The sequence below is a fragment of the Stenotrophomonas sp. AGC87 genome, from assembly GCF_057333975.1.
The window spans coordinates 160,517-204,468 of record NZ_JBHFHW010000010.1 but is presented as its reverse complement, the minus strand read 5'-3'; the positions used below and the strand labels follow the sequence as shown (position 1 = coordinate 204,468).

Here is a 43,952-nt window from a genome sequence, read left to right as displayed (position 1 = left end):
GCATGGATGCTGCCCACGAGGCCCCATGGATGGGTTCACGCCGCGCCCCCCCCCCCCCCCCCCCCCGCCCTCCCCACGCAGACAGGCAGGCGCCGTGCCGGAGGTGGCGGCCTTGAATTCGGGACAATCCACCCCTACCCCTTGAGCCAGCCGCCGCGCCGGGCGCGGCAATGCCCCAAGGAGCAACACGACCCATGACCGTGCAGACCCAAAAAGAAACCCTGGGCTTCCAGACCGAAGTCAAACAGCTGCTGCAGCTGATGATCCACTCGCTGTATTCCAACAAGGAAATCTTCCTTCGCGAGCTCATCTCCAACGCCGCCGACGCCTCGGACAAACTGCGCTTCGAAGCGCTGACCCAGCCGGCCCTGCTCGAGAACGACGGCGACCTGCGCATCCGCGTCAGTTTCGATGCCACGGCCAACACCCTGACCATCGACGACAACGGCATCGGCATGAGCCGTGACGAGGCGATCGCGCACCTGGGCACCATCGCCAAGTCCGGCACCGGCGACTTCCTGCGCCAGCTCTCCGGTGACCAGAAGAAGGACTCGCAGCTGATCGGCCAGTTCGGCGTCGGCTTCTACAGCGCCTTCATCGTCGCCGACCAGGTCGACGTCTATTCCCGTCGCGCCGGCCTGCCCGCCAGCGAGGGCGTGCACTGGTCTTCGCGCGGCGAAGGCGAGTTCGACGTGGAAGGCATCGACAAGCCCGAGCGCGGCACCCGCATCGTGCTGCACCTGAAGGACGACCAGCGCGACTTCGCCGACGGCTGGCGCTTGCGCGGCATCATCAAGAAGTACTCCGACCACATCGGCCTGCCGATCCAGATGGCCAAGGAACACCACGGCGAAGACGCCCCGGCCGAGATCGAATGGGAAACCGTCAACCGTGCCAGCGCGCTGTGGACGCGCCCGCGCACCGAGATCACCGACGCCGAGTACCAGGAGTTCTACAAGCACGCCGCGCACGATCATCAGGATCCGCTGGCGTGGAGCCACAACAAGGTGGAAGGCAAGCTTGAGTACACCTCGTTGCTGTATGTCCCCGGCCATGCGCCATTCGATCTGTACCACCGCGATGCGCCCAAGGGCCTGAAGCTGTACGTGCAGCGCGTGTTCGTGATGGACCAGGCCGAGCAGTTCCTGCCGCTGTACCTGCGCTTCATCAAGGGCGTGGTGGATTCCAACGATCTGTCGTTGAACGTCTCGCGCGAAATCCTTCAGTCCGGCCCGGTCATCGATTCGATGAAGTCGGCGCTGACCAAGCGCTCGCTGGACATGCTGGAGAAGCTGGCCAAGGACAAGCCGGAGGTCTACGCGGGCTTCTGGAAGCAGTTCGGCCAGGTGCTCAAGGAAGGTCCGGCCGAAGACTATGGCAACCGCGAGAAGATCGCCGGCCTGCTGCGCTTCGCCTCCACCCATGACGACAGCGGCGAGCCGAGCGTGTCGCTGGCCGATTACGTGGGCCGCATGATCGAGGGCCAGGACAAGATCTACTTCCTGACCGGCGACAGCCACACCCAGGTCAAGGACAGCCCGCACCTGGAAGTCTTCCGCAAGAAGGGCGTGGAGGTGCTGCTGCTCACCGACCGCATCGACGAATGGCTGATGGGGTACCTGACCGAGTTCGACGGCAAGTCGTTCGTCGATGTCGCGCGTGGCGATCTGGACCTGGGCGCGCTGGAAAGCGCCGAAGACAAGCAGGCGCAGGAAGCGGTCGCCAAGGACAAGCAGGCGCTGGTGGACCGCATCAAGTCCGCACTGGGCGATGACGTCGCCGATGTGCGCGTCTCGCATCGCCTGACCGACTCCCCGGCGATCCTGGCGATCGGCGAGCAGGATCTGGGCCTGCAGATGCGCCAGATCCTGGAAGCCAGTGGGCAGAAGGTGCCGGACAGCAAGCCGGTGTTCGAGTTCAACCCGGCCCATCCGCTGATCGGCAAGCTGGACCAGGAAGGCGATGCCGCGCGCTTCGACGACCTGAGCCGCGTGCTGTTCGATCAGGCCGCGCTGGCCGCGGGCGACACGCTGAAGGACCCGGCCGCGTATGTGCGCCGGCTCAACAAGCTGCTGCTGGAGCTGTCGGCGTAAGTCGTGCTGCAGGGGGGTGCCGGCCACGGGTCGGCGCCCGCCGCGGTTGATGGTGCAGGGCGCCGCGCGGCGGTCAGCGCGCGCGCTCGGGTCAGGCCCAGCGGTCGAGCAAGGTGCCCAGCATCTCGTCCTGACGCCGGACCACGGTTGCGTTGGCGGCAAACGCCAGCGCAGCCTGCTTGGCCGTGAGCATATCCGCGATCGGCGCGTTGGCATCGTCGGGGGCGGCGACCACGGTGGCGGTGACACCGCCGCCTGCTGTTGCGGCCTGCGCGACACCCAAGCGGGTGGAATCAGCCACCGGCAATCGCGCCACGTTGGAGGCGGCGGCCTGTACGCCCAGCGAAGCGGCACGCATGCCGGCGCTGGCAATGGACATCACGCTCATCGTTCACCGTTTCCCGTTTCGCCGTCCCGGCCGCGCCCGCATGGCGCAGCCCTTCACAACCGGTAACGGCCGCATCGGCCATTACTTGAGTCCCGCCCCACCGCACCTGCACGCCCATGGGCATTCGGGGCGCAGTGGTAGCATAGCCCTCTGATTTCAGCGTCTTTTGCCAATGCTCAGCTTCTTCCGTCGCAAAAAGCCCCAGGACGCCCCGCAAGAGGCGGCCAAGACCCAGCATTACTCCGCCGAGGAGCTGGCTGCCGCGTTTCCGCAGGCCAGGACCGAGCCTGCTGCACCGCCGGCGCCTGCGCCGCTGCCGCCCGTGGTGGAGACCCCGGTGCCGGCAGCCGAGCCGGCCGCGCCGGTAGAGCGCGTCATCGCGCCGCCCCCGGTGGTCGCCGCGCCGGTTGTGCCCGCCCCTGTGGTGCCTGCTCCGGTGGCCCCGACGCCGGTTGCCCCCGCGCCCGTGGTGGCTGCGCCCGCTGTTCCGGAGCCGACCATCCCCACCCCTGCGGTGGCTGCACCGGTTCAAGCGACACCGGTGGAGGCACGAGTAGTGCCCGCCGCGCCCACCCCGATTCCGGCCGCTCCGGTGAGCGAACCGGCGCCGGCCGTCATTGCGCCGTCGGTTGATCCAGCTCCAATCGCTCCCGCTGCTCCGGTCGCCCCGGTTGCCCCGGTCGCCCCCACCGTCGTGACCGAGCGCCCGTCCTCCCAGGACATCGCCCCCGCTACGGCTGGCAAGAGTGGCTGGCGCGAGCGTCTGCGCAACAGCGTGATCGCCCGCAGCTTCGGCGGTCTGTTCTCGCGCAATCCCAAGCTTGATGACGACCTGCTCGACGAACTGGAAACCGCGCTGATCACCGCCGATGTCGGCGTCGGCGCGACCACGGCGCTGGTCGAAGGCCTGCGCAAGCGCATGAAGGCGCGCGAATTCACCGATGCCAATGCACTGCTCACCGCGCTGCGCGCCGAGCTGATTGCGATCCTGCAGCCGGTGGCCAAGCCGCTGGTGATCGACCCCACCGCCAAGCCGTTCGTGGTGCTCACCGTCGGCGTCAACGGCGTCGGCAAGACCACCACCATCGGCAAGCTGGCCAAGCGCTTCAAGGACGACGGCCACAGCTTGATGCTGGCCGCCGGCGATACCTTCCGCGCCGCTGCCGTCGCGCAGCTGCAGGCGTGGGGCGAGCGCAACGGCGTGGCCGTGGTCGCGCAGGGCCAGAACGCCGATGCGGCCTCGGTCGCCTTCGATGCACTGCAGGCCGGCAAGGCGCGCGGCACCGAGGTGCTGATCGCCGATACGGCCGGTCGCCTGCATACCCAGGCGGGCCTGATGAACGAGCTCGGCAAGATCCGCCGCGTGCTCGGCAAGATCGACGCCAATGCGCCGCATGAAGTGCTGATGGTCATCGACGGCACCACCGGCCAGAACGCGCTTTCTCAGCTGCGTCAGTTCCATGCGGCGGTCAACGTGACCGGCCTGGTGGTGACCAAGCTGGACGGCACCGCCAAAGGCGGCGTGGTGTTCGCGCTGGCGCGTGAGTTCGGCATTCCGATCCGCTTCTGCGGCATCGGCGAGCGCCCGGAAGACCTGCGCGTGTTCGATCCGGAAGCCTTCGTCGATGCACTGCTGCCGGAAGCACTCGGCGCCTGAGCCGATGCAGCCACGCATGGCGTGGCTGTAGACCCTCCTCCGGAACCTGCATGACCCGCCAGCCTCCCGCCAGCGCCCCGTTGCCGACCGACGATGTCTTCGTCCCGCGGCTGCTGCACTGGTTCGATGACCACGGCCGGCACGACCTGCCGTGGCAGCACCCGCGCTCGCCGTACCGGGTATGGCTGTCGGAGATCATGCTGCAGCAGACCCAGGTCAGCACGGTCATCCCGTACTTCCTGAAGTTCCTCGCGGTGTTCCCGACCCTGCCCGACCTGGCCGCGGCCAGCAATGATGCGGTGATGGCGCAGTGGGCCGGGCTGGGCTACTACGCCCGTGCACGCAACCTGCACGCCGCCGCGCAGCGCTGCGTGGACCTGCATGGCGGCGAGCTGCCGCGCGATTTCGATGCGCTGCACGCGCTGCCGGGCATCGGCCGCAGCACCGCAGGCGCGATCCTCAGCCAGGCTTGGAATGATCGGTTCGCGATTCTCGATGGCAACGTCAAACGCGTACTGACCCGTTATCACGGTATCGAGGGCTTCCCCGGCCTGCCGGCGATCGAAAAGCAGCTGTGGGCGGTCGCCGAGGCGCACGCAACGCAGGTGCCTGGCACGCGCATGGTGGATTACACCCAGGCGCAGATGGACCTCGGCGCCAGCGTCTGCAGCCGCAGCAAGCCGGCCTGCGTGATCTGCCCTCTGCAGGCCACCTGCGTTGCGCGTCGTGAAGGCCGCACCGATCAGCTGCCGACGCCCAAACCGGGCAAGACCCTGCCTGAGCGCGAGGCGGTGGCGCTGCTGCTGCGCGATGCGCGCGGCCGGGTGCTGCTGCAGAAGCGGCCGGACACCGGCATCTGGGCGCAGCTGTGGACCCTGCCCCAGGCCGACAGCGGGATCGCGTTGCAGGACTGGTTCGACGCGCACATCGACGGCTCGCTGGATGATGCTGAGCCGCTACCGGTGCTGGAGCACACCTTCAGCCACTACCGGCTGCATCTGCAGGTGCTGAAGGCAACGGTACAGGGGCTGCGCGACGAGAAGGCTGACCTGCGCTGGGTCGCTGCCGAAGCGCTGGCCACGCTGGGCCTGCCTGCACCGATCCGCAAGTTGCTGGAGACAGGTGCACCGCCCGCTCAGCCCAAGCGCCGTACAATGCGGCGCGCAGCATCATCCCAAGACATCGAGTAACGCTATGCCCCGCACCGTTTTCTGCCAGTACGAACAACGCGACGCCGAAGGCCTGGACTTCGTGCCCTACCCCGGCGAACTGGGCCAGCGCATCTTCAACCACATCGGCAAGCCGGCGTGGGCCGCGTGGCTGGCGCACCAGACCATGCTGATCAATGAAAACCGGCTGTCGCCGCGCGACCCCAAGCACCGCGCGTTCCTGGAAGAGGAGCTGGTGAAGTACCTGTTCAGCGGTGGCGCGGAGAAGCCGGCCGGGTTCGTCCCGGAGGCCTGATCGCCGCGGATACCGACCAGCGGTCGGTATCTATTGCGAGGTTGTGGCGATCGTGAGTTAGGGCGATCGCGGGGATGTGACGACCGCGGGGATCGCGGTGCCAACGTCCCTATTCCCTGGCCGGCCAGCGGCCGGCACTACGGGGTCGGCGCCTGCTGGCCTTCTTCGCGCTCCTGTACCTGCGCCTGGCGCAGCTCCTGCTCGGACGCGCGCAACGCCTTGGTATCCAGCTTGCGGATGCTGCTGATGAAGCACGGCAGATTCACCGGGCCGGCCGTCGGGTCGCGCACCAGTACCTTGTCAAAGCGTGACGAAACGCGACCGATCCTGCTGGTCAGGCCGATCGCCGAGGCGTAGTCCAACCCTTGGCACGGTCCGGCCAGATCCAGCAGATAGCCCTCGCTCGGGCGCGTCCAGACCGCCAGCGCACTGTCGCCGAGAGCCGTCCAGCCCGACAGCGAACCGTACAGCGGCATGTCCTGCTGCGGCGGCCCGGCGTGGGCGCGGTAGAGATCGAGCTTCTGCGCGGTGGACAACCGGCCGGTACTGGCACACGCGGCCAAGCCGAGGCACAGGGCCGCGATGGCAAGGGTCTGCTTCATGACGCCTCCTGCTGGGGAATGTGCGCCGATCATGCGCCGCCCGGCGTGGTCCCGGCGAGAGGAACCCGCCGGGTGTTCAGCGCTCAGGCAGGCACGGAGGCCTGCTCAGACCTCGCTGTGCGCCAGGCTGTGCAGCCGCCCTTCGCGCAACTCCAGCACGCGGTCCAGCTTGCGCGCCAGGGAGCGGTCGTGGGTCACCAGCACCAGGCTGGTGTGGTGCGCGCGGTTGAGCTCAAGCATCAGCTCGAACACGGTCGCGGCAGTCTTGTCGTCCAGGTTGCCGGTCGGCTCATCACCGAGCACGCAGGCCGGGCGGTTGACCAGCGCGCGGGCCACGGCCGCACGCTGGCGCTCACCGCCGGACAGCTCGCCCGGCTTGTGGTCCAGGCGATGGCCCAGGCCGACCGATTCCAGCAGCGCCTGCGCACGGCTGCGCGCATCGACCACTTCTTCGCCACCGAGCAGCACCGGCATCATCACGTTTTCCAGCGCGGTGAATTCGGGCAGAAGGTGATGGAACTGGTACACGAAGCCGAGCGCGCGGTTGCGCAGCTGGCCGCGCTGGCTGTCGGACAGGCCGGACATGCGCTGGCCGGCCACGTAGACCTCGCCCGCCGTCGGCGTATCCAGCCCACCGAGCAGGTGCAGCAGGGTGCTCTTGCCCGCGCCGGAGGCCCCGATGATGGCCACGGTCTCGCCGGCCGCTACGCGCAGGTCCAGCCCATTGAACACGGGCGTCTGCATGCGGCCTTCGGCATAGGTCTTGGCCAGCGCTTCGGCGCGGATGACTTCCTGGCCCAGGGTGAGTGCTTCATTCATAACGCAGGGCCTCCGCCGGCTGGGTACGTGCCGCGCGCCAGGCGGGATACAGGGTGGCAAGGAAGCTCATGACCAGGGCCACGGCGGTGATCACGATGATGTCCGGGGTCTGCATGTCGGTCGGCAGGCCGGTGATGTAGTACACGTCCTCCGGCAGCAGCTTGACGTTGAACAGCGTCTCGATCGCGCCGAGGATGCGCTCCAGGTTCAAGGTCAGGGTGATGCCACCGATCACGCCGAGCACGGTGCCGAAGATGCCGATCAGCGAGCCCTGCACCATGAACACCTGCATGACGCCGCCCGGGGTCAGGCCCAGGGTGCGCAGGATCGCGATGTCGGCCTGCTTGTCGGTGACCAGCATCACCTGCGAGGAGACCAGGTTGAACGCGCCCATGGCGATGATCAGCGAGAGCAGGATGCCCATCACCACCTTCTCCATGCGCAGCGAGTGATACAGGTTCGCGTTCTGCTGGGTCCAGTCGCTGACCCGGTACGCACCGGTCAGGTTGTGGGCCAGATCGACGCCGACATCCAGCGCCTTGTCCATGTCATGCAGTTTCAGGCGCACGCCGGTGACGCCATCGATGCGCAGTACTTTTTCCAGATCGGCCATGTTGGCGTAGGCCACGCCGCGGTCGACCTCGTTGTAACCGGCTTCGAAGATGCCGCTCACGGTGAAGCGTTTCATGCGCGGGATCGCGCCGATCGGCGTGCCCTGCACTTCGGCCAACGTGACCAGCACGGTATCGCCGACGCCGACACCTAGGTAGATCGCCAGTTCCTGGCCGACCAGCAGGTTGTAGCTGCCCGCGGTCAGGCTGTCGAAGCTGCCTTTCTTGACCTTCTGGTTGATCACCGAGACGTTCGGCTCCAGCGCCGGGTCGATGCCCTGCACGATGGCACCCTGCACGCGCGGGCCGCTGAGCATGGCCTGGATTTCGATGTACGGTGCCGCGCCGGCAACCCGCGGGTCCTTCTTGGCCACCTCCACCGCATGCGCCCAATCGGCCATCGGGGCGCCGTCGGTGGTGATGGTGGTATGCGCGGTCATCTGCAGCAGGCGATCGCGGATTTCCTTCTGGAAACCGCTCATGACCGCCAGCGTGGTGATCAGCACGGTCACGCCCAGGGCAATGCCGAGGATCGAGGCCATGGAGATGAAGGAGATGAAGCCGTTGCGGCGTTTGGCGCGCAGGTAGCGCAGGCCAATCGAGACAGGTATGGGTTTGAACATGCAGGTACGCCGGACAATTCAGGCTATGGTGCCACTGCAGGGGGTGAACGGGAAATGCAGTGTGCCCGGACGGCTAGTCGCAGTTCACGTGCCTGCGCCGGCGGAAGGGTATCGGGCCAGAACAAGCGCCAATGGCGGCGGCCTTCCTGGCGCCACCCCAGCTGCACCAGCGGGCCGCGGTGCCGCATCTGCAGCGCCTCGACCGGCTCGCCATCCACCTGCGCCGGGTCTTCGTCCGCGGGGATCACGAAGACGCAGCCCGGGCGGCGCGCATATCGCCACGCCTCCCACCAGGTGCCGGCCATTGCCACCATGCCCAGCGCCAGGCCCCACGGCGCGGGCAGATCGGTCGCCCACACTGCCCAGGGCATCACAGCGCCCATGGCGATCAGCGCGCGGCACTGCCAGCACGAGGGAGACCACTCACGCTGGAAGGGCGCGGATCCGGGCGATGAGGGCAGCGGGTGCGGCATGCGGGCACTCCTCGTAACCCATGAACCAGCGCCACAACTTATCGTCCTCGCTCTCGAGCAGGAACAGGAAAACCTCGCGCTCGTCTGTCGGTGCCTGCAGCCAGCAACGGTCCAGGTAACGGCCGAACAGCTGGTCCAGCTCGCGCATGCCGCGGCGGCAACGCCAGCGCAGCTTTTTCAGTTCGGTTGCTTCGTCCATTTTCTGCGTTTCCAGATAAGGCAAAGCCACGCATGGCGTGGCTCTACCGTTTCGATCATTTTCTGCGAAGCCACGCATGGCGTGGCTCTACCGTTTCGATCTTTTTCTGCGAAGCCACGCATGGCGTGGCTCTACCGTTTCGATCTTTTTCTGCGAAGCCACGCATGGCGTGGCGCTACAGGACACGTCTGGATCAGGCGCGACGCGCCATCATCAGCTTCTTGATCTCGGCAATGGCCAGCGCCGGGTTCAGGCCCTTCGGGCAGGTCCGCGAGCAGTTCATGATGGTGTGGCAGCGGTACAGCTTGAACGGGTCTTCCAGCTCGTCCAGGCGCGCACCGGTGTCTTCATCGCGCGAGTCGATGATCCAGCGGTAGGCCTGCAGCAGGATGGCCGGGCCCAGGTAACGCTCGCCGTTCCACCAGTAGCTCGGGCAGCTGGTCGAGCAGCAGGCGCACAGGATGCACTCGTACAGGCCATCGAGCTTCTTGCGGTCTTCCGGCGACTGCAGGCGCTCGCGATCCGGCGGCGGCGGGGTCTGGGTACGGATCCACGGCTTGATCGAGGCGTACTGCGCGTAGAAATGGGTCAGGTCCGGCACCAGATCCTTGACCACGCTCATGTGCGGCAGCGGGTAGATCGGCACTTCGGCCTTGCCGCAATCGGCAATCGCGCGGGTGCAGGCCAGCGTGTTGGTGCCGTCGATGTTCATCGCGCACGAACCGCAGATGCCCTCGCGGCACGAACGACGGAAGGTCAGGGTCGGATCGATCTCGTTCTTGATCTTGATCAGCGCGTCCAGGACCATCGGGCCGCAGGCGTCCAGATCGATCTCATACGTATCGGTGCGCGGATTGCTGTCGTCGTCGGGACTCCAGCGGTAGATCTTGAAGGTGCGGGTGTTCTTCGCACCGGTCTGGGCGGGGAAGTGCTTGCCCTTTCCGATCTTGGAATTCTTGGGGAGGGAAAACTCGGCCATGGCTGTTCTCGTTGGCTCAGGCGGCTCGCGCTGCAACGCAGGCGCGGGTAGCACGGAAGATGAGGAAGTCGACACCACCGGCCCGCGGCGCACGCGCCACCCCACCCGTGCGGGTAGTGGCGGTCGCGAGCGCGGCGTGGACGGAGGTCATGCCGCAGGTCTCTTAGTAAACGCGCGGCTTGGGCGGGACGACGTCCACGTCCTTGCTCAGCGTGTACATGTGGACCGGACGGTAGTCGAACTCGCACTTGCCGTTCTCGTCGACGTTGACCAGCGTGTGCTTCTGCCAGTTGACGTCGTCGCGGTCCGGGAAGTCCTCATGCGCATGCGCGCCGCGGCTTTCCTTGCGCTGTTCGGCCGAGTTGATCGTCGCCACCGCGTTGAGCAGCAGGTTGTTCAGCTCGTAGGTTTCGATCAGGTCCGAGTTCCACACCAGCGAACGATCGGAGACCTTGACGTCCTGGAAGGAGTCGAAGATCTCGGCCATCTTGGTGCAGCCCTCTTCCAGCGTCTTGCTGGTACGGAACACCGCCGCGTCGTTCTGCATGGTGCGCTGCATGCGATCGCGGATGACCGAGGTCGGGGTGTCGCCGTTGGCGTAACGCAGCTTGTCGAGCAGGCCCAGGGCCTTGTCGCAGGCATCGGACGGCAGGGTCTTGTGCGGTGCGCCGGACTTGATGGTGTCGGCACAACGGTTGGCCACCGCACGGCCGAACACGACCAGATCCAGCAGCGAGTTCGAGCCCAGGCGGTTGGCGCCGTGCACGGACACGCAGGCCGCTTCGCCGATGGCGTACAGGCCCGGCACGACCGCATCGGGGTTGTCGCCGACCTTGCGCACGACTTCGCCGTGGTAGTTGGTCGGGATGCCGCCCATGTTGTAGTGCACGGTCGGGATGACCGGGATCGGCTGCTTGTGCACATCCACGCCGGCGAAGATGCGGGCGCTTTCAGCGATGCCCGGCAGCTTGTCGTCGATGACGCCCGGGCCGAGGTGGGTCAGGTCGAGCAGGATGTGATCCTTGTGCTCGCCGACGCCGCGGCCTTCGCGGATCTCGATGGTCATCGAACGCGACACCACGTCACGCGAGGCCAGATCCTTGTAGTGCGGTGCATAGCGCTCCATGAAGCGCTCGCCGTTGCTGTTGCGCAGGATGCCGCCTTCGCCACGCACGCCTTCGGTGATCAGGCAGCCCGCGCCGTAGATACCGGTCGGGTGGAACTGCACGAACTCCATGTCCTGCATCGGCAGGCCGGCACGCATGACCAGACCGCCGCCGTCGCCGGTGCAGGTGTGGGCCGAGGTGGCGCTGAAGTAGGCGCGGCCGTAGCCGCCGGTGGCCAGCACCACGCCATGGGCGCGGAACAGGTGCAGCGAGCCGTCGGCCATGTCCAGCGCGAGCACGCCGCGGCAGACGCCTTCGTCATCGAAGATCAGGTCGAGGGCGAAGTACTCGATCATGAAGCGCGCGTTGTGCGCCAGCGACTGCTGGTACAGCGTGTGCAGCATGGCGTGGCCGGTACGGTCGGCGGCGGCGCAGGTGCGCTGCGCGGACGGGCCTTCGCCGTACTTGGTGGTCATGCCGCCGAACGGGCGCTGGTAGATCTTGCCTTCTTCGGTACGGCTGAACGGCACACCGTAGTGTTCCAGTTCGATGATGGCCGGGATCGCTTCGCGGCACATGTACTCGATGGCGTCCTGGTCACCCAGCCAATCCGAGCCCTTGATGGTGTCGAAGAAGTGGTAGCGCCAGTCGTCTTCACCCATGTTGCCCAGCGCGGCGGAAATACCGCCCTGCGCGGCCACGGTGTGCGAACGGGTCGGGAAGACCTTGGTCAGGCAGACCGTCTGCAGGCCCTTGGCGGCAAGACCGAACGTAGCGCGCAGGCCAGCACCGCCGGCGCCGACCACGACCATGTCGTACTTGTGTTCCGTAATCTTGTAAGCGGACATCTAATCTGGATTCCTGTCTTGGTGCCTGGACTCAGGCAACGCCGAGCGTAATGCGGGCGACCGCAAACACACTGACGATCGCGCCGAGCACGGCGATGAACTTCACCGTCGTCTGCAGCGCCAGGGCCAGCAGCGAATTGTGGATGTAGTCTTCCAGCACGACCTGCAGGCCGAGCTGGGCATGCCAGAACATCGCGACCAGGAAGCCGACCAGCAGCACCGCGTTCCACGGCTTGGACACCGCGTCGGTGGCGGTCACGTAATCGGCGCCGATCAGGCTCAGCACGAACACCAGGAACCAGATGGTCAGGCCGACCAGCGCGGTGGCGGTCAAGCGCTGCATCACGAAGTGTTCGGTACCGGTCTTGGCGGCGCCCAGGCCACGCACGTTCTTCAGCGGGGTACGGTACTTGTTCATGCGGCCGCTCCCATGAAGACATAGGCCCAGATCAGGGCGGTGATCACCAGGCTGGCGAAGACCGAGACCCAGCTGCTGCGCACGAAGGCGGGAATGGAGAAGCCGATCGCGAAGTCCTGCACGATATGGCGGATGCCATTGCACAGGTGGTAGGCGAAGGACCAGGTCCAGGCGAACAGGAAGAGCTTGCCGTACCAGCTACCGGCGTGGCCGGTGAAGCAGTTCCAGGATTCAGGACCCATCATCAGGGCGAGCAGGCCGCCGGCAATGATCAGGGCTCCAACAGACAGAAAGATGCCGGTCGCTCGATGCAGGATCGAGGTGGCCATCTGAATCTGCCAGCGATACACCTGAAGGTGCGGGGAAAGGGGACGTTCTCTGGCGGCCATTCGCTGGGCTCGTTATCTCGGCTGGGCGGCGCAATGCCGCGTTGGCTCAATGCTGATCAAAAATCGATGCAGCGTCCGTTTTTTTCCCAATCTCCGTACCGCACCGGATCAAGTCCGCCGCGGCCGCCGATTTCCAAAGGCACTGCCGGCGTCGCGGGGAGCGGTTGCTCCTCCGGTACCAGCGTGCCTTCAGCTTCAGAATCTGGAGTGGGGGTTGTTTGGCCTATCATGGGTGTTCTCGCAACGCACAAATTTTAGACCCCGTTCACGTGCCTGACAACCTGCCCTCCGATTTCGCCGGCTTTTCGCGCCTCCCCGGTCACCAGCTGCTCAGTCTCAGCGGTGCCGATGCGGCCGCCTTCGCCCACGCCCAATTCTCCAGCGACGTCACCGCCCTGCCCCTGCGGCATTGGCAGTGGAGCGCCTGGCTGACGGCCAAGGGCCGCACCATTGCTGTGTTCCAGCTGTTGCGGCTGGAGCAAGACCGCATCGTGCTGGTGCTCGCCGATGGCGACGCCGATGCGATTGCGTCGCAGTTGCAGCGTTTCGTGTTCCGCCGCAAGGTGCGGATCGAGCTGCGAAACGATCTGGCGGTGGTGGCGAGCTTCACCACGCCCGAAGCGGCCTCCGGGGCCGCGATTGCGCAACTTGCCGGCGAAAACCTCGAACTGGACCTCGGCAGCGATGCGCTTCCGCGCAGCCTGCGGATCGGTCCGGCCGATGCCGTGGCCGCTGCGGCCGACAGCGCGGATATCACGCTGGCCTGGCGCCAGTCCGACCTGCGCTATGGCCTGCCGCGGCTGGATGCCGATCAGCGCGAGCAGTGGACACCGCAGCAGCTCGGGCTGGACCGCCTGAACGGGTACAGCGTCAAGAAGGGCTGCTACCCGGGCCAGGAAATCGTGGCCCGCACTCATTTCCTTGGCAAGGCCAAGCGCGCCCTGCAGCTGCTGCGGGTCGTGGAGGGCACGACCAGCGGCACGCAGGTGCATCAGAACGCAGCGGCGATTGGCACGGTGGCCTCGGTGGCCGGTGACCTGGCCCTGGCGGTGCTGCCGCTGGAGATCGCGCCGGAGCCGCTGACGGTCGGCGGGGTCGAAGCCGCCCACCTGCCCTTGCTGGACGGCCTGGCGCGGTAAGAGGCGCCGACCGCTGGTCGGCGCACCCCGTAACCCATCCGCGCCTTACGCGTCCTTCAGACGCTCGCCGCTCTGCGCATCGAAGAAATGCAGGCCCTGCGGCTGGATCGCCACCCGGATCGGCTCACCGACGGACGGCAATGCCTGCGGGGCCACGCGCATCACCAACGGCTGGCCGCCACTGGTCATGTTGACGAAGATCTCGTTGCCGACCGGCTCGATGCCGTCGATCATCGCCTCGAACGCGGTCGCATCACCGGTGGCGGCCGGCTGCAGATGCTCCGGGCGCACGCCCACGGCGATCGCCTTGCCAACCCACGCCTGATCGATCCGCGCCTGGCCCAGCGGCGCGGTCAGCCCGGTGTCCTGCACGGCATAGCCGCTGTCGGTGCGCTGCAGGGTGCCGCGCAGCACGTTCATCGCCGGGCTGCCGAGGAAGCCGGCCACGAACAGGTTGGCCGGACGGTCGTACAGCGCCATCGGGGTATCGATCTGCTGGATCACGCCATCCTTGAGCACCACGATGCGCTGGCCCAGGGTCATCGCTTCCACCTGATCGTGGGTCACGTAGATCATGGTGGTGCCCAGCTTGCGGTGCAGCTGCGCGATTTCCGTGCGCACGCTGTGGCGCAGCTTGGCATCCAGGTTGGACAGCGGCTCATCCAGCAGGAACACCGCCGGCTCACGCACCAGGGCGCGGCCCAGCGCGACGCGCTGACGCTGGCCACCGGACATCGCCTTGGGGAGCTTGTCGAGCATGTCGGTCAGGCCCAGCGTTTCGGCCGCCTCGCTGACCCGCTTGCTGATCGTCGCCTTGTCGTGGCCGCGCAGCTTCAGACCGAAGGCCAGGTTCTCGGCCACGGTCATGTGCGGGTAGAGCGCGTAGCTCTGGAACACCATGGCGATGTCACGATCCTTCGGCGCCACGTCGTTGACCACGCGGTCGCCGATGGTCAGCGTGCCGCCACTGATCTCCTCCAGGCCGGCGACCATGCGCAGCAGTGTGGACTTGCCACACCCGGACGGCCCCACCAGCACCATCAATTCACCATCGGCCACTTCGAAGGTCGCGCCCTGCACGGCCACCTGACCGTTGTCGTAGACCTTGCGAACGCCCTGCAACTGCACTTTTGCCATATCACCATTCCAGTCCGCCCGGTCTCCGGGCTGTTATGCGGAACTGCCTTCGGCCCTCCCGATGGCAGGTCGATGGCGTGGTGCCGCATGACGGCGACCACTGCAATCGAATACAGTCTGCGCATTCTGCCATGTAAACGTTTTCACGTGGCACTATCCGATAGTCGGCCGTGATCGGGATGCCGGGGAGGATGCGATATCTCCCACGACACCCGGTCGGCAGGCCATCATGCCGGGCGGAATCCATGGGGCGTGCTGCACCTGCAACAAGCAGACAACGGACCCCGCCCGACCCCCGAGAACATAGACGAGAAGCGATTGACAACGATGTCACCCGGATCTGAAACTCGAGCGATGCACGACACCCTCTTCCTGTTTGGCGCCACAGGTGACCTGGCCCAGCGCTATCTGTTCCCCTCGCTGCTGCGGTTGCTGGGCGACGGCCTGCTCCCCGAAGACTTCAAGGTCCGTGCGCTGGCGCTGTCGCCGCACGATACCGAGGCCTTCCGCGAGATCCTGCGCCCGCGCCTGCAGCAGGCCATGCCCATGGCCAGCCAGGACGACATCCACTCGCTGCTGCAGCGCATCGACTACCGTTCGGTGGATCTGCGCAATCCCGAATCCGTGGCCGAATCGGTCCATGATCTGGTCGACCGCAACTGCGTGAGCTACCTGGCGATCCCGCCGGGCCTGTACATCTCCACCTGCGAAGGCTTGGCCAAGGGCGGCGCACTGGCCGCACCGCACCGGCTGATGCTGGAAAAGCCGATCGGCAGCGACAGCGCCAGCGCCGAGGAGATCATCTCCACCATCGGCCAGTGGATCGACGAAGACCGCGTCTTCCGCCTGGATCACTACCTGGGCAAGGCCGCAGTGCAGAACCTGATCGCGCTGCGCTTCGGCAACACGCTGCTCGAAGCGGTCTGGAACCGCAACTACATCGAATCGGTGCATATCCTGGTCGCCGAGAGCGAGGGCGTGGACGGCCGCGATGCGTATTACGCTCGCTCCGGTGCGCTGCGCGACATGGTCCAGAGCCACATCCTGCAGCTGCTGTGCCTAGTCGCGATGGAGCCGCCGGCGTCGCTGGAGGCCGATCGCATCCGCGATGAGAAGGTCAAAGTGCTGCGCGCCCTGCGCCCGCTCGATGCCAAGCATGCCGCGCGTGACAGCGTGCGTGGCCGCTACACCGCCGGCACCATCAACGGCCAGCCCGCGCAGGCCTACCAGCCGCCGGAAGGCAGCGATGTGGAAACCTTCGCCGGCGTCACCGCGCATATCGACAACTGGCGCTGGTCCGGCGTGCCGTTCCATCTGGTCACCGGCAAGCGCCTGGCCGAGCGCACCACCCGCGTGGTGGTCACGCTCAAGCCGGTCACGCATTGGCTGTTCGAGCGCCCGCACCGCGGCAACGCCACCCCGAACCGGATCACCTTCCAGCTGCAGCCGCAGGAAAACATCGAGCTGGGCTTGATGAGCTCGCTGGCCGGCCCGGAATGGGGCGCGCTGGAACTGCACCCGCTGGAACTGGAACTGTCCGTACCCACCGGCCTGCACCGCCGCATCGCCTACGAGCGCCTGTTCCTGGATGCCTTCAACGGCAACCACGCCCTGTTCGTGCGTGATGACGAAGTGCGCGCGGCCTGGGCCTGGATCGACAGCGTCAGCGACGCATGGAAGGAAGCCAAGCTGCCGCTGCAGCCCTACCCGGCCGGTGAATGGGGTCCGGAAGAAGCTGCCGGCTTCCTGCCCGTCGATGCCGACGCCGACGCTGCCCGTGGTGGCCAGGCATGACGGTGTTGTCCCAGCCGGTCCTCGTCGCGGATATCGGAGGTACCAACGCTCGCTTCGCGCTCGCCGACACCTCGCTGGCCGCGCCGCTGCAGCAGGACAGCATCCGCGAATTCGCCGTCGCTGATTTCCCTTCGCTGGGCGAGGCCGCACGGCACTATCTCGAGCAGATCGGCGCGGAAGCCAAGCGCGGCGTGTTCGCCGTGGCCGGCCGCGTGGACGGTGACGAAGCCCGCATCACCAATCACCCGTGGGTGATTTCGCGCATGCGCACCGCGCACATGCTCGGCTTCGACGAACTGCACCTGATCAACGACTTCGCCGCCCAGGCAATGGCCATTTCACTGCTGCAGCCGCAGGACGTGATCCAGGTCGGCGGCGCGGCATGGGTGCCGGGCAAGCCGGGCCAGCCGCGCAACTATGCGGTGATCGGCCCCGGCACCGGGCTCGGCGTGGGCGGCTTGATCCTGCGCCACGGCCGCTGCTATCCGCTGGAAACCGAGGGTGGCCACGTCAGCTTCCCGCCCGGGACGCCGGAAGAGATCCGCATCCTGGAAATCCTCTCCGAGCAGTTCGGCCGTGTCTCCAACGAACGCCTGATCTGCGGCCCTGGCCTGGTCAACATCCATCGCGCCGTGTGCGAGATGGCCGACATCGACCCGGGCCAACTGCAGCCGGTGGACGTCACCGCGCGTGCGCTGCATGGCGACCCGCAGGCGATGCGGACCGTGGATGTGTTCTGTGCCGTGTTCGGCGCGATCGCCGGTGACCTGGTGCTGATGCAGGGCGCCTGGGATGGCGTATTCCTGACCGGCGGCCTGGTGCCGAAGATGCTCGATTCGCTGCAGCACTCCGGCTTCCGCCAGCGCTTTGAACATAAGGGCCGCTTCTCTTCGATCATGTCCAAGGTGCCGTCACTGGCCGTGATGCACCCCAGCCCCGGCCTGCTCGGCGCGGCCGCGTATGCGGCGGATGTGGAACGCGATCTGCCGGGAGGCACTGCATGAATACCCTGGATACGTCCGATCGTTTCACCCTGATCCGCCATGGCGATGCCGATGGCTGGATCGAGGCCGTGGCCGCCGAAATGGCCGCCGAGCTCAACCGCGACATCGCCGAGTTCGGCCGGGCGCGCATGTTGCTCTCCGGCGGCACCACGCCGGCGCCGATCTACCAGGCACTGGCCGAGCTGGACGTTCAATGGGACCGGGTGGAAGTGAGCCTGGTCGATGAGCGCTGGCTGTCGCCGCAGGATCGCGACAGCAATGCCTGGCTGGTACGCGAGAGTTTCCTCAACCGTGCCGAAGGCGCGCATTTCGATCCGCTGGTACGGGTCGGCAAGCCGCTGCCCGAATGCGTCTACAGCGCCAACCTGCAGGCCCAGCACAGCCAGCGGCCGTGCCTGAGCGTGATCGGCATGGGCAACGACGGCCACACCGCCTCGCTGTTCCCGGGCTCGAAGGATCTGACCCGCGCCTTGGAAAGCACCCTGCCCTACGCGGCGCTGGATGCCACCGGCTGCCCCGGTGCCAATCAGTGGCCGCTGCGCATCACCCTCACCCCGCATGGCTTGAAGCAGAGCCGCCAGCGCCTGTTGCTGCTGCGTGGCAAGCAGAAGCTGGAAGTGCTCAAGCACGCGCTGGAAAGCAACAATCCGCAGCTGTATCCCATCCTCAATGCGATCGATCTCGACGGCGCGAAACTGCGCGTCCACTGGTGTGACTGAGTTGCCCCGGTGTTGTTCCGTTCGCCTTCTCATAGCCGGTAGCCAATGAGCCTGCATCCCAAACTCCATGCCATCACCGAGCGCATCGTCCAGCGCAGCGTCGCCTCGCGCGCCGCCTACCTGGCCGGTGTCGACGCGGCACTGCGCGACGGCCCGTTCCGTTCGCGCCTGAGCTGCGGCAACCTCGCCCACGGGTTCGCCGCGTGCGGCCCGACCGACAAGTCGCGCCTGCGCGGCGGCGTGACGCCCAACCTGGGCATCATCACCGCGTACAACGACATGCTCTCGGCACATCAGCCGTTCGAGCACTACCCGGAGATCCTGCGCGAAACCGCGCGCGAACTCGGTGCGACCGCACAGGTCGCCGGTGGCGTGCCGGCGATGTGCGACGGCGTCACCCAGGGCCGCGGCGGCATGGAACTGTCGTTGTTCTCGCGCGATGTGATCGCCCAGTCGACCGCGATCGGCCTGAGCCATGACATGTTCGACGCCAGCGTCTACCTCGGCGTCTGCGACAAGATCGTGCCCGGCCTGCTGATCGGCGCGCTGGCCTTCGGTCACCTGCCGGCGATCTTCCTGCCGGCCGGCCCGATGACCCCGGGCATCCCGAACAAGCAGAAGGCCGAAGTGCGCGAGCGCTATGCGGCCGGCCAGGCGACCCGCGAGGAACTGCTGGAAGCCGAAGCCGCTTCGTACCATGGCGCTGGCACCTGCACCTTCTACGGTACCGCCAATTCCAACCAGACCCTGCTCGAAGCGATGGGCGTGCAGATGCCCGGCGCCTCGTTCGTCAACCCGGATACACCACTGCGCGATGCACTGACCCGCCAGGCGGCCGTGCGCGCACTGGAAATCAGTGCGCTGGGCGACGACTTCCGTCCGCTCGGCCGCCTGATCGACGAACGCGCGATCGTCAACGCGGTGGTCACCCTGATGGCCACCGGCGGCTCGACCAACCACACCATCCACTGGATCGCCGTGGCGCGTGCGGCCGGCATCGTGCTGACCTGGGACGACATGGACCAGCTCTCGCAGCTGATCCCGCTGCTGGCCCGCGTCTATCCGAACGGCGAAGCCGACGTGAACCGCTTCGCCGCGGCCGGCGGCACCGCGTTCGTGTTCCGCGAGCTGATGGAGGCCGGCCTGATGCACGCCGACCTGCAGACCGTGGCCGAAGGCGGCATGCACCAGTACGGCCAGGAGCCGGCGCTGCGCGACGGCAAGCTGACCTACATCGATGGCGTGCGCGAGAGTGCCGATCCGGGTGTGGTGCGTGGCGTGGCCAATCCGTTCGAGTCGCAGGGCGGCCTGCGCCTGCTGCGCGGCAACCTCGGCCGTTCGCTGATCAAGCTGTCGGCGGTGAAGCCGGAGTTCCGCACGATCGAAGCGCCGGCGGTGGTTGTCGATGCGCCGCAAGTGCTGAACAAACTGCACGCCGCCGGTGTGCTGCCGCACGATTTCGTGGCGGTGGTCCGTTACCAGGGCCCGCGCTCCAATGGCATGCCGGAGCTGCATTCGCTGGCCCCGCTGCTGGGCCTGCTGCAGAACCAGGGCCGTCGCGTGGCGCTGGTCACCGATGGGCGTCTGTCGGGTGCGTCGGGCAAGTTCCCGGCGGCGATCCACATGACCCCGGAAGCCTCGCGTGGCGGTCCGCTGGCACGGGTGCGCGAGGGCGACATCATCCGCCTGGATGGTGAGGCCGGCACGCTGGAGCTGTTGGTGGATGCGGCAGAATTCGCGGCACGTGAGCCGGCGCCGAACACCGCACCGGCGGCGCATGATCTGGGCCGCAATCTGTTCGCGATGAGCCGCCGTCTGGTGGGCCCGGCCGATCAGGGCGCGATGTCGATTTCGTGTGGGCCGGCGGCCGATGACGGCAGCATCTGGAATTACGATGCGGAGTACGAGCTTGGGCATGATGCCGCGGCTGCGGATGCGCCGCATGAGGGTAAGGACGCGTGAGCTGACGCGGCGGTGAATTTCCTGGTTGAGGCAGCGAGATGGCCCCAACCAGGACGCGCCGTGAACCCATCCATGGGGGCTCGTCAGCGCCATCCATGGCGCTGTAACGGTCCTGGTTGGGGCCATCCCGCTGCCTCCCGACACTTTTCGGCGCGTTGTTGGCGTCGTACTTTTTGGAATAAGGATTGGAAACGCATGAGCATCGCCGAGCATCAGAAACGCGCTGAAACCCTGTTGAAGGCTGCCGGCATTCTGCCGGTGGTGACGGTGCATACGCTGGATCAGGCCCGTGCGGTCAGTGCTGCGTTGTTGGAGGGCGGGCTGCCGGCGATCGAGCTGACGCTGCGTACGCCGGTGGCGATGGAGGCGCTCGCCATGCTCAAACGCGAGCTGCCGGATGTGGTGGTGGGTGCGGGCACGGTGTTGACCGTGGAGCAGATGCAGCAGTCGATCGATGCAGGTGCCGATTTCCTGGTCACGCCGGGTACGCCGGCGCATATGGCCGATGCGTTGGCGCAGGCACCGCTGCCGGTGGTGCCGGGTGCGGCCTCGCCGACGGAAATGCTGGCGCTGTATGCGCGCGGCTTCCGGGTGTGCAAGTTGTTCCCGGCCTCGGCCGTGGGCGGGCTCGCGATGATCAAGGGGCTCGCCGGTCCGATTCCGGATCTGAAGCTGTGCCCGACCGGTGGCATCACCGAAGACACGGCGGCCGAGTACCTGGAGCAGAAGAACGTGGTCTGCATCGGCGGTTCGTGGATGGTGCCGGGCGGTTGGATCGAGCGCGGCGAGTGGGACAAGGTGCGCGAGAGTGCGGCCCAGGCCGCGAAGATCGTGGCGCGGGTGCGCGCGCACTGAACGAAAACGCCCGGGCATGCCCGGGCGTTTTTTCATCCGCCGCCAGAACGCGGGTTACATCGGGCGTGCCGGATCCACCAGGCCGTACTGGCTGGCCATGCGCGCGAGCGCGATGTTGTCGTTGATGCCCATCTTCTCGAACAGGCGCGCCTTGTGCGTGTTGACGGTCTTCGCGCTCAGGCTCAGGCGCTTGGCGATGTCTTCCTGGCGCAGGCCCTGGGTGAGCAGCAGCGCCACTTCCAGTTCGCGCGGGGACAGGGTGTCGAACGGCGAGTGGTTGCCTTCCACGTTCGACAGCGCCAGGTTCTGCGCGATGCTGTTGCCCAGGTAACGGCGGCCCAGCGCGGCATCGCGCACCGCACGCAGCAGTTCCTGCGCATCGCAGGCCTTGCCGATGTAACCGGAGGCACCGGCTTCGAGCAGGCGCTTGGGCATCGGGCCGTCTTCAAGGACGGAGACGATCACCACGCGGGTGCCGTGATCGCCACGGACCACGCGTTCGGTGACTTCCATGCCGCTCACGCCCGGCAGATGCAGATCGCACAGCACCACGTCGGGCCGCAGGCGGCGGATATCCGGCAGCGCATCTTCACCGCTCTCCGCCTCACCGACCACCTCGATGTCGGTCTCGTTGGAAAGGATCATCTTCATGCCCGTACGCACCAGAGCATGATCGTCCACCAGATACACTCGAATCGTCATCCGCCAACCTCGTCAAACACTGTGAACGGGGGCAAGCCTAGCCGCGGGATGTGTCGATCACAAGGAACCGGGTTCCCCATCATCGCGTTCTGGTCCGCGCATCACAGACATGCTGTCCTGCCCCTCCCCCTGTGCCTCTCACCCTTGCCTGATCCAATGGAGCAGCCTATGGGTGCAGCCCGCTTTCATGCCGCTTTCGGCCAGTTTACCGCCGTATTTGTTTCAGTGGCGATGCCGCCCCGGATGGCGGCGGCGGAACATGACCAGGAAGCACCCTACCACCCAGACCAGGGCGGCACACCAGCCGGCCAGGATGTCGGAGGGGTAATGGACCCCCAGGTACACCCGCGAGAGGCTCACCAGCACCGCGAAGGTCACCGCTGACAGGGCCACCGGCCAGCGCCAGCGGGTGTTCCAGGCCAGCAGCACCAAGGTGACGGCCAGGGTCATCGAGCCCATGGCATGGCCACTGGGGAAGCTGAAGGTGCTCTCCGGGGCGATCGATTCCCACAGGCTGGGCCGGTCGCGCTGGAAGAAACGCTTGCTGCCCAGGTTCAGCAGGGCCGAGCCGACGAAACAGATGGCCACGAAACTGGCCTCGCGCCAGCGTTTGCGCCAGGCGAGCAGGCCGACGATCAGCACGTCGGCCGGGATCAGGAACCACTCGTAGCCCAGTTTGGAGAGCAGCACGAAGAACTGGTCCAGGCCCGGTGAATGCAGGCCGTGCAGCTTCCACAGCACAGGCGCGTCGAAGTAGATCGCCTCCAGCTCGTGCACTTCATCGGCCAGCGCCACGAAGCCCGCCAGCGGCAGCAGCACGCCGACGAACAACAGCACGAAGCGCCAAGCGTTGCGGCCCATCCAATGGCGGACGCCGGCGGCCGGCTCCGGTGTGGCCAGCACCGTCGGCTTACCCGGCGCTTCGGACATAGGTGCGTTCAACGTAATCGTCGATCAGCGCCACGAAGTCCTGGGCGATGTTCTCGCCGCGCAGGGTGACCGTCTTCTCGCCATCCACGAAGACCGGCGCCGCCGGCGTTTCCCCCGTGCCCGGCAGCGAGATGCCGATGTTGGCATGGCGCGATTCGCCGGGCCCGTTGACGATGCAGCCCATGACCGCCAGGGTCATGCTTTCCGCACCGGGGTGGCTCACCTTCCACAGCGGCATCTTCTCGCGCACGTGGTTCTGCACGACCTTGGCCAGCTCCTGGAAGAACTCCGAGGTGGTCCGGCCGCAGCCGGGGCAAGCCGTGACCAGCGGGGTGAAGGCGCGCTGCCCGGTGGTCTGCAGCAGTTCCTGCGCCACGATCACTTCGGCCGTGCGCGACTGGCCCGGCTCGGGGGTCAGCGAAATACGGATGGTGTCGCCGATGCCTTCCTGCAGCAGCACCGCCAGCGCCGCCGAGGAGGCGACGATGCCCTTGCTGCCGATACCGGCTTCGGTCAGACCCAGGTGCAGGGCGAAGTCCGAGCGCTGGGCCAGGTCGCGGTACACCGCAATGAGCTCCTGCACGCCGCTGACCTTGGCCGAGAGCACGATGCGATCGCGCGGCAGACCCAGTTCCACGGCGGTCTCCGCCGAATCCAGCGCCGAGCGGATCAGCGCTTCACGCAGCACGCGCCCGGCATCCCAGGGCTGCGCGCGCTGGCTGTTCTCGTCCATCAGGCGCGCGGCCAGGGACTGGTCCAGCGAGCCCCAGTTGGCGCCGATGCGGACCGGCTTGTTGTAGCGGATCGCAAACTCGATCAGCTGCGCGAATTGCGTGTCTTTCTTCTTGCCGAAGCCGACGTTGCCCGGATTGATCCGGTACTTGGCCAGCGCCTCGGCGCAGGCCGGCTCCTGGGTGAGCAGCTGATGGCCGTTGTAATGGAAGTCGCCGATCAGGGGGACCTCGATCCCCATCATCTGCAGCTTCTCCACGATCCGCGGAATGGCCGCGGCCGACTCGGGGTTGTTGACGGTCAACCGCACCATCTCCGAGCCAGCGCGCCACAGTTCGGCCACCTGCTTCACGCTGGAGGCGACATCGGCGGTGTCGGTGTTGGTCATCGACTGCACCACCACGGGATGGCCCCCGCCCACGACCACGCCGCCGATATGGACGGGATTGGTCTGGCGGCGGGCCCACACGGCGGAGTCGGCGGGTTGGGTCGGTCGGGTCACGGCGTCATGCATCCGCCTATTTTAGCGCGCCCAGCGCACGGGTAGGTGCCCAGCGTTGGTTGGCACTCATGTTCAGTGCCGTCACCCAGCGGGCAGCTACTCAGTGAGGCCAGGAGCGCAGGCATGCTTCGGCACTGTTATGGTCAACCGGAGCTGCACTAAAACACGTTCAGGCCCGATCCATCCGCAATCGCCACCACAATGACCCTCGACAAATTCTCCACGGATAAATAGTGAAGTACATTACACCCGGCATAGAAGTATTCATGACACCGTTGGATGAACGAAATTTCTTCTCCGAAATCCATGAAAGTATTAGGGACGTGTTATTCATTGAACAATACGTATGGAACAAACCGAAAGCCCCGATAATCGGCCCTATAAACACCCTGGAAACGGATGCCAGCTCGGATTTCTGCATGCTCAATACCGGCATCCAAAGCATCCACGAATATCACAAAAATCACGTCAGGGAACATCTTTCTGGAAGCGGATACACGGGCGACTGTGTGGGAGAAGGGTTGATTCAGTTTCTACGTTCCAGGAATGCGGACTACGCAGCGCGGTGCCTGAGGAATGGAACACTATCCGCCTCGTACGATCCAAGTGTTGATCCAGATACCGAAGCGTTCACAAAGAGCGTATGGAGAATATTGAAACGTGGATCCAAGAGGGTTTATTCCATTGATCTGACAACCAAGGAAGTAGCGAGCAAACCTGAAACAAGGTTTTTCGCATGGCCGGATGCGGCAGAACGCTACAATGGTGACGACGAAAAATACCTAACCAATACTTTTCACGCCTACTTCGTGACTAGGCCCTAGGCACCTGCGAGGCGGACTCTTACCGGGGTGCATATCCGAACCGCAGGCAAACAGGCATGAGGACGCAAAGAGATTCAGCATTGACCTGATAGTCGAAATGCGCCGAACAGCGGATCGTCAAGCATCGGGAGCAGGCGCGCAGCAAGAACATGGAAGCCGCGCGCGTCCCACCTGACTATGATGCGGCCGATTGTCGCAGGCAGGTCCTGCCCGGAGCGCATACGATGTGCGCACATGACCGGTACCGACGCCCCCTTCCTCCGCACCCTGTGCAGCCTGCGCTGGCTGGCCGTGGCCGGCCAGGCCGCCACGATCCTGGTCGCCACCTGGGTGCTGGGCCTGGAGCTGCCGCAATTGCCGCTGTGGGCCGGCGTTGCCGCGCTGACCCTGTTCAATCTGTACGCACAACTGCGCGTACACGATGCCGACACCGCACCGCTGACCGCGTTCTGCCACATCCTGGTGGATGTCACCGTGTTGACCTGGATGGTCGGCTGGAGCGGCGGCATCGCCAATCCCTTCGGCTCGCTGTTCCTGATCCTGATCGCACTGGCCGCGCTCGCCCTGCCCCTGCGCTGGACCCTCGCCGTGGCCGCGGCCTGCCTTGTCGGCTATGCAGCAAGCGGCGTGTTCGGCCTGCCGCTGCCGAGCGGCTATTTCACCGGTGCGCAGATGCAGCAGTGGGGCGTGGTCTGCAACTTCCTGCTGTCGGCCACGGTGGTGCTGGTGTTCGCGACCCGGCTGGCGATCGCCCTGCGCCAGCGCGAACGCGAGCTGGCCATGCTGCGCGAACGCTTCGTGCGCAATGAGGGCATCGTCGCGCTGGCCACCCATGCCGCCTCGGTCGCACATGAGCTCAATACCCCGCTGGCGACCATGACCCTGCTCGCCGACGATATCGCCGACCAGACCGAAAGCAGCGAGGTCCGCGATGACGTGGAAACCCTGCGCGAGCTGCTGGTGCAGTGCCGGGAGCGCGTGCTCGCCCTCGCCCGCCCGGCCGCCGGCGATGCGCCCGGCCGCGATGCGGTGACCTTGCCGCAGGTGCTGGAACAGTGGCGGCTGGTGCGCCCGACCATTGCGCTGAAGCGCAATGAGGATGCCCCGCTCGCCCTGCCGCTGGACCCGGGTATCGGGCACCTGCTGATGGTGCTGCTCAACAATGCCGCCGACGCGGGTGAGAAGGCCGACCGGCCGCAGGTGGATCTGTCGCTGCGCATCGAGGGCGATGACCTGATCGGCGAAGTGCGCGATTACGGCCACGGCTTCGACGCCCGCCAGGCCGTACTGCCCGGCACCTTGTTCAACAGTGGCAAGACCGACGGCATGGGCGTGGGCTTGGCCCTGTCCCCCGCCACCATCGAACGCCTGGACGGCGAGCTGTGGATGCGCCCGGCCAACGGTGCCGGCACGCGCGTCGGCTTCCGCCTGCCCTTGTCCCCACGGGAGACTTCCGCATGACCGCTTTCACCCCCGCGCCCGGCCAGGCCAGTCACGGCCTGCTGGTCGACGACGACGAACTGTACCTGCGCACGCTGCAGCGCAGCCTGGCCCGTAAAGGGTTGGAAACCGTCACCGCCAGCGACACCGCCTCGGCCCTCCTGCTGGCCCGGCAGCAACCGCCGGCCTACGCGCTGATCGACCTCAAGCTCGGCACCGAATCGGGCCTGGCGCTGATCCAGCCGCTGCGCGCCCTGCGCGAAGACATGCGGATCCTGCTGGTGACCGGCTATGCCAGCATCGCCACCGCGGTGGAAGCGATCAAGCTTGGCGCCGATGACTACCTGCCCAAGCCGGCCACGGTGCCGATGATCCTGCGTGCGCTCGGCGAAGAAGACGATGGCCCGGCCGATGATGGTGACATGGAGCCACCGGATGCAATGACCCCGATCAGCCGGCTGCAGTGGGAACACATCCAGCAGGCGATGCATGAGACCGGCGGCAACGTGTCTGCCGCGGCGCGCCTGCTCGGCATGCACCGGCGCTCGCTGCAACGCAAGTTGGCCAAGCGCCCCAGCCCGGAGCGCGATCCGAGCCGGTAATGCCCACCGTCGGTCGCCCGCGCAAACACCAGGCGCACGATTCGGTAGAGCCGACCGTTGGTCGGCTGCGCAAACACGGGCGCATCAACCGGTAGAGCCGACCGTTGGTCGGCTGCTCTTCACCACAACGATCAACCCCGCGCGCTGCGCGCGATAGCCGACCAACGGTCGGCTCTACGCGGTGGTCAGGCGGTCAGGCGGTCAGGCGCCCCAGCAGCTCCAGCGTCACCGGATCGGTGATCGCATGCGCCTGGCCCTGCAGCGCCGGCAGCAACTGGCTGGCCAGTTGCTTGCCCAACTCCACGCCGAACTGGTCGAACGCATTGATGTTCCAGATCAGCGACTGCACGTACACGGCGTGTTCGTACATGGCGATCAGGGCACCGAGCGACTGCGGGGTTAGCGCGTCGAGCAGGATCAGGGTGCTCGGGCGGCCACCGGGATACTCGCGGTGCGGATCCTCGCTGCCCTGGCCGTTGGCCAGCGCCTCGGTCTGCGCCAGCAGATTGGCCATCAGCGCCTGGTGGTTGACCACATAGGGATCATCGTTGCGCACGCAGCCGATGAAATCGGCCGGGATCACACTGGTGCCCTGGTGCAGCGCCTGGAAGAAGCTGTGCTGCACATCGGTGCCCGCCCCGCCCCACCACACCGGCACGGTGTCGCTGGCGACCGGGCTGCCATCGAGCTGCACGCGCTTGCCCAGGCTTTCCATCACCAGCTGCTGCAGGTAGGCCGGCAGCAGCGCCAGGCGCTGGTCATAGGTCATCACCGCATGCGTGGCATGGCCGAGCAGGTTGCGGTTCCAGATATCGGTCAGCGCATGCAGCACCGGCAGGTTCTGCGCCAGCGGTGCGGTCAGGGCGTGTTCGTCCATCTGCGCGGCGCCCTCGAGCAGCTGCTCGAAACGCGTGAAGCCGATCGCCAGCGCGATCGGAAAACCGACCGCCGACCACAGCGAATAGCGCCCGCCCACCCAGTCCCACATCGGCAGCACGCGACCGGCGGCGATCGAGAAGGCCTTGGCTGCACGCTCCGGGTTGGCGCTGACTGCATACAGGCGCTCGCTGCCACCCAGCCAGTCGTGCAGGATCTGCCCGTTGAGCAGGGTTTCCTGGGTGCCGAAGGTCTTGGAGATCAGGATGCCGGCCGTGGTGGCCGGGTCCAGCGTGGCGAGCGTGCGCTGCATCGCGGCGCCATCCACGTTCGACACGAAATGCACGCGGAAGCGTGCGCCGGTGACCGGGCGCAGCGCATCGGCCACCAGCCGCGGGCCGAGGTCCGAGCCGCCGATGCCGACGCTGACGATATCGGTGATAGTGGTCGCTTCCAGCGCAGCGATCAGCTCGCCCATCTGCTGGCGCACCTGGGCCGCCGTGGCGAAGGCCTCACCGGCCACCGGCGCGCCGCTGGCATCGCCGCGCAGCGCGGTGTGCAGCGCCGCACGGCCTTCGGTGACGTTGACCGTTTCACCGCGGAACAGGCGCTGGAAGCCACCGGCGACATCGCGCTCGGCAGCCAGCTGCAGCAATGCGTCCAACGCCGCGCGGTCGTACTTCTGCCGCGCGAAATTGACGTACAACGGACCGACCCGCAACCCCAGCGATTGTGCGCGGCCCGGTTCGGCGGCGATCAACGAAGGGATGCTCGCGCCTCGCAGGCGCTGGGCATGGGAATGAAGCGGGTCGAATCCGTTGTGCTGTGTCATGCGGCCTGTGTCGGGATCGTGTCGTTGGTGTGGGAGATCTGGTTCTTGCCGTCCACATATACCAACTTCGGCTTGAAGCTGTCAGCTTCTTCTTCGCTCATGCTGGCGAAGGCGGCGATGATGATGATGTCGCCCACCTGCACGTGGCGCGCGGCGCCACCGTTGAGCGACACCACTCCGCTGCCGGCTTCGGCGCGGATGGCATAGGTGGAGAAACGCGCACCGTTGGTCACATCCCAGATGTGCACCTGTTCGAACTCACGGATGCCGGTCGCAGCCAGCAGGTTGTCATCGATGGCGATGGAACCTTCGTAGTTCAGCTCGGAGTGAGTGACGGTGGCGCGGTGGATCTTGGTCTTCAGCAGGGACAGATGCATGGCAACGGGGAAACGGTAAAGGAAAGGGAAATTCTAGCACCCGGGCGGCGGGCGGCAGGGGCTGGCGCGCGCGGCAATGCCGGGGGCTGCCGGCGGTTCAGCATCGTCACGAGCCCACCCGGCCCGGCGTAGGGCCACCCCATGGGTGGCTGCACGTCCGGCATCGCCCAGCAGCCACCCATGGGGTGGCCCTACCCGGCGGGGCGCAGCCCTCAGAACTCCAGGTTGTCGATCAACCGGGTGTTGCCGATCCGTGCGGCGATCAGCGCCACGCGGGTGCCGTCGTTGGCATCGGCCGGCTCGGACAGGTCCGGCAGGCGGACCACGGCGTAGTCGACCTGGAACCCGGCCGCCTGCAGCGCCGCCGCGGCTTCAGCCTCGATCAGGCTGCGGCTCTTGCCGGCGATGAAGCCTTCGCGCATGCCCAGCAGCACCTGGTGGATGGTGGTCGAGACCGGGCGCTGCTCGGCGTTGAGGTACTGGTTGCGCGAGCTCATCGCCAGGCCGTCGTCTTCGCGCACGATGTCGCCCCCGACGATCTGGATCGGGAAGGCCAGGTCTTCCACCATCTGGCGGATCACCGCCAGCTGCTGGTAGTCCTTCTTGCCGAACGCCGCCACATCCGGCTGCACCTGGTTGAACAGGCGCGAGACCACGGTGCAGACGCCATCGAAATGGCCCGGGCGGTGCGCGCCTTCGAGCAGGCCACTGATGCCCGGCACATTGACGCTGGCCGCCAGTTCGACACCGAACGGGTACATCGACTCAACCGTGGGCAGCCACAGCACATCGCACCCGGCCTGCTCCAGGCCGGTGGTGTCGGCTTCGGGCGTACGCGGGTAGCGGGTGAAGTCCTCGTTCGGGCCGAACTGGGTCGGGTTGACGAAGACGCTGGAGACCACGCGATCGGCGTACTGCCGGGCCAGCGTGACCAGTGAATAATGCCCTGCGTGCAGGTTGCCCATGGTCGGGACCAGCGCGACGCGCAGGCCCTCGCGCTTCCAGCCGTTGACGACGGCGCGCAGACGGGACAGTTCGGTGACGGTTTCGATCATGAGGCGTAGGCGTGTTCTGCGTCGGGGAAGGAGCCGTCGCGCACGGCGTCGGCGTAGGCACGGACCGCACCGGCAACCGACCCGCCTTCGGCAAGGAAATCCTTGACGAACTTGGGACGGCGATGACCGCTGTCCAGACCGAGGAAATCATGCAGCACCAGTACCTGGCCATCGCACTGCGGGCCGGCACCGATGCCGATGGTGGGCACACTGATGTCCGCGGTGACCTGGGCAGCCACCGGCGTGGGCACGCATTCGAGCACGACCAGGCTGGCGCCGGCGGCGACCGCGGCCTTGGCGTCATCGCGCAGCTGCTGGGCGGCGTCGCCACGGCCCTGCACGCGATAGCCGCCCAGGCGCAGCACCGACTGCGGGGTCAGGCCCAGGTGCGAACAGACCGGAATCTCGCGCTCGACCAGGTAACGGATGATGTCCAGCTTGAAGCCGGCACCTTCGATCTTGACCATCTCCGCACCGGCCTGCAGCAGGCGCAGCGAGGCATCCAGCGCGCGCTCGGGGGTGGCGTCGGCGCCGAACGGCAGATCCGCCACCAGCAGCGCGCGCTGCAGTACGCGGGCCACGGCGCGGGTGTGATAGACCATGTCGTCGGTGGTCACCGGCAGGGTCGAGTCATGCCCCTGCACCACCATGCCCAGCGAGTCGCCGATCAGGATCAGGTCCACGCCGTTGGCGTCGAAGCTGCGGGCGAACCCGGCATCGTAGGCGGTCAACATCACCAGCTTCTGTCCGTTGCGCTTGGCCTCGGCCAACGCGGGCACGGTCCAGGGCTTGCTGTCTGCGTGGGTACTCATGAGCTGATAACCGGTGGCGATAAGCCCCGCATTATCCTCCTATTGAAGCGATCCCGCAGGCCTCGACCCGCATCACAGTATCCCGCACGCGGCCGTGCCCGGGAATGATGGCGTCGGGCGCGATCTCGGCCAACGGCAGCAGCGCGAACCCGCGCTCATGCAGATAGGGGTGCGGTACCTGCAACTGCGGCAGATCGATGATCTGTTCGCCATACAACAGCACGTCCAGATCCAGTGCACGCGGCCCCCAGTGCACGGCAGGATCACGTACGCGGCCGAAGCGGCGCTCGATCTCCAGCAGGGCAACCAGCAGATCCGGTGCGGGCAACGTGGTCTCCAGCACGGCGGCGGCGTTGACGAACGCCGGCTGGTCTTGGTTGCCCCAGGCCGGCGTGCTGTACAGCTGCGAGCGCGCCCGCAGTGTGGTCTGCGGCAGGGCCGCCAGCGCCTGGAACGCATCGCGCAGGGTCTGCGCGGCGTCCCCGAGATTGGCGCCCAATCCGATACAGGCCAGGGTCACGGCTTACTCGCCTGCCACTCCACCGGGACGACGACGGCGGCGGCGACGCTTGCGCGGTGCACCGTCTTCGCCCTCGCCTTCGGCCTGGGCGGCATCCAGTGCCGAATCCAGCTCCGTGCCGGACTGCAGCTGGGCTTCGCGCCAGAACGCCACATCGGCTTCATGCTCGCTGGAGGCCACCTGGCGCAGGACCAGGAAATCGTAGGCGGCGCGGAAGCGCGGATGGGTCAAGGTGCGGATCACGCGCTTGCGCTGACGCGAGCCGAAGCGGCCCTGCAGCAGCCAGATTTCCTGCATCGGCAGCGAGAAGCGGCGCGGCAGGGCGATCGTGGTCAGCTGGTGCAGGGTCACGCGGTCCGCCGCACGGCGCTGCGCCTCTTCCAGTGCGACGCCCTGCTTCTGCAGGCTGGCCAGGGCGCGGCAGAACGCCGGCCACAGCAGCAGCGCGAACAGGAACGACGGCGACACCGGCTCATCATTGGCCACACGCAGATCGGTGTTGTGCAGACCTTCGATGACCATCCGGCGCAACGCACCACTGCGGTTGCTGCGCAGTGCCGCGGCGCTTTCCGGGAACATGACATCGAGCAGGCCGTACCGCTCCAGGCCCTCGAAGCTGGCCACGCCGTGCCCGGACAGGAACAGCTTGAGCACTTCCTCGAACAGGCGCGCCGGGGCGGCCTCGGCCAGCAAATTGGCCAGGCGCGGCAGCGGTTCGGCCGTCGCCTCTTCGATCTGGAAGCCCAGCTTGGCCGCCAGGCGCACCGCGCGCAGCATGCGCACCGGGTCTTCGCGATAGCGCTGCTCGGGGTCGCCGATCAGCTTCATCAGGCGCGCCTGCACGTCTTCAAAGCCGCCGGTGTAATCGCGCACCGAGAAATCCTCGATCGCGTAGTACAGGGCGTTGCAGGTGAAGTCGCGGCGGATCGCGTCGTCTTCGATGCTGCCGTACACGTTGTCGCGCACGAGCATGCCGTTTTCCATCTCACGGTCGCCGCTGCCATCGTCGATGTTGGCGCGGAAGGTGGCGACCTCGATGATCTCGCGGCCGAACACCACGTGCGCCAGGCGGAAGCGGCGGCCGATCAGCCGGCAGTTGCGGAACAACTGCTTGACCTGCTCGGGCGTCGCGTCGGTGGCGACGTCGAAGTCCTTGGGGTGGCCGTTCACCAGCAGATCGCGGACGGCGCCGCCGACCAGGTAACCGGCAAACCCGGAATCACGCAGCCGGTACAGAACGCGCAGGGCGTTCGGGCTGATGTCCTTGCGGGAGATGTTGTGCTGATCGCGCGGGATCACGCGCAGGCTGAACGGTGATGTAGCAGAGGAATTGATGTTGGCGCTTCCGGTTGAGTTTTCGGGATTGCCCAATGGCATCTAGGTCCATATACTAGCGCGCTGCGCAGTTCGCGACAAAGCCTGCTCCCTTCGTCTAATGGTTAGGACGTGGCCCTCTCAAGGCTAAAACAGGGGTTCGAGTCCCCTAGGGAGCACCAGTCGCGGTGCAGAAAGCCAGAAACCCCGCCACGGCGGGGTTTTTTGCGTTCAGGGTCAGGGCCTGCGGCGCCTGCCCTGCCAGGCCCGGACCGGGGAGTGCACTCCCCGACCCGGCAAAGCGTCCCGCAACGAGGAGGTCGGAAACGGCGCTCACCCCTCCATCTGCTCCAGTTCCTTGCCCTTGGTCTCCTTCACGAAGCGCAGCACGAAGAACACCGAGATCACCGCCGCCACCGTATAGATGCCGTAGGCCCCGGCCAAGCCGATGCTGCCCAGCAGGATCGGGAAGGAAACGGTGATGGCGAAGTTGGAGGTCCACTGCGCCGCGCCGGCCACCGCCAGCCCGGAGCCGCGGATCTGGTTGGGGAACATCTCGCCCAGCATCACCCACATCACCGGGCCCCAGGACATGTTGAAGAAGATCACGTAGACGTTGGCCGCCACCAGCGCCAGCACGCCCATGGTGTCGGTGAGCTGAAGCTTCCCGGCGGCATCCAGCGAGCCACTGGCGAAGGCAATGGTGACCAGTGCCAGCGAGATCGCCATGCCGGCCGAGCCGACCCACAGCAGCGGCTTGCGGCCGATGCGGTCGATCAGCACCACGGTGATCAGGCAGGCACCGATGCTCAGCGCACCAGAGAGCACGTTGATCAGCAGCGCGTCGTTCTCCGAGAAGCCCACCGCCTGCCACAGCACCGCGCCGTAATAGAAGACGACGTTGATGCCGACCAGCTGCTGGAACACCGCCAGGCCAATGCCGATCCAGACGATCGGGCGCAGTTTGCCGGTGGCCTTGCTGATCAGGTCCGAGAAGGTCGGGCGGTGCTGGTCCTGGGACAGCGAGCCCTCGATCTCGGTGATCTTGGCCTGCGCCTCGGCCGGGCCGTACAGCCGGGTCAATACCGCCAGGGCCTGGTCACGGCGCCCTTTGACCACCAGGAAGCGGGGGCTCTCCGGGATCACCAGCAGCAGGCACAGGAACAGCAGCGAGGGAATGGCCTGCATCCAGAACATCCAGCGCCATGCCGCCTGCCCCAGCCACAGCGCCTGGGTGGAGGCACCGGCCGCTTTGGCCAATAGATAGTTGCTGAGGAAGGCGCAGAACAGGCCGCTGATGATCGCGATCTGCTGCACCGTCGCCAGCCGGCCGCGGTAGCGGGCCGAAGCCACCTCGGCGATGTAGGCCGGCGACATCACGCTGGCCGCACCCACCGCGAAGCCGCCGATCACCCGGGCGATGATGAACACGGTGGAGCTGTGTGCCGCCCCTGCCCCCAGGGCGGAGAACAGGAACATCACCGCGGCGATGATCAGCACGCCGCGGCGGCCGAGCCGGTCGCCGAGGCGGCCGGCGAAGAACGCACCGATCGCACAGCCGAGCAGCATCGAGGCAACCTCGAAGCCGATCCCGGCCGAACTGGACTGGAACGTGTCCTTCAGGCCATCGACGGTGCCGTTGATCACGCCGCTGTCGAAGCCGAACAGGAAGCCACCGATGGTGGCCACGCAGCTGATCAGGACGATGAAGCCGGTGTTCTCGCCGCTGCCGGCGCGGGTACTGCTGAGCGAAGCACTGGACATGGGAACCCCTGGGTGAAGGGACACTGGATGCTGCGGAACAGCGCAGCAGATGTTGGTGGATCAGAACCGTCGTCTGCCGCAACCCCGCGCCTGATTGTCTACCGGCAGCCACCTGCATCCTGGACCGGGGATCGGCGGCTCGGCAATCATGCACTGCGGCATGGCCTCGACAGTGAGGCGCAACGCACATGGCATTGATCGACCCGGTGGCAGAATGCAACGCCCGCTGATGTTGTGAGCCTGCCGAATGCGCGACGCCGCCGCCCCGTCTTCCGCTGTCGCCGATGTTCCACTGCTGGTCGACAGCCGCTGCACCCATGGCGAAGGCGCCCTGTGGTCGGCCCGCCGGCAGTGCCTTTTCTGGGTGGATATCAGTGAGCGCCGCTTGTGGCAGTACCGCAGTGCCGACGGCAGCCACCAGAGCTGGTTGCTGCCGGACCGGCCCGGCTGCGTCGCCGAAGGGGACGACGGCCGCCTGCTGATCGCGCTGGCCGGCTCATTGCAGCGGCTGGATATCGACCGCGACGGCGATGCCGCCGCGCCCGCGCTGGAATGGCTGGCCGATGTGCAGCCCGATGTCGCGGACACGCGCAGCAATGACGGCCGCACCGATCGCGCCGGCAACCTGGTGTTCGGCACCATGAGCGAGGACCCTGCGCGCGCACCGCTCGGCCGCTACTACCAGTTTTCGATGCGCCATGGCCTGCGCGAACTGAATCTGCCGCCGGTCGTCATCCCCAATGCGATCTGCTTCAGCGCGGACGGCGCCACGATGTACTTCTGCGATTCGGTACGGCCGGCGCTGTGGTGCTGCGATTACGACGCCGAGCGCGCGCACTGCGGGGCGCTGCGCCTGTTCGCTGCCCTGCCCGATCCGCACTGGGAGCCGGACGGGGCCATCGTCGATGCCGAAGGCGGCGTGTGGAATGCGCAGTGGCGCGCCTCCCGCGTGGTGCGTTATCACCCCGACGGACAAGTTGATCGGGTGGTCCTGCTGCCGGTGCGCAACCCGACCTGCGTCGCGCTCGGCGGGCCCTCGCTGCGGCAACTGATGATCACCAGCTCCCGGCTCGACCACACCGACCAGCAACTGGCGGCCAGCCCGCGTGCCGGCGGTGTATTTGCGCTGGAGACCGGCATCCCCGGCCTGCCCGAGAGTCCCTTCCGCTGGGGCTGAGCCTTGCGCCAGCGGCATTTCGGGGTTTCAGGCACGATCCGATCCCGCGCCACGGACCAACCTGTTCTAGAATTGTGCGGCTTACTGTCGGATTCAGATCCAGCCATGCCTTTTGTCGTCACCGAAAACTGCATCAAGTGCAAACACACCGATTGCGTGGAAGTGTGCCCCGTGGATTGCTTCCACGAAGGCCCCAACTTCCTGGTGATCGACCCGGATGAGTGCATCGATTGCACCCTGTGCGAACCGGAGTGCCCGGTCAATGCGATCTTCCCCGAAGACGACGTGCCCGCCGGGCAGGAAGCATTCGTCGCCCTGAACGCCGAGCTGGCCAAGGCCTGGCCGGTGCTGACCGTGCGCAAGGACCCGCCCGCCGATGCCGGCGAATGGGACGGCAAGCCGGACAAGCTGAAGCTTCTGGAACGCTGAGCTTCCCGGCTCTGGCAGCAACGAAAAAGGGCGCCGAGGGCGCCCTTTTCGTTTCCATGACACGCCATTTCAGGTAGTGCCGGCCGCTGGCCAGCTGCTGCCCGCTCCAACGCCATCCAGCTCGCACCTGGACGGCATGCTGTGCGCGCCTGCCCGGCCAGCGGCCGGGCCTACCGCTGGCGCTTCAGGGAGCCAGCTTCGCCTTGAGCTCACCCAGCAGCTTGGTCGGGGCTGCCGCGGTGGCCGGCAGGCCACGCGGGTCGACGGCCGACACATAAGCACCGGCATCGACGGCGACCACACGGACCAGGAAGTCGCTGCCTTCGAAGGCCACGTCGTAGGAACCCAGCAGCTGGGCCTTGCTGGCGATCTTCACGCCTTCAACGGTCTCCAGGGCGGTGCCGACCTTGGCGAACACCTCTTCCTTGGTGCCCGGCACGGTGAAGCCGGCGTTGTTGGCGGCCGCCGGGTTCGCGGCCGGCGCCGGACGCGCCGCCTGCGAGGCCAGCGAGGAGCTGGTCGCAGCGGTAGCGGCAGCCTGGCCGGCCGGCACGTTCAGATCCGGCGGCACTTCCAGCGGGCGCACTTCCGGGGCCAGGGCATAGTCGCCCTTGGCGCCGCGCTTGAAGCAACCGGTGGTGCCGACGAGGGTGGCGGTGGCCAGGATCGCGAAGGACAGCACGCGGAAGGCGGAAACGGATTGACGCATGGGAATCTCCTGAGTGACCACTGTGATCAGTGGTTGGATAGTGCTTCCAGCGCACCGATATCGGTGGCCAGGTGTTCGGCAGCGGCGTGATGGGCCGCGGACAAGGGCAGCAGCGGCAGGCGCAGGCCGTCACCAATGCCGATCCGGCGCAGCAGGTCCTTCACCGGGATCGGGTTGGACTCCACGCCGCAGAATTCATGGAACGGCTCGAGACGGGCATCCCACGACTCGGTCGCCTCGCGTTCCCCGGCCGCCGCCAGGTCGCACATCCGGCGGTAGGCGCCCGGCAGGGCGTTGGAGCCCACCGAGATCAGGCCGTCCACGCCGGACAGGATCGAGCGCGCGGCCGTACCGTCGTCACCGCTGAGGATGGCGAAGTCCGGCGTACGCAGGGCCAGCAGGGCGTTGACGCGGCCCACATCGCCCACCGCCTCCTTGATGCCCACGATGTTCGGGTGCCGGGCCAGTTCGGCCACGGTCTCGGGCAGCATGTCGCAGCCGGTGCGGCCGGGCACGTTGTACAGGATGACCGGCAGGCCACCCTGGTCGGCCACCGCGCGGTAATGCGCGATCAGGCCGGCCTGGGTCGGACGCACGTACGGCGGGGTCACCACCAGCGCATGGGTCGCGCCGTTGGCGGCCGCACGACGGGTCTGTTCGATGGTTTTGGCCGTCCCCGACAGGCCGGTTCCGGCCAGCACCGGGATGCGCCCGGCGACGGTTTTGACCGCACTGCGCAGCAGCTGATCGTATTCGTCGTCGGACAGGGCCGCGGCTTCACCGGTCGAACCGGCCACCACCACCCCGTGAACACCACCCTCCAGTTGCAGGTGCAGCAGGCGCTGCCAACCGTCGGGATCCAATGCGCCGTTCGCCTGGAAGGGCGTCGCCAGCGCGGTGATGAGACCGGAAAGGGACAAGGACATCGTGCTCGGAAGAAAGGGGGCACCCCGCCTGCGTAAACGCCGGCCAGATGTACGTTGCATGTTACTTGCGGGTCGAAAGCGCGGGCAAGTATGCTGGACTCCGGCGAACGTGCCGTCGTCCGGCCGTTCAGACTCACCTTGCATCACCCGGAACCATCTTGACCGACACCACGCCGCGGCCTGCGCCGACCGAAAACCACCTCCTGATCAACGCCTATACGACGCATCCGGAGTCCCCCCTGCTGCCTGTGACCCGGCGTATCGCCGACAGTGGCTGCAATCTGGTCGATGCCCGCCTGGCCACGGTCGGGCGCGACGTGTCCGTCACCGCCCTGGCCACCGGCTCGTGGGACTCGGTGGCCAAGCTGGAGGCGATGCTGACCCGGCTGGAGCGTGAGGAAGGCCTGAAGCTGGTCTGGTATCGCACCGGTGCCAAGCAGGCCCAGTCCAACCTGCTGCCCTACATCGTGGAAGTGATCGCGGCCGACAAGCCGGGGATCCTGTTCCAGCTGGCCGATTTCTTCGACCGCCAGGGCATCACCATCGAAAACCTGCAGAGCACGCGTTACCGCGCGATGCAGACCGGTGCGGAAATGTTCTCCGCGCAGGTCACGATCGGAGTGCCGGCGAACATGCACATTGCCGCGCTGCGCGATGATTTCCTCGAGTTCTGCGATCACCTGAACCTCGATGCGATCATGGACCCGATGAAGTTCTGATGTTTCGCGCGTTCGTCACGGGCGCGCGGGGTTTCATGCAGTTGTAGTAGATCTACCCCAGGATCCGGAAAGGAACCCATGAACGACGGCGACACCCTGGACAGCACCACCCTCGCGCTTCCGCTGGCCTTGTCCGGCGGCGACACCACCACCCTCGGCGAGCTGGCCGGCCAGTGGCTGGTGCTGTACTTCTACCCCAAGGACAGCACCCCGGGCTGCACCACCGAGGGCATCGATTTCAACGCGCTGCTCCCGCAGTTCACGAAGGCCGGCGCCCGCGTCTTCGGCGTCTCCCGTGATTCGGTCAAATCCCACGACAACTTCTGCGCCAAGCAGGGCTTCGCCTTTCCGCTGATCAGCGATGGCGATGAAGCGCTGTGCACCGCGTTCGACGTGATCAAGCTGAAGAACATGTACGGCAAGCAGGTGCGTGGCATCGAGCGCAGCACCTTCCTCATTTCGCCGGACAGTCGTATCGTGCAGGTGTGGCGCAAGGTCAAAGTGGCCGGCCACGCAGACACCGTCCTTGAAGCCCTGAAGGCCGCGAAAACCCAGTGATCACCCCGGCACCCCCAATGGCCATCACCCTGCCCCGCAGGTCGTGATGGCTTGTCCCTGTTCTGCCACCAGGAATTGACGATGACCCGAGGCAAGCGCATCTACGTACTGGATACCAACGTGCTCATGCACGATCCGACCGCGCTGTTCAAGTTCGAGGAGCATGATGTCTACCTGCCGATGCAGGTGATCGAAGAGCTCGATAACGGCAAGAAGGGGACCACCGAGGCAAGCCGCAATGCGCGCCAGGTCAGCCGCTTCCTCAATGAGCTGGTGCAGGCCTCGGGCCTGGACAACCTGGCCGATGGCATCCCGCTGCAGCGCCCGAACGGGCTGCAGCTGCGCGGCAAGCAGAGCGTGGGCCTGCTGCGTTTCCAGACCAGCCACTTCGAGGCCGGCAAGAGCTTCGGCGCGGTGATCCCGGACAACGCCATCCTCGGCGCGATCCTGGCGCTGAAGGAACAGGTGCCCGAGATTCCGGTGGTGTTCGTCTCCAAGGACATCAACCTGCGGATCAAGGCGGCGATTGCCGGCATCGTCTCCGAGGATTACGAGAACGACCGCGCGCTGGACGATTTCAGCCTGCTCTACACCGGCGCCACCGAGCTGCCGGAAGACTTCTGGAAGAAGCACACCGACAACCTGCGCAGCTGGAGTGACAAGGGCCGCACCAGTTACGAAATCATCGCCAGCGAAGACGAGAGCTGGCACCCCAACCAGTACGCCTACCTGCCGGGCGACGATGAAGTCGAACTGCGCGTGGCCAAGGTGGACGGCGACAAGATCACCTTGTCGCTGGTCAACGATTTCCGCCACGGCAGCCATGCGGTGTGGGGCATCAGCGCGCGCAACCGGGAGCAGAACTTCGCGCTCAATGCGTTGATGGACCCGGAGATCGATTTCGTCACCCTGCTCGGCACCGCCGGCACCGGCAAGACCCTGCTCGCGCTGGCCGCCGGCCTGGCCCAGACCATGGACCAGCAGCGCTACCGCGAGATCATCATGACCCGCGCCACGGTCAGCGTCGGCGAGGACATCGGCTTCCTGCCCGGTACCGAGGAAGAGAAGATGACGCCATGGATGGGCGCGCTGACCGACAACCTGGAAGTGCTCACGCATACCCAGGAAGGCGGCGCGTGGGGCCGAGCGGCGACCAACGACCTGATCGCCAGCCGGATCAAGATCCGCTCGCTGAACTTCATGCGTGGCCGCACCTTCCTGTCGCGTTATCTGATCCTGGATGAAGCGCAGAATCTCACCCCCAAGCAGATGAAGACCCTGATCACCCGTGCCGGCCCGGGCACCAAGATCGTCTGCCTGGGCAACGTCGAACAGATCGATACTCCGTACCTCACCGAGACCACCTCGGGCCTGACCTACGCGGTGGACCGTTTCAAGAACTGGCCGCACAGCGCGCACGTCACGCTGCGCCGTGGCGAGCGTTCGCGCCTGGCCGATTACGCTTCGGAGGTGTTGTGAGCCGTTCCCTGTCCCGTGCCGTCCTGCCGCTGGCGCTTGCTGCGCTGGCGGCAGCCTGCACGCCCGCCAACACGCGGCCGGGCGCCAGCGTCCCGCCCGCGATCAAGACCGGCCAGTCCTGGGTGGTGACCCGTCCCGTCGTCGCCGCCCAGGTATTGGATACCTGCTCGCGTTCCAGCCCCGGCCGCGAGCCGGGGCGCGTCACCGGCTACTGGGCGCCCAGCCGCCAACAGGTGGAGCAGCTGGAAGCCCGGTTGCCGTCGCTGGAGACGCAGGTGCCCAAGGCCGCCGATTTCGACCGCCAATATGTCGGCATCGAAATGGACGGCCGGCAGCTGATCTATCTCAACGCCTTCCATCTGCCCGACGACGCCGATATCGATCCAGCGCGCGATGCGATCCGGGTCTGCGATGGCGGCGCACAGTTCTGGGGCGCGCTGTTTGATCCGGCCAGCGGCAGTTTTTCGGATGTCCAGTTCAACGGCCCGCCCGCGGGTCGTTGATCGTGCCGTGACCACCCCCACGCACGCCGGATGAGCATCCGGCTGCCCACCTGGGTCTGGATCGGGGCGATCGCCCTGTCCTGCGTGGCCGGGATGGTCAACGTGGTCGGCTTCCTGGGGTTCGAACACCAGGCCGTCAGCCACATGACCGGCACCACCAGCCAGCTCGGCATGGCGCTGGCCCAACGCGACTGGCGCGTGGTGGGGCATCTGTGGGGGCTGTTGATCGCGTTCTGCGTGGGCGCGACGCTCAGCGGGGTGATCATTCAGGACAGCGGCCTGCAACTGGGCCGCCGCTATGGCGTCGTGCTGGCATTGGAATCACTGTTGCTGCTGATCGCGATCCCGCTGTTCAAACAGCAGCAGATCTGGGGGGCACTGGCGGCGGCGATGGCCTGCGGCCTGCAGAACGCGATGGCCACCACCTTCAGTGGCGCGGTGGTGCGCACCACCCATCTCAGCGGCATGTTCACCGATCTCGGGATCGGGCTGGGCCACCTGTTGCGCGGCCTGCCGCTGCCGATCCGGCGGCTGACCCTGAGCGGGTTGATCGTCAGCGGCTTCCTGGCCGGCGGCGTGATGGGCGCCCTGTTGTTCCTGCGCTTCGGCTACGACGCCCTGCTCGCCCCCGCACTGCTCACCGGCGGCACCGGGCTGGGCTACGTGCTGTACCGGCAGTGGGCACTGCTGCGGGCGCGCTGAGGACGCGGCAGCACTGCCGCGACAAACATTGCACAATTGGGGCATGACGCCTTCCAGCCCCAGCCCCGTTTCCGCCCTGACCATCGCCGGCTCCGATTCCGGCGGTGGCGCCGGCATCCAGGCCGATCTGAAGGCCTTCGCCGCCCATCGCGTGCATGGCCTGTCCGCGATCGCCGCACTGACCGCACAGAACACCCGCGGCGTTACCGCCGTACACGTGCCGCCGCTGGACTTCCTGCAGGCGCAGATCGATGCCTGCTTCGCCGATTTCGATATCCATGCGGTGAAGCTGGGCATGCTGGCCAACGCCGAGGTGATCGCACTGGTGGCCGACGCACTGGAAAAGCACCGCCCACCGCACGTGGTGCTGGATCCGGTGATGGTCGCCACCAGCGGCGCCAAGCTGCTCGAAGACAGCGCACTGGCGGCGATGCGCACGCGCCTGATCCCGCTGGCGACGCTGCTGACGCCCAACACACCCGAAGCGGAGCTGCTGCTCGGCCGCCGCATCGTCACCGCCGAGGATGCCGAAGATGCCGCCGACGCACTGCTGGATCTGGGCGCCGGCGCGGTGCTGCTCAAGGGCGGCCATCTGGACGAAGGCAGCCGCGTGATCGATCGCTACTTCGACGGTGTGACCCGCGAAGAATTCATCCATACCCGCCTGCCGGTGGATGCGCACGGCACCGGCTGCACGCTGGCCTCGGCCATCGCCGCGCAGCTGTGCCAGGGGTTGTCCTTGCCGAACGCCTGCGAAGCGGCCATCGACTACGTCGCGCGCGGCCTGCAGAGCGGTTATTACCCGGGCCGCAGCGAGGTCCTGATGATCGACCATTTCGGCGCGGCACGCCCGGCATGATCGACGCCTCGCCCCTGCCCGTGCAGACCGGCGATGGCCATCGCGTCGAGCTGCTGGCGCGTGTACCGGCACAGCCGCGCGCACGCCTGCTGTGGCTGCCGGCGCTGGGCGTGGCCGCGCGCCATTACCTGCCGTTCGCCGAGGCCCTCGCTGCGCGTGGCATTGCGGTGTACCTGCACGAGTGGCGTGGCAACGGCAGCAGCAGCCTGCGCCCGTCGCGCACGCAGGACTGGTGCTATCGCGAAATCCTCGAGCAGGACCTGCCGGCGAGCCTGGCAAACGTGGCCAGAGACGCTGACACACCCTTGATCATCGGCGGCCACAGTCTCGGCGGTCAGCTGGCCTGCTGTTTCGGCGGGTTGCATCCGCAGCGTTTCGCCCGCGTGTGGCTGGTCGCCAGCGGCACGCCGTACTGGCGCACCTTCCCGGCTCCGCGTGGCTGGACCCTGCCGCTGGTGTATCGCTTCCTGCCCTGGCTGGCCCAGCGCCAAGGGGTCCTGCACGGCAGGAAGCTTGGCTTCGGTGGGACCGAGGCGCGCGGGCTGATCCGCGACTGGTCGCGCGTGGGCCTCAACAACCACTACGCGGCCGCTGGCATGGCGACCGATCTGGAGGCCGGGATGCGCGAACTACGCGGCCAGGCGACCGCCGTGGTGATGGACCATGACTGGTTGGCACCGACGGGCTCGATGCAGGGCCTGCTGGCGAAGATGCCGGGCATGCGTGCGCAGCTCAGCGTGGTCAGTGCGCAGATGCTGGGTGCGCGTGCCGATCACTTCGCCTGGATGAAAACGCCGGAAGCCGTGGTGGAGCAGCTTCTTCGTTCATTTGAATGAAGACCTTCACAAAAACCGTTGACGAATGCGACGCCGATCCGCATAATTCCGCTCCTGTTGACGCGCCCGTAGCTCAGTTGGATAGAGTACCTGGCTACGAACCAGGCGGTCGGGAGTTCGAATCTCTCCGGGCGCACCATCAACAGGGTATCGATTTCGCCGTCGGTATCAGTAATGAAAATTCGATGTAAATGCGCCCGTAGCTCAGTTGGATAGAGTACCTGGCTACGAACCAGGCGGTCGGGAGTTCGAATCTCTCCGGGCGCACCATTACATCGAACGGCAAGCCTGCTTGCCTTCCCGTCGAACGTGGCAACACGCGCGGCAGGACACACAACCAGACAATGCAAATGCGCCCGTAGCTCAGTTGGATAGAGTACCTGGCTACGAACCAGGCGGTCGGGAGTTCGAATCTCTCCGGGCGCACCATTGCATCGACGAAGACAGCAACCCTCGGTTGCTGTTTTTTTTTGCGTTGGCGCCGGCCCGCGGCC

Annotated in this window: 46 protein-coding genes and 4 tRNA genes; 26 read left to right on the top strand and 24 right to left on the bottom strand. The window is 66.6% G+C overall.

The genetic code is table 11. From position 1 onward, the window contains the following. Positions 1-194: 194 nt before the first annotated feature. On the top strand, positions 195-2,093 hold the full coding sequence (gene htpG / locus ACE026_RS05270; protein ID WP_486038231.1) for a molecular chaperone HtpG: 1,899 nt from the start codon (positions 195-197) through the stop codon (positions 2,091-2,093). 91 nt (positions 2,094-2,184) lie between these two features. Here htpG and ACE026_RS05265 read toward each other — a convergent pair whose 3' ends face one another. Beyond that, positions 2,185-2,481 carry a hypothetical protein gene (locus ACE026_RS05265; RefSeq protein WP_346467478.1) on the bottom strand — a complete coding sequence of 99 codons (297 nt, stop codon included), beginning with the start codon at positions 2,479-2,481 and terminating at the stop codon, positions 2,185-2,187. Positions 2,482-2,653: 172 nt separating this feature from the next. On the opposite strand from ACE026_RS05265, the gene ftsY reads away from it, so the two are divergent. From ftsY to ACE026_RS05250, 3 genes are read left to right on the top strand one after another with little or no spacing between them, the layout of a single operon-like run. After that, positions 2,654-4,138: a signal recognition particle-docking protein FtsY gene (ftsY, locus tag ACE026_RS05260; RefSeq protein WP_486038230.1), complete on the top strand. Its 1,485-nt coding sequence runs from the start codon at positions 2,654-2,656 to the stop codon at positions 4,136-4,138. A gap of 50 nt (positions 4,139-4,188) precedes the next feature. Beyond that, entirely contained in the window at positions 4,189-5,328 is a 1,140-nt protein-coding gene (mutY, locus tag ACE026_RS05255; RefSeq protein WP_486038229.1) for an A/G-specific adenine glycosylase, read from the top strand. Positions 5,329-5,332: 4 nt separating this feature from the next. Further along, complete coding sequence (locus tag ACE026_RS05250; RefSeq protein WP_019183247.1) at positions 5,333-5,602, top strand: oxidative damage protection protein; 270 nt, start codon at positions 5,333-5,335, stop codon at positions 5,600-5,602. Between the two features lie 137 nt (positions 5,603-5,739). Here ACE026_RS05250 and ACE026_RS05245 read toward each other — a convergent pair whose 3' ends face one another. The 10 genes from ACE026_RS05245 to ACE026_RS05200 all read right to left on the bottom strand — a co-directional run bounded on the left by ACE026_RS05245 (position 5,740) and on the right by ACE026_RS05200 (position 12,899). Then, the gene (locus ACE026_RS05245) at positions 5,740-6,204 is read right to left on the bottom strand and encodes a DUF6491 family protein (protein WP_088432205.1); all 465 of its coding nucleotides are present in this window, start codon (positions 6,202-6,204) and stop codon (positions 5,740-5,742) included. A gap of 105 nt (positions 6,205-6,309) precedes the next feature. Next, positions 6,310-7,023 (bottom strand): lipoprotein-releasing ABC transporter ATP-binding protein LolD, encoded by a 714-nt coding sequence (gene lolD, locus ACE026_RS05240; protein WP_346465538.1) that lies wholly within the window; start codon positions 7,021-7,023, stop codon positions 6,310-6,312. Then, positions 7,016-8,257 (bottom strand): lipoprotein-releasing ABC transporter permease subunit, encoded by a 1,242-nt coding sequence (locus ACE026_RS05235; protein ID WP_088432207.1) that lies wholly within the window; start codon positions 8,255-8,257, stop codon positions 7,016-7,018. Before ACE026_RS05235 ends, lolD begins: the two co-directional genes overlap by 8 nt. Before the next feature lie 23 nt (positions 8,258-8,280). Next, a complete protein-coding gene (locus tag ACE026_RS05230; RefSeq protein ID WP_486038228.1) occupies positions 8,281-8,730 on the bottom strand; it encodes a hypothetical protein in 450 nt (149 codons plus the stop codon). Beyond that, on the bottom strand, positions 8,681-8,929 hold the full coding sequence (locus ACE026_RS05225) for an FAD assembly factor SdhE (RefSeq protein WP_019183252.1): 249 nt from the start codon (positions 8,927-8,929) through the stop codon (positions 8,681-8,683). The genes ACE026_RS05230 and ACE026_RS05225 overlap by 50 nt, the downstream gene beginning before the upstream one ends. Before the next feature lie 193 nt (positions 8,930-9,122). Further along, on the bottom strand, positions 9,123-9,908 hold the full coding sequence (locus tag ACE026_RS05220; protein WP_088432210.1) for a succinate dehydrogenase iron-sulfur subunit: 786 nt from the start codon (positions 9,906-9,908) through the stop codon (positions 9,123-9,125). A gap of 163 nt (positions 9,909-10,071) precedes the next feature. Next, on the bottom strand, positions 10,072-11,862 hold the full coding sequence (sdhA, locus tag ACE026_RS05215; RefSeq protein WP_121041870.1) for a succinate dehydrogenase flavoprotein subunit: 1,791 nt from the start codon (positions 11,860-11,862) through the stop codon (positions 10,072-10,074). 31 nt (positions 11,863-11,893) lie between these two features. Beyond that, on the bottom strand, positions 11,894-12,280 hold the full coding sequence (gene sdhD, locus ACE026_RS05210; RefSeq protein WP_123728966.1) for a succinate dehydrogenase, hydrophobic membrane anchor protein: 387 nt from the start codon (positions 12,278-12,280) through the stop codon (positions 11,894-11,896). Beyond that, complete coding sequence (gene sdhC, locus ACE026_RS05205) at positions 12,277-12,669, bottom strand: succinate dehydrogenase, cytochrome b556 subunit (protein WP_046273608.1); 393 nt, start codon at positions 12,667-12,669, stop codon at positions 12,277-12,279. The genes sdhD and sdhC overlap by 4 nt, the downstream gene beginning before the upstream one ends. Positions 12,670-12,725: 56 nt before the next feature. Continuing rightward, positions 12,726-12,899 carry a DUF1674 domain-containing protein gene (locus ACE026_RS05200; protein WP_102788321.1) on the bottom strand — a complete coding sequence of 58 codons (174 nt, stop codon included), beginning with the start codon at positions 12,897-12,899 and terminating at the stop codon, positions 12,726-12,728. Between the two features lie 39 nt (positions 12,900-12,938). Between ACE026_RS05200 and ygfZ the strand changes: the two genes are divergently transcribed. Then, the gene (ygfZ, locus tag ACE026_RS05195; protein ID WP_486038227.1) at positions 12,939-13,808 is read left to right on the top strand and encodes a CAF17-like 4Fe-4S cluster assembly/insertion protein YgfZ; all 870 of its coding nucleotides are present in this window, start codon (positions 12,939-12,941) and stop codon (positions 13,806-13,808) included. Positions 13,809-13,853: 45 nt separating this feature from the next. Here the strand turns inward: ygfZ and ACE026_RS05190 are convergent, their stop codons facing one another. Continuing rightward, the gene (locus ACE026_RS05190) at positions 13,854-14,945 is read right to left on the bottom strand and encodes an ABC transporter ATP-binding protein (RefSeq protein WP_486038226.1); all 1,092 of its coding nucleotides are present in this window, start codon (positions 14,943-14,945) and stop codon (positions 13,854-13,856) included. A 354-nt stretch (positions 14,946-15,299) separates the two neighbouring features. On the opposite strand from ACE026_RS05190, the gene zwf reads away from it, so the two are divergent. The 5 genes from zwf to ACE026_RS05165 all read left to right on the top strand — a co-directional run bounded on the left by zwf (position 15,300) and on the right by ACE026_RS05165 (position 21,279). Continuing rightward, on the top strand, positions 15,300-16,739 hold the full coding sequence (gene zwf, locus ACE026_RS05185) for a glucose-6-phosphate dehydrogenase (RefSeq protein ID WP_486038225.1): 1,440 nt from the start codon (positions 15,300-15,302) through the stop codon (positions 16,737-16,739). Beyond that, on the top strand, positions 16,736-17,743 hold the full coding sequence (glk, locus tag ACE026_RS05180; RefSeq protein ID WP_121041860.1) for a glucokinase: 1,008 nt from the start codon (positions 16,736-16,738) through the stop codon (positions 17,741-17,743). Before zwf ends, glk begins: the two co-directional genes overlap by 4 nt. Then, positions 17,740-18,462, top strand: a complete 723-nt coding sequence (pgl, locus tag ACE026_RS05175) for a 6-phosphogluconolactonase (RefSeq protein ID WP_486038224.1) — start codon at positions 17,740-17,742, stop codon at positions 18,460-18,462. The genes glk and pgl overlap by 4 nt, the downstream gene beginning before the upstream one ends. Before the next feature lie 45 nt (positions 18,463-18,507). Next, entirely contained in the window at positions 18,508-20,424 is a 1,917-nt protein-coding gene (edd, locus tag ACE026_RS05170) for a phosphogluconate dehydratase (RefSeq protein WP_486038223.1), read from the top strand. Positions 20,425-20,619: 195 nt separating this feature from the next. Continuing rightward, a complete protein-coding gene (locus ACE026_RS05165; protein WP_019183264.1) occupies positions 20,620-21,279 on the top strand; it encodes a bifunctional 4-hydroxy-2-oxoglutarate aldolase/2-dehydro-3-deoxy-phosphogluconate aldolase in 660 nt (219 codons plus the stop codon). Between the two features lie 54 nt (positions 21,280-21,333). Here ACE026_RS05165 and ACE026_RS05160 read toward each other — a convergent pair whose 3' ends face one another. From ACE026_RS05160 to ispG, 3 genes are all read right to left on the bottom strand, one after another. Next, entirely contained in the window at positions 21,334-21,981 is a 648-nt protein-coding gene (locus tag ACE026_RS05160) for a response regulator (protein WP_019183265.1), read from the bottom strand. 222 nt (positions 21,982-22,203) lie between these two features. Further along, positions 22,204-22,911 (bottom strand): phosphatase PAP2 family protein, encoded by a 708-nt coding sequence (locus tag ACE026_RS05155; RefSeq protein WP_486038222.1) that lies wholly within the window; start codon positions 22,909-22,911, stop codon positions 22,204-22,206. Next, entirely contained in the window at positions 22,892-24,157 is a 1,266-nt protein-coding gene (ispG, locus tag ACE026_RS05150) for a flavodoxin-dependent (E)-4-hydroxy-3-methylbut-2-enyl-diphosphate synthase (protein ID WP_486038221.1), read from the bottom strand. Before ispG ends, ACE026_RS05155 begins: the two co-directional genes overlap by 20 nt. 221 nt (positions 24,158-24,378) lie before the next feature. Between ispG and ACE026_RS05145 the strand changes: the two genes are divergently transcribed. From ACE026_RS05145 to ACE026_RS05135, 3 genes are all read left to right on the top strand, one after another. After that, a complete protein-coding gene (locus tag ACE026_RS05145; protein WP_486038220.1) occupies positions 24,379-24,969 on the top strand; it encodes a hypothetical protein in 591 nt (196 codons plus the stop codon). Between the two features lie 234 nt (positions 24,970-25,203). Further along, positions 25,204-26,430: an ATP-binding protein gene (locus ACE026_RS05140; RefSeq protein ID WP_486038219.1), complete on the top strand. Its 1,227-nt coding sequence runs from the start codon at positions 25,204-25,206 to the stop codon at positions 26,428-26,430. Beyond that, complete coding sequence (locus ACE026_RS05135) at positions 26,427-27,011, top strand: response regulator transcription factor (protein WP_019183269.1); 585 nt, start codon at positions 26,427-26,429, stop codon at positions 27,009-27,011. Before ACE026_RS05140 ends, ACE026_RS05135 begins: the two co-directional genes overlap by 4 nt. Positions 27,012-27,204: 193 nt before the next feature. Here ACE026_RS05135 and pgi read toward each other — a convergent pair whose 3' ends face one another. From pgi to pcnB, 6 genes are all read right to left on the bottom strand, one after another. Beyond that, complete coding sequence (pgi, locus tag ACE026_RS05130) at positions 27,205-28,719, bottom strand: glucose-6-phosphate isomerase (RefSeq protein ID WP_486038218.1); 1,515 nt, start codon at positions 28,717-28,719, stop codon at positions 27,205-27,207. Continuing rightward, positions 28,716-29,096, bottom strand: a complete 381-nt coding sequence (panD, locus tag ACE026_RS05125) for an aspartate 1-decarboxylase (RefSeq protein ID WP_019183273.1) — start codon at positions 29,094-29,096, stop codon at positions 28,716-28,718. The genes pgi and panD overlap by 4 nt, the downstream gene beginning before the upstream one ends. 212 nt (positions 29,097-29,308) lie before the next feature. Beyond that, the gene (gene panC, locus ACE026_RS05120; protein WP_019183274.1) at positions 29,309-30,151 is read right to left on the bottom strand and encodes a pantoate--beta-alanine ligase; all 843 of its coding nucleotides are present in this window, start codon (positions 30,149-30,151) and stop codon (positions 29,309-29,311) included. Continuing rightward, positions 30,148-30,963 carry a 3-methyl-2-oxobutanoate hydroxymethyltransferase gene (panB, locus tag ACE026_RS05115; RefSeq protein WP_121041839.1) on the bottom strand — a complete coding sequence of 272 codons (816 nt, stop codon included), beginning with the start codon at positions 30,961-30,963 and terminating at the stop codon, positions 30,148-30,150. Before panB ends, panC begins: the two co-directional genes overlap by 4 nt. A 31-nt stretch (positions 30,964-30,994) precedes the next feature. Further along, positions 30,995-31,483 (bottom strand): 2-amino-4-hydroxy-6-hydroxymethyldihydropteridine diphosphokinase, encoded by a 489-nt coding sequence (gene folK, locus ACE026_RS05110; protein ID WP_486038217.1) that lies wholly within the window; start codon positions 31,481-31,483, stop codon positions 30,995-30,997. A 3-nt stretch (positions 31,484-31,486) separates the two neighbouring features. Beyond that, the gene (gene pcnB / locus ACE026_RS05105) at positions 31,487-32,854 is read right to left on the bottom strand and encodes a polynucleotide adenylyltransferase PcnB (protein ID WP_486038291.1); all 1,368 of its coding nucleotides are present in this window, start codon (positions 32,852-32,854) and stop codon (positions 31,487-31,489) included. Positions 32,855-32,904: 50 nt separating this feature from the next. Here pcnB and ACE026_RS05100 point away from each other — a divergent pair. Beyond that, positions 32,905-32,979 (top strand) — tRNA-Glu (locus ACE026_RS05100). A gap of 151 nt (positions 32,980-33,130) precedes the next feature. Here the strand turns inward: ACE026_RS05100 and ACE026_RS05095 are convergent. Continuing rightward, complete coding sequence (locus tag ACE026_RS05095; protein WP_486038216.1) at positions 33,131-34,561, bottom strand: sugar porter family MFS transporter; 1,431 nt, start codon at positions 34,559-34,561, stop codon at positions 33,131-33,133. A 247-nt stretch (positions 34,562-34,808) separates the two neighbouring features. Between ACE026_RS05095 and ACE026_RS05090 the strand changes: the two genes are divergently transcribed. Both ACE026_RS05090 and fdxA read left to right on the top strand, forming a co-directional pair. Beyond that, complete coding sequence (locus ACE026_RS05090) at positions 34,809-35,738, top strand: SMP-30/gluconolactonase/LRE family protein (protein ID WP_486038215.1); 930 nt, start codon at positions 34,809-34,811, stop codon at positions 35,736-35,738. 105 nt (positions 35,739-35,843) lie between these two features. Next, entirely contained in the window at positions 35,844-36,167 is a 324-nt protein-coding gene (fdxA, locus tag ACE026_RS05085) for a ferredoxin FdxA (RefSeq protein ID WP_228887545.1), read from the top strand. A gap of 184 nt (positions 36,168-36,351) precedes the next feature. Here the strand turns inward: fdxA and ACE026_RS05080 are convergent, their stop codons facing one another. Then, entirely contained in the window at positions 36,352-36,876 is a 525-nt protein-coding gene (locus ACE026_RS05080; RefSeq protein WP_313212562.1) for a hypothetical protein, read from the bottom strand. Between the two features lie 26 nt (positions 36,877-36,902). After that, entirely contained in the window at positions 36,903-37,796 is an 894-nt protein-coding gene (gene dapA, locus ACE026_RS05075; RefSeq protein ID WP_282262771.1) for a 4-hydroxy-tetrahydrodipicolinate synthase, read from the bottom strand. A gap of 164 nt (positions 37,797-37,960) precedes the next feature. On the opposite strand from dapA, the gene ACE026_RS05070 reads away from it, so the two are divergent. The 10 genes from ACE026_RS05070 to ACE026_RS05025 all read left to right on the top strand — a co-directional run bounded on the left by ACE026_RS05070 (position 37,961) and on the right by ACE026_RS05025 (position 43,887). Beyond that, positions 37,961-38,521: a glycine cleavage system transcriptional repressor gene (locus ACE026_RS05070; RefSeq protein ID WP_019183297.1), complete on the top strand. Its 561-nt coding sequence runs from the start codon at positions 37,961-37,963 to the stop codon at positions 38,519-38,521. Between the two features lie 78 nt (positions 38,522-38,599). Beyond that, a complete protein-coding gene (locus ACE026_RS05065; protein ID WP_486038214.1) occupies positions 38,600-39,079 on the top strand; it encodes a peroxiredoxin in 480 nt (159 codons plus the stop codon). Between the two features lie 81 nt (positions 39,080-39,160). Beyond that, complete coding sequence (locus tag ACE026_RS05060) at positions 39,161-40,558, top strand: PhoH family protein (protein WP_486038213.1); 1,398 nt, start codon at positions 39,161-39,163, stop codon at positions 40,556-40,558. Then, positions 40,555-41,061, top strand: coding sequence for a hypothetical protein (locus ACE026_RS05055; protein ID WP_486038212.1), 507 nt, complete (start codon positions 40,555-40,557; stop codon positions 41,059-41,061). The genes ACE026_RS05060 and ACE026_RS05055 overlap by 4 nt, the downstream gene beginning before the upstream one ends. Positions 41,062-41,091: 30 nt before the next feature. Further along, entirely contained in the window at positions 41,092-41,763 is a 672-nt protein-coding gene (locus ACE026_RS05050; RefSeq protein WP_486038211.1) for a YoaK family protein, read from the top strand. Positions 41,764-41,806: 43 nt separating this feature from the next. Then, positions 41,807-42,622: a bifunctional hydroxymethylpyrimidine kinase/phosphomethylpyrimidine kinase gene (gene thiD / locus ACE026_RS05045; RefSeq protein WP_486038210.1), complete on the top strand. Its 816-nt coding sequence runs from the start codon at positions 41,807-41,809 to the stop codon at positions 42,620-42,622. Continuing rightward, positions 42,619-43,458, top strand: coding sequence for an alpha/beta hydrolase family protein (locus ACE026_RS05040; RefSeq protein WP_486038209.1), 840 nt, complete (start codon positions 42,619-42,621; stop codon positions 43,456-43,458). The genes thiD and ACE026_RS05040 overlap by 4 nt, the downstream gene beginning before the upstream one ends. A gap of 62 nt (positions 43,459-43,520) precedes the next feature. Further along, positions 43,521-43,597: transfer RNA gene (locus ACE026_RS05035), tRNA-Arg, on the top strand. A 54-nt stretch (positions 43,598-43,651) separates the two neighbouring features. Further along, a tRNA-Arg gene (locus ACE026_RS05030) sits at positions 43,652-43,728 on the top strand. An 82-nt stretch (positions 43,729-43,810) separates the two neighbouring features. Further along, positions 43,811-43,887, top strand: a tRNA-Arg gene (locus ACE026_RS05025). Positions 43,888-43,952: the final 65 nt, after the last annotated feature.

What these genes read in the sequence shown, in the direction of transcription:
- htpG (WP_486038231.1), top strand. Translation starts at nt 195, where the DNA reads ATGACCGTGCAGACCCAAAAAGAAACCCTGGGCTTCCAGACCGAAGTC.
- ACE026_RS05265 (WP_346467478.1), bottom strand. Translation starts at nt 2,481, where the DNA reads ATGAGCGTGATGTCCATTGCCAGCGCCGGCATGCGTGCCGCTTCGCTG.
- ftsY (WP_486038230.1), top strand. Translation starts at nt 2,654, where the DNA reads ATGCTCAGCTTCTTCCGTCGCAAAAAGCCCCAGGACGCCCCGCAAGAG.
- mutY (WP_486038229.1), top strand. Translation starts at nt 4,189, where the DNA reads ATGACCCGCCAGCCTCCCGCCAGCGCCCCGTTGCCGACCGACGATGTC.
- ACE026_RS05250 (WP_019183247.1), top strand. Translation starts at nt 5,333, where the DNA reads ATGCCCCGCACCGTTTTCTGCCAGTACGAACAACGCGACGCCGAAGGC.
- ACE026_RS05245 (WP_088432205.1), bottom strand. Translation starts at nt 6,204, where the DNA reads ATGAAGCAGACCCTTGCCATCGCGGCCCTGTGCCTCGGCTTGGCCGCG.
- lolD (WP_346465538.1), bottom strand. Translation starts at nt 7,023, where the DNA reads ATGAATGAAGCACTCACCCTGGGCCAGGAAGTCATCCGCGCCGAAGCG.
- ACE026_RS05235 (WP_088432207.1), bottom strand. Translation starts at nt 8,257, where the DNA reads ATGTTCAAACCCATACCTGTCTCGATTGGCCTGCGCTACCTGCGCGCC.
- ACE026_RS05230 (WP_486038228.1), bottom strand. Translation starts at nt 8,730, where the DNA reads ATGCCGCACCCGCTGCCCTCATCGCCCGGATCCGCGCCCTTCCAGCGT.
- ACE026_RS05225 (WP_019183252.1), bottom strand. Translation starts at nt 8,929, where the DNA reads ATGGACGAAGCAACCGAACTGAAAAAGCTGCGCTGGCGTTGCCGCCGC.
- ACE026_RS05220 (WP_088432210.1), bottom strand. Translation starts at nt 9,908, where the DNA reads ATGGCCGAGTTTTCCCTCCCCAAGAATTCCAAGATCGGAAAGGGCAAG.
- sdhA (WP_121041870.1), bottom strand. Translation starts at nt 11,862, where the DNA reads ATGTCCGCTTACAAGATTACGGAACACAAGTACGACATGGTCGTGGTC.
- sdhD (WP_123728966.1), bottom strand. Translation starts at nt 12,280, where the DNA reads ATGAACAAGTACCGTACCCCGCTGAAGAACGTGCGTGGCCTGGGCGCC.
- sdhC (WP_046273608.1), bottom strand. Translation starts at nt 12,669, where the DNA reads ATGGCCGCCAGAGAACGTCCCCTTTCCCCGCACCTTCAGGTGTATCGC.
- ACE026_RS05200 (WP_102788321.1), bottom strand. Translation starts at nt 12,899, where the DNA reads ATGATAGGCCAAACAACCCCCACTCCAGATTCTGAAGCTGAAGGCACG.
- ACE026_RS05190 (WP_486038226.1), bottom strand. Translation starts at nt 14,945, where the DNA reads ATGGCAAAAGTGCAGTTGCAGGGCGTTCGCAAGGTCTACGACAACGGT.
- zwf (WP_486038225.1), top strand. Translation starts at nt 15,300, where the DNA reads ATGCACGACACCCTCTTCCTGTTTGGCGCCACAGGTGACCTGGCCCAG.
- glk (WP_121041860.1), top strand. Translation starts at nt 16,736, where the DNA reads ATGACGGTGTTGTCCCAGCCGGTCCTCGTCGCGGATATCGGAGGTACC.
- pgl (WP_486038224.1), top strand. Translation starts at nt 17,740, where the DNA reads ATGAATACCCTGGATACGTCCGATCGTTTCACCCTGATCCGCCATGGC.
- edd (WP_486038223.1), top strand. Translation starts at nt 18,508, where the DNA reads ATGAGCCTGCATCCCAAACTCCATGCCATCACCGAGCGCATCGTCCAG.
- ACE026_RS05165 (WP_019183264.1), top strand. Translation starts at nt 20,620, where the DNA reads ATGAGCATCGCCGAGCATCAGAAACGCGCTGAAACCCTGTTGAAGGCT.
- ACE026_RS05160 (WP_019183265.1), bottom strand. Translation starts at nt 21,981, where the DNA reads ATGACGATTCGAGTGTATCTGGTGGACGATCATGCTCTGGTGCGTACG.
- ACE026_RS05155 (WP_486038222.1), bottom strand. Translation starts at nt 22,911, where the DNA reads ATGTCCGAAGCGCCGGGTAAGCCGACGGTGCTGGCCACACCGGAGCCG.
- ispG (WP_486038221.1), bottom strand. Translation starts at nt 24,157, where the DNA reads ATGCATGACGCCGTGACCCGACCGACCCAACCCGCCGACTCCGCCGTG.
- ACE026_RS05140 (WP_486038219.1), top strand. Translation starts at nt 25,204, where the DNA reads ATGACCGGTACCGACGCCCCCTTCCTCCGCACCCTGTGCAGCCTGCGC.
- ACE026_RS05135 (WP_019183269.1), top strand. Translation starts at nt 26,427, where the DNA reads ATGACCGCTTTCACCCCCGCGCCCGGCCAGGCCAGTCACGGCCTGCTG.
- pgi (WP_486038218.1), bottom strand. Translation starts at nt 28,719, where the DNA reads ATGACACAGCACAACGGATTCGACCCGCTTCATTCCCATGCCCAGCGC.
- panD (WP_019183273.1), bottom strand. Translation starts at nt 29,096, where the DNA reads ATGCATCTGTCCCTGCTGAAGACCAAGATCCACCGCGCCACCGTCACT.
- panC (WP_019183274.1), bottom strand. Translation starts at nt 30,151, where the DNA reads ATGATCGAAACCGTCACCGAACTGTCCCGTCTGCGCGCCGTCGTCAAC.
- panB (WP_121041839.1), bottom strand. Translation starts at nt 30,963, where the DNA reads ATGAGTACCCACGCAGACAGCAAGCCCTGGACCGTGCCCGCGTTGGCC.
- ACE026_RS05095 (WP_486038216.1), bottom strand. Translation starts at nt 34,561, where the DNA reads ATGTCCAGTGCTTCGCTCAGCAGTACCCGCGCCGGCAGCGGCGAGAAC.
- ACE026_RS05090 (WP_486038215.1), top strand. Translation starts at nt 34,809, where the DNA reads ATGCGCGACGCCGCCGCCCCGTCTTCCGCTGTCGCCGATGTTCCACTG.
- fdxA (WP_228887545.1), top strand. Translation starts at nt 35,844, where the DNA reads ATGCCTTTTGTCGTCACCGAAAACTGCATCAAGTGCAAACACACCGAT.
- ACE026_RS05080 (WP_313212562.1), bottom strand. Translation starts at nt 36,876, where the DNA reads ATGCGTCAATCCGTTTCCGCCTTCCGCGTGCTGTCCTTCGCGATCCTG.
- ACE026_RS05065 (WP_486038214.1), top strand. Translation starts at nt 38,600, where the DNA reads ATGAACGACGGCGACACCCTGGACAGCACCACCCTCGCGCTTCCGCTG.
- ACE026_RS05060 (WP_486038213.1), top strand. Translation starts at nt 39,161, where the DNA reads ATGACCCGAGGCAAGCGCATCTACGTACTGGATACCAACGTGCTCATG.
- ACE026_RS05050 (WP_486038211.1), top strand. Translation starts at nt 41,092, where the DNA reads ATGAGCATCCGGCTGCCCACCTGGGTCTGGATCGGGGCGATCGCCCTG.
- thiD (WP_486038210.1), top strand. Translation starts at nt 41,807, where the DNA reads ATGACGCCTTCCAGCCCCAGCCCCGTTTCCGCCCTGACCATCGCCGGC.
- ACE026_RS05040 (WP_486038209.1), top strand. Translation starts at nt 42,619, where the DNA reads ATGATCGACGCCTCGCCCCTGCCCGTGCAGACCGGCGATGGCCATCGC.